The sequence below is a fragment of the Stenotrophomonas sp. B1-1 genome (genome assembly GCF_010894375.1).
In the GTDB taxonomy this organism is placed as follows: domain Bacteria; phylum Pseudomonadota; class Gammaproteobacteria; order Xanthomonadales; family Xanthomonadaceae; genus Stenotrophomonas.
In genome coordinates this window covers 112,007-167,197 of record NZ_JAAIUZ010000001.1, presented here as the reverse complement: position 1 = coordinate 167,197, position 55,191 = coordinate 112,007, and the positions used below count along the sequence as shown (strand labels likewise).

Here is a 55,191-nt window from a genome sequence, read left to right as displayed (position 1 = left end):
AGCACCTCAGAGAGAATCGTGGCGAAGATCAGCACCTGCATCAGCGGATGAATCACCATCCACAGCACACCAAGCTTGCTCTGGGCGAAACGGACTTTGAAGTCGTTGCGGATCGAGGTCAGGATGAAGCTCCTGTAGATCCACAACGACCTGAGAAGGTCTTTCATTGATTGCCCCTCTGGGCGTTTCCATGTGTCTGGTTAGATGCGGCAAGCGCGTTCGCGTCTGACATGATGACGCTCACACGCTCCATGATCTGGCGAGCCACTCGCTCGGGGGATAGGACGCGCTGCACATGCAGCCGTCCACGCTCACCCAGTTGCGTGGCTGCCTCCGGGTCGCCCGCTAATTTCGCCATCAGACTTGCAGCATGAGTCGCGTCCGGCTCAGCCCAACGCTGGCCTTCACCGAAGGGGTACTGGCCTGGCTTTACAGGAACCAAAGTAAATCTCACCAGGGCGGCACTGTCGGCATCCATGAATTCCATGTTGCCTGACCAAGAGGTAGCGATGACGGGCTTACCCAACTGCATGCACTCTGCCATGCCCATGCCAAAGCCTTCTGCACGATGCAACGAAACGTAGGCATCGCAACTGGCCTGCAGCGCGGTCAACTGTTCGCGGGTAATGACGTCGTTCCTGACGATGACCCGAGGATCCGAGCTCACCTTATCTGCCAGAGCGCGCAGCGCGTCAGAGTGATGATGGCCGTTGCTGGTCTTGATGATCAGCTGTACCGGCTCGGTGCCCAGCGGGAATGCCTGCCTGAAAGCATCCAGCACGGCCTGAGGATTTTTCCGCTCTACCCACGAATTGAAGTCGAAGGTAAACAGGAAAACGAATGCACCAGATGTCATTCCAAATGCGTCGCGACCAATATCCGCACGCGGCATGACAGGGAGCGGCACAGGTGCCTTCAGCACGGGCAATGACGAAGCTCCAGCTATCGCATCGGCAATAAATTCACTCGCAGCAAGAATCTCATCAACGCGCGACAACACTGGAAGCCATGATTCCGGCAGGCGCTCAAGCTCCCAGAACCAGCAGGCAATCACGTACTTGCCCTGGAGCTTGGCGTGGCCAATTTCGCGCACCGCTGCGTCGAAATAGTCCGGGTTGATGAAGATGATGACCACGTGCTCAGGAAGGTCAGCGCAGAACTTCCCGTCAAAGGTGGTGTCGGCCATGCTGTGTGGCACGCCCAGATCCAAGGTGTGCAGCGCTACCGGCGCACCAGAATCAATCAAAGCGCGCGCATACATGCGCGCGCTTTCCGCGAGCCCGAATTCGCCTCGCAGATATCCCACAATGTTCACGCCAAAGGGGAAACCATGTGAGACGGCGGCACCCGCCTCTACCGCGGGGACGGTACGAGACCACGCCTCCGTGCGCTCGAAGGCGTGGCGGGCGAGCAAGGCTTGCAACTGCCGCGCGCGAATCCTGCAGCGCAGCCCCCGCAGCGAGAGCAGCGCGTACAAACGTTTCAGCATCCTCTGCTTACGACACCAAGCCGCCAGCCACACATGAGGTGCGGCTCGGGGTGGCCTTGACATGCTCTCCATCACAAAAAGCCCAACTCAACCCAACGCCTGCTCAAGATCCACCTGCAGATCCCCCAGCTCTTCCACGCCCACGCTCAGCCGCACCAGCGCATCGCTGATCCCCAGCTGCTCGCGGCGTGCCACCGGAATCGAGGCATGGGTCATCACCGCCGGGTGGTTCACCAGGCTTTCCACGCCACCCAGCGATTCGGCCAGGGTGAACAGCTCGGTCTTTTCGCAGAAGCGCTTGGCCGCCTCGAAACCGCCCTTCAGCACGATCGAGACAATGCCGCCGAAGCCGGCCATCTGCTTGCCCGCCAGTTCGTGCTGCGGGTGCGAAGGCAGGCCCGGGTAGATCACTTTTTCCACCGCCGGGTGCTTTTCCAGCCACTGCGCCAGCGCCATCGCATTGGCGCAGTGCGCCTTCATGCGCAGCGGCAGCGTCTTCAGGCCGCGCAGAGCCAGGAAGCTGTCGAACGGGCCCTGCACACCACCAATCGAGTTCTGCAGGAACGCCATCTGCTCGGCCAGCTCGGCGTCGTCACCGACCACCACCATGCCGCCGACCATGTCCGAATGGCCGTTGAGGTACTTGGTGGCCGAATGCAGCACCAGGTCGGCGCCCAGTTCCAGTGGCCGCTGCAGCATCGGCGAGGCGAAGGTGTTGTCCACCACCACGATCAGGCCATGGCGCTTGGCGATGGCAGCCACTGCGGCGATGTCCACGATCTTCAGCATCGGGTTGGTCGGGGTTTCAATCCAGACCATCTTCGTCTGCGCGGTGATCGCCGCTTCGAAGGCGGCCAGATCGGTCAGGTCGACGAAGCTGAAATCCAGACCGGCGGTGCGGCGGCGCACGCGCTCGAACAGGCGGAAGGTGCCGCCGTAGATGTCATCCATCGCCACCACGTGGCTGCCGGCGTCCAGCAGTTCCATCACGGTGCTGCTGGCGGCCATGCCCGAAGCGAAGGCGAAACCGCGGGTGCCGCCTTCCAGCGAGGCCACGCAGCGCTCGTAGGCGAAGCGGGTCGGGTTGTGCGTGCGCGAGTACTCGAACCCCTGGTGCTCGCCCGGGCTGGACTGTGCGTAGGTGGAGGTGGCGTAGATGGGCGGCATCACCGCGCCGGTGCTCGGATCGGGCGACTGGCCACCGTGGATGGCCAGCGTGGCCAGGGCCAGCGCGCGATCGGGCTTGGAAGCGTTGGACATTTCGTTTCCTGAATGGCGCCGGTGTTCGGCGCCGTCGAAGGAGCGGGAGTCTATCAGCGCGCCCTTAACGGGCTTTGACGCGGATAAACCAGGATTCAGCAGCGAATGCGCGCGATCGTGCGCTTACTGCACGCGGCGGCGAAGGAAGTTCAGCAGGTCGATGCGGGTGATCAGGCCCAGGAAGGCGTTGCCGTCCATGACGATGGCCACCTGGCCGCGGTCGAACACCGGTAGCAGGGCCTCGATGGGCGACTTCACGTCCAGCCGGTCCAGCTTGCTGACCATGGCCGTGGCCACCGGGTCGCGGAAGCGCGCTTCGTCGCCATAGACGTGCAGCAGCACGTCGCTTTCATCGACGATGCCGACCAGCTGGTCGCCGTCCATCACTGGCAGCTGCGACACGTCGTACAGCTTCATGCGCTGGTAGGCGGTGGTCAGCAGGTCGTTCGGGCCGATTACCACGGTGTCGCGCTGGCCGTACGGGCGCAGGATCAGGTCGCGCAGATCGCCGTGCTGCGGGCGCTGCAGGAAGCCGTTGTCCAGCATCCAATAGTCGTTGTACATCTTCGACAGGTACTTGTTGCCGGTGTCGGGCACCAGCACCAGTACCTTCTTCGGCGTGGTCTGTTCCTGGCAGTACTTCAGGCCGGCGGCCAGCAGGGTGCCGGTGGACGAACCGCCCAGGATGCCTTCCTTGCCCAGCAGCTCGCGCGCGGTGTGGAAGCTTTCCGCGTCGGTGATCGGGTACGCCTTGGTGACGCGGCTGAAATCGGAGATCGAGGGCAGGAAGTCCTCGCCGATGCCTTCCACCAGCCAGCTGCCGGACTTGTCGTTCAGGTTGCCGTCGTTGATGTACTCGGCAAGGATGGAACCGACCGGATCAGCCAGCACCAGCTCGGTCTTCGGCGACAGCTTGGCGAAGGCGCGCGACAGGCCGGTCATGGTGCCCGAGCTGCCGCAGCCGAACACGATCGCGTCCAAGTCGCCGCCCATCTGTTCCAGGATTTCCGGGCCGGTGCCGAATTCGTGCGCGGCCGGGTTGTCCGGGTTGCCGAACTGGTTGATGAAGTACGCGCCGGGGGTCTGCTCGGCGATGGTCTGGGCCAGGTCCTGGTAGTACTCAGGGTGGCCCTTGGCCACGTCCGAACGGGTCAGGCGCACTTCGGCGCCCATGGCCTTCAGGTTGAAGATCTTTTCCCGGCTCATCTTGTCGGGAACAACCAGGATGAGCTTGTAACCCTTCTGCTGCGCGACCAGGGCCAGGCCCAGGCCGGTGTTGCCGGCGGTGCCTTCCACCAGGGTGGCGCCCGGCTTCAGATCGCCGCGCTTCTCGGCGGCCTCGATCATCGACAGGCCGATGCGGTCCTTGATCGATCCGCCCGGGTTGGCGCTTTCGAGCTTCAGGTAGAGCTCGCAGACACCGGTATCCAGGCGCTGGGCCTTGACGATCGGGGTCTTGCCGATGAGTTCGAGGACGGAAGAATGGATGGGCATTCGGGGACTTTCGTTTCGCGCCGCGCAGGGCCGGACCATGGATTATCCGACGGATGGCGCCGAAAGTCAGGCACCGCGACGTGGGCGCTTATGTAGAGCCGAGCCATGCTCGGCTGGGTAGCGGCCACGGCGGGCCAACCAAGGTTGGCCCCTACCAAAGCGGCCGGCCACAGCAGGCCAACCAAGGTTGGCCCCTACCAAAGCAGGGTAATGCGGGCCATGAAAGGAGGATGCGGACGGCCCCGGATCGACGAGGAGACCGGTACCGCCCGCATCGGTGGACTCAGGCTGATGGGGTTGTCCGCAGGCCGGGGCCTGCGGGCCAAGGCACCACCGCCTGTGGTGCCTTGGCGCGGCCGCCGCTTCCGGCGATACCGCGGGCCAGGTCATGTGCCTGGCCGGGCCTTCGATGGCCGGATCACGCCGTTCCGGGCGTGAGCGCGTGCGTCAGTGCGTGGGGGACGTCGTGGGAAGCGGGGTTTCGTACATACGCAGAAGGCGTTGCTTGGCCAGCAGCTTCTCGCGCTTCATTCGACCCAGGGTGACATCATCGATCGGGAGGACACCCAACTCCGCGTCCATGCACTTCTTGTTCAATTTACGGTGCTGGTCATGGAGTGCCCGGAACTCCGGATCACACGCGCGACGGGCGTCGATCTCGCTCTGGGGCTGATCTTCAAACATGATGGACCTCCTTCGACAGATACACGAACGCCCCGGCCGCAAGGCACGGGGCGTTGTTCATGGAGGAGCGCCGGGAGATGACCACATGGGTGCGCACCACGACCCGCGGCACTGGCCTGCGCACGTCGGTCTGCTGCGGTTCGCGCCCTGCTTGCATCGGCCCGGCCCTCCCATCGTCCGGTCCGCGGCATTGCGTCCCGGACGATTGACCCTACGCTTGCTGCAGGCCGGGTTCAAGCCCCTGCGACAAAAAGACCGAACCCCGCCGTGGCGGGGTTCAGGCTGAATACTCAAAGCAACGAAAAACAAACAAATTCAATCAATTACGGGGCCACGATGACCTCGGCCGAGCGGGCCTTGGTGGACGCGGCCTTCTTGCCGGCCACCTGGATGCGGTTGCCTGCGACACCGGCCGCCACCAGCGCGTCACGCAGGGCTTCGGCACGCTTCTGGCCCACGCCAGTGGCGCTGTCGTAGGCTTCGATACGCACCCGGCCCTTCTTGCCGATGTTCAGGTACTCGGCCAGGGCCTTGGCCTGGTTCTTCGCCCCGCCGGACAGGCCGGCCGCACCGGCGGCAAAGGCGTCGCCGCCCAGGGTGAAGACTTCGCCACGACCGTCGAACTTCGAGCCCGGCAGCTTCTGCCCGGACACCAGCTCGGCCTCTTCACGGGCCAGCTTGGCCGCGTTCTGCTGGGCCGCACTCAGGCGCTGCTGCTGCTTGCCGGCCACGCTGGTCAGGGCGTTTTCGGCGTCCTGGCGGGCCAGGGTCTCGGCCTCGGCGGCCAGGCGCAGGCGCTCGGACTCCTCGGCCTGCATCTGCGCCTGCATGCGCAGCTGTTCGGCTTCCTGGCGGGCACGGGCCGCGTCGCGGCGGCTGGCTTCGATCAGCAGATCGCTGCGGGTGCGCTCCAGGCGGTCCACCTCGCGGGCGGCCAAGGCGGCGCGCACGCTGGTTTCGGCGATATCCACACGGCGCTCGGCCAGGTAGGTGGCCAGCTCCTGGTCGCGGCGCTTGGCCTTTTCCAGGGTGGCGATGGCCTGCTGGGCCTGCATGCGCTCGAACGCGCCCAGCTCGGCGGTGTCCGGGTTGGCCTGGATCGCCATCAGGCGCTGGGTCAGCTGCCCCACCATGGGGTTGTCGGCGGCCAGGGCCAGGCCCGGCAGGGCCAACGCGGTGGCCAGTGCAAGGGTGGAAAGCGTCTTCATCGGCGGTCCTCCCCGGTCGACAGCTGGCGCTGCAGCTGGTTCACCTCGTTGCGGCGCAGCTGCAGCTGGGCGGTGGCGGTGGCCTCCTCGCTGCGGGCGCGGGCCAGGTCGGCGTCGGCGGCCGCGCGCAGGGCCAGGGCCGGGGCGTTCTTGCGCTCGCGGCGGTCGCCGGCGGCGCGCTGGGCCTGTTCCAGCCCCTGTCGGGCCAGGCCGATCAGGTCTGGCGCATATTGGTCGGCATCGGCCTGGGTGGCCTTTTCCACGGCCTGCTGGGCCTGGGCCAATTCCAGCGCGGCTTCCTGCGCCCCAACGGGGGCAGACACCGCGAATGCCAACGCCATCACATACAGGCCCTGGCGCATTTGTGCGAAGCTAAGTCGTTTCATTGGGGAGGCCCGTGCCCGGTTGTCGGTACGTGGCCATTGTCGTCAAGCCGACGCCGTGCTTGCAACGGTCGCTGGCGGTTTCGTTGGGGAAAATTCGCGATGGATATCGGCTACTTCCTGAAGCTGATGACCGAAAAGAACGCCTCGGACATGTTCTTGACCACCGGTGCGCCGGTGTACATCAAGATCGAAGGCAAGCTGTACCCGCTGGGAAATACCGGCCTGCCGCCGGGCATGGTGAAGAAGATCGCCTACTCGCTGATGGACGAAGGCCAAGTGCCGCAGTTCGAGCGCGAGCTGGAGCTCAACATGGCCATTGCCCTGCCCGACGCCGGTCGCTTCCGCGTCAACGTGTTCAAGCAGCGCGGCGAGGTGGGCATGGTCATCCGTGCCATCCGCAGCCGCATTCCCAGCATCGAGGAACTGAATCTTCCGCAGGTGCTGAAGGATGTGATCATGACCCCGCGTGGGCTGGTGCTGGTGGTGGGGTCCACCGGCTCGGGCAAGTCCACCTCGCTGGCGTCGATGATCGACCACCGCAACAGCACCACCACCGGGCACATCCTCACCATCGAGGACCCGATCGAATACCTGCACAAGCACAAGATGTCGATCGTGAACCAGCGCGAGGTCGGGCTGGACACCCATGCCTTCCACAACGCGCTAAAGAACGCGATGCGTGAAGCGCCGGACGTGATCCTGATCGGCGAAATCCTGGATGCGGAGACGATGGAGGCGGCGATCGCCTTCGCCGAAACCGGCCACCTGTGCCTGGCCACCCTGCATTCCAACAACGCCGACCAGACCATCGAGCGCATCCTGAACTTCTTCCCGGAAAGCGCGCACAAGAACGTGCTGATGAACCTGGCGCTGAACCTGCGGGCGGTGATCAGCCAGCGCCTGGTGAAGAACAAGGCCGGGCGCCGCCTGCCGGCCACCGAGGTACTGATCAACACGCCGATGATCCGCGACCTGCTGCGCCGCGGACAGGTACACGAGATCAAGGCGGCAATGGAATCGTCGCTGGAAGAAGGCATGGAAAGCTTCGACCAGTGCCTGTTCCGGCTGGCCAAGAGCGGCGTGATCGAGCAGGAAGAGGCGCTGCGTGCGGCCGATTCGCGCGATGGTCTGGCGCTGAAGTTCCGCCTGTCCGAAGGCGGCAGTGGCGAACACGATCCCTACGCCGATTTCTCGTCGGCCACCCAGCCCAGCATCACCCACGGGTTCTGAGCCGGCGGCAATCCTGAAGAGTTAAGGGGCGGTCTCATCCAATGAGACCGCCTGTCCGTAGGTTTCTGTCATGGAAACCCTTCGCAAGCTGGCCATCCTGGCCGATGCCGCCAAATACGATGCCTCCTGCGCTTCCAGTGGCGCCGGCAAACGCGATTCGCGCGCGTCCGGGGGCATTGGCAGCACCGAGGGCATGGGCATCTGCCACAGCTACACGCCCGATGGCCGCTGCGTTTCCCTGCTGAAGATCCTGCTGACCAACTTCTGCGTGTACGACTGCGCGTACTGCGTGAACCGTGTCTCCAGCAACGTACCGCGCGCGCGCTTCAGCGTGGAAGAAGTGGTCTCGCTGACCCTGGATTTCCACAAGCGCAACTACATCGAAGGGCTGTTCCTTTCCAGCGGCATCATCCGCAACGCCGACTACACCATGGAGCGCATGGTGGAAGTGGCCCGGCAGCTGCGCGAGGTTCATCGCTTCGCCGGCTACATCCACCTGAAGACCATTCCCGAGGCGTCGCCGGAACTGCTGGCCAGTGCAGGCCGCCATGCCGATCGTCTGTCCATCAACGTGGAACTGCCGACCGATGCCGGGCTGGCCGCGCTGGCCCCGGAAAAGACCAGCCATACCATCCGCGGCGCGATGGGCGAGCTGCGCTGGCGCATCGACGAGGCCAAGGAGGCCCGCCGCGCGCCGCCTGCCGTGCCGGCCACGGCCACGCCCACCCGCAGCGCGCGCCCGCGCCCGCCTCGCTTCGCCCCGGCCGGGCAGAGCACGCAGATGATCGTCGGTGCCGACGGGGCCAGCGACCAGCAGATCCTGCTCAGCGCCGATCGGCTGTACGGCAACTACCACATGCGCCGGGTCTACTACTCGGCCTTCAGCCCCATTCCCGACGCCAGCCGCCAGTTGCCGGTGCAACCGCCGCCGCTGCAGCGCGAACACCGCCTGTACCAAGCTGATTGGCTGCTGCGCTTCTATGGCTACGGCGTGGATGAGATCACCGACAGCGGCGGCGACGGCATGCTGGATCTGGATATCGACCCGAAGATGGCCTGGGCGATCCGCCACCCGGAGCGCTTCCCGGTGGACCTGAACCGTGCCCCGAAGGAGCTTCTGCTGCGGGTTCCCGGCCTGGGCGTGCGCAACGTGAAGCGCGTGCTGATGGCACGCCGGCACGGTCGGCTGCGGGTGGCCGATGTGGCCCGCCTGAAGGCGCCCATGAGCAAGCTGCTGCCGTTCGTGCAACTGGCCGACCACCACCCGCGCAGTGCGCTGGACGACCCGGCCGCGCTGCGTGCGCGGCTGGCGCCGCCGCCGCGCCAGGGGTCGCTGTTCGACGCGCCACCGGCGGCCTGACATGCAACGCTGGTCGCTACGGGTGGACCCACCGTGGTCACTGCAGGCCTGGCGCGATGGCGCGCGCGGGGCGCTGCTGGCTGCGGTGCCGCCATCGCAGCTGGACTGGTTGCCGGGCCACGAGGCCTCGCTGCTGGACGCCCCTGCCCTGCCCGACGCGACGGCCCACCCAGCGCAGGGCGCGCAACCCGCCGTGCCGCGCGATTTCCTGGAACTGGCCGCGACGGTGCTGTGCCACCGCGAACCACAACGCATGGCCCTGCTGTACCGGCTGCTGTGGCGGATCACCCATGGCGAACGCGCGGTGCTGTCCAACCCGACCGACGCCGACGTGCTGCGGGCGATGGCGATGGCCCAGGCGGTGCGCCGCGACACGCACAAGATGAAAGCCTTCGTGCGCTTCCGCGAAGTGCCCGGCGAACAGGACGCGTTCATTGCCTGGTTCGAGCCGGAGCACCACATCGTGGATCGCGTGGCACCGTTCTTCGCGCGCCGCTTCGCCGGCATGCGCTGGGCGATCCTGACCCCCGGCCGCAGCGTGCAGTGGGACGGCCAGGCCTTGAGCTTCGGGCCGGGTGGCCGGCGCGAAGATGCGCCGGCCGAGGATGCGCGCGAGGCGTTGTGGCAGACCTACTACGCCAGCATCTTCAACCCGGCGCGGCTGAACACCCGCATGATGCAGCAGGAAATGCCGGCCAAGTACTGGCGGCACCTGCCCGAGGCGCAGCTGCTGCCGGGCCTGGTGCGCGAGGCGGCAGGCCGGGTACAGGATATGCACGACCGGCCCGCCCAGGCACCGCAGCGGCGGGTGCCGGCGCGGGTGCTGCCGGCCCCTGCCGTGGATGGAAGCCTGGCGGCGCTGCGCGCGCAGGCCAGCACCTGCCAGCAGTGCCCGCTGTGGGAGCCGGCCACGCAGACCGTGTTCGGCCAGGGCCCGGCCGATGCGCGGGTGATGGTGGTGGGCGAACAGCCCGGTGATGTGGAGGACCTGAGCGGCCGCCCGTTCGCCGGCCCCGCCGGGCAACTGCTGGACCGTGCGCTGGCCGAGCTGGGCATCGACCGCGCAACGCTGTACCTGACCAACGCGGTGAAGCACTTCCACCACGAGCGACGCGGCAAGGTGCGGCTGCACAAGCGGCCGGAAAGCCGCCACGTGCATGCCTGCCGGCCCTGGCTGATGGGCGAGATCGCGCGGGTGCGGCCGCAGCTGATTGTGTGCCTGGGGGCGACCGCCGCCATGGCCGTGTTCGGGCGGGACTTCAGCCTGGCCCGTGATCGCGGGCGCTGGCACACGCTGGACGATGGCACCCGCGGCTATGCCACGGTGCACCCGGCGTGGGTGCTGCGGCAGGGCGATGAGGCGCGCCGCGAAGCCGGCTATCGGCTGTTCCGCGAGGACCTGCGGCAGATACTGGTGAACGCGCAGGCCGGCCACGCGCGCGGGTAACTCCAGGGTCCCACGCTTGGCCAAGTATCACGGCTTGCCCTCGTCGTTGCCGCGTGGCGGCGCGGCGCAAACAGGGCCGAAGGACCGTCTGGCTGAACTGCTGCTGCGGCCCTCGCAATCGTTGCTGATTGCGAGGCCTGCTCAAACAACGATGCCACCCACACCGGACTTGCTGAAAACCGGATGTCAGGGTTCATCTCGTGAGATCACTTGCGGCTATAGACGTCGATCTGTTCGTCAGCTGAGCCGGAATTCCCCAGCTTTGTGACATCACTCCACAGATCCGCATTGGGCCGGGGATCTGGACCGGACGCACTCACGCCCATGAGCTGTGCATTCATACCCAGCTGCCGCAGAAACTCAGTCGTGTACTGCTGCACGGCAGCGGGATTGGCGACCGATCCGCTTGGCAAGTTCCTACCAAGGAGATACTCCGCCCGGTGATCTCCCAGAATCTTGGCGACTTCGACCTTGGCTCGCAGCATGTCCTGCACCGTCTGAGCGTCCATTCCCCTCTTGGTAAGCATTGCGTACTCGGCTGCGGCAGCCTCCTCGTATGCATAGAAAGCTCCCAGCGTGGCGGCATTTTTCAATGCAGGCATCGCGCCTGGCACTTGATCTCGCCGGATGAGAGCAATGCCGTACAACATCCTCGATTTCGGATCAGCTGATCGCGCAAGTTCCTTCAGGTCCATCCTATCCAGAGCATCCAGTTCAGCCTGTGTAGGGTAGTAATGCTTCTCAAGCCAAGCCAGCTCTGCCTTGGACAGTGCAACCAGCCGCGGGTCACTGGCCGCAAGCTGCGACGCGGGCACCTGGAGAGAATCAATCCCCCCTTCAGCAAGGGAGCTTGCTCCAATGCTCGCCATCGTCCGCCCCCCCGCTTTGACCAGCCCGGAAAACGAATCGGAACCCGCATCGGTGCCCGAGATTGGCTCAGCCGATCCCGTTCGGAACCACATAGCCGCGCCTATCGCCACCCCGGCAGCGACAACTACAGCACCGATGACTGCAAGTTTCCCATTGAAGACAGCCATTGAATGACTCACCTCATCGCATCAACCTGATTCTCCGGGCGGGCGCGCTCGAAAGCGTCCACGGTCTGGCAGGCGGCCTCGATGCGGCGCAGCGTCGGGTACGGCGCCAGGTCCAGTCCGAACCGGTGCGCGTTGTACAGCTGCGGCATCAGGCACAGATCGGCCAAGGTGGGACGATCGCCGTGGCAGAAGCGGCCGGTGTCGCCACTGTTGGCCAGCATCGTTTCCATTGCCGTCAGCCCTTCGGCCATCCAGTGCAGGGTCCACTGCGTGCGCGCGTCGGCCGGCACCTGCAGGTCGCGCTCCAGGTACTGCATCACCCGCAGGTTGTTGATCGGGTGGATATCGCAGGCCACCAACTGCGCCAGGCCGCGCACGCGCGCACGACCGGCGGCGTCGGCCGGCAGCAGCGGCACCTGCGGGAAGCGCTCGTCCAGGTATTCCAGGATCGCCAGCGACTGGTTCAGCACATGGCCGTCATGCAGCAGGGTCGGCACCAGTTGCTGCGGATTGAGCGCGGCATAGGCGTCGGCATGCTGCTCGCCACCATCGCGTACCAGATGCACCGGTCGGCCTTCCCAGGCCAGGCCCTTCAGTTCCAGGCCGATGCGTACGCGGTAGGCGGCGCTGGATCGCCAGTAGGTGTACAGCACGATGCCGTCGTCGACCGGGCCGTCATCAAACAGGATGTCCATCGCCGCCTCCATGCTCAGGGCTTGGCTGCTTGTTCGATGCGCTGCTCGATGGCACCAAAGATGCTGTTGCCGGCGGCATCGAGCATTTCAATGCGCACCACATCGCCGAACGACATGAACGGCGTGCTCGGCTTGCCGTCGCGCAGGGTTTCCACGATGCGCTGTTCGGCGAAGCAGGAGGCACCCTTGCTGGTGTCTTCATTGGCGATGGTGCCCGAGCCGACGATGGCGCCGGCGCCCAGCGGGCGGGTCTTGGCGGCATGCGCGACCAGCTGGGCGAAATTGAACTGCATGTCCACGCCGGCTTCGGGAGCACCGAACCAGGCGCCGTTGATGTGGGTCAGCAGCGGCAGGTGCACCTTGCTGTCCTGCCAGGCATCACCCAGCTCATCGGGGGTGACGAACACCGGCGACAGCGCCGAGCGCGGCTTGGACTGCAGGAAACCGAAGCCCTTGGCCAGTTCGCCGGGAATCAGGTTGCGCAGCGAGACATCGTTCACCAGGCCGATCAGCTGGATATGGCCGGCGGCCTGTTCGGCGCTGACCGCCATCGGCACGTCGTCGGTGATCACCACCAGTTCGGCTTCCAGATCGATGCCATAATCCTCGCTGACCACCTTCACGGCATCGCGCGGGCCATAGAAGGCGGCGCTGGTGGCCTGGTACATCAGCGGGTCGGTGTAGAAGCTTTCCGGCACTTCGGCGCCACGGGCGCGGCGCACACGCTCGACGTGCGGCAGGTAGGCGCTGCCATCGACGAATTCATAGGCACGCGGCAGCGGCGCGGCCAGGGCCTGCGGGTCCAGGTCGAACACGCCATCGGCATCGCCGGCGTTCAGCGATTCGTACAGGGCATTCAAGCGCGGTGCGATGTGGCTCCAGTCTTCCAGCGCCTGCTGCAGGGTGGCGGCGATGCCGGTGGCGCGTACGCCGTGGCGCAGGTCACGCGAGACGACGATGAGGGTGCCGTCGCGGCCGCCTTCCTTCAAAGAACCAAGCTTCATGGGTGGGTGTCCGGAGTCGTGGGCAAACAAGTTTCAAGTGTAATCAAATGCGCGGTGTAGCCAAGCTGCAGCGCGGCATCGGCCCACCCTACCGCAGGAGGGGGTTCGGCAGGGCTTGCAGCCCTGCACCTGCTTGGAGCAACGGCAACGGCAACGTCAAAAGCGGGCATTCCGTGGGATGGCGGGGCGGTGTGGGCTTGCAGGACACGCCGCAAGTACGTCCCTGTAGGCTCGTAGGCGCCATCCATGGCGCCTGCGGTCCTGCAAGCCCACACCGCCCCGCCTCTGACAGATTCACGCGGCTGTTGGCAACGGCGCCTGTCGTTCCGCGCGGCTGTTGGTAGGTGTCGACCTTGGTCGACACATCTGTCAGATATCGAATGAATTCATCCGTGTCGACCAAGGTCGACACCCACCAGAGCAGAATGCCGTTCCGACAGATCGCGGCCAACTGTCGAAGGCGGGGTGGGTCCGGTGGCGGGGGCGTGAGCGCCATGGATGGCGCGACCGAGCCTACATGGACGTATTTACGGTGTCCCCCGCAACCGGACCCACCCCGCCATCCCACGGATAGCCCGCTTTTGACGTTGCCGTTGACGTTGACGGTAGCGGGTGCAGGGCGCAGCCCTGCCAGCCCCCTCCCCTTCCCTGAACAGGGGTTTTTGCGTGAGGTCTCAGGCTTCGGTTAGACTATGCGGGTCTGCAGCGGCCGTCCGTTTCCCTTCGGGATCGCCGGCGACCGGGGTCCGCCCCTTCGCCCGCCCCCACTCCGACACCGTTCGTCACGCATTCCAGCCTGTGCTCCGCGCCGGCTGCACCCAACTTCTCGCAGCGCGGTTCACGGGAACGCTCCGAGTCAGCCGATCAGTTTGATCTGCCCCCGCCTGTCCGATCGGTCAGGCGTTTCTTGTACTTGGAGCAAACTCAATGTCTTTTGAATCGCTGGGCCTGGCGCCCTTCCTGCTGCGTGCGCTTGCCGAGCAGGGCTACGAAAACCCGACCCCGATCCAGCAGCAGGCGATCCCGCTGGCGCTGGCCGGTCGCGACCTGCTGGCCGGCGCACAGACCGGTACCGGCAAGACCGCCGCCTTCGGCCTGCCGCTGCTGCAGCACCTGGGCACCGCATCGCAGGAAGTGCGCAGCGGCCCGCGCAAGCCGCGCGCGCTGATCCTGGCCCCCACCCGCGAGCTGGCCACCCAGGTGCACGACAGCCTGCGCGGCTACAGCAAGTACCTGCGCATTCCCAGCGCCTGCATCTACGGTGGCGTGGGCATGGGCAACCAGCTGGACATCCTGCGCCGTGGCGTGGATCTGCTGGTGGCCTGCCCGGGCCGCCTGATCGACCACCTGGAGCGTCGCAGCATCGACCTGTCCGGCATTGAACTGCTGGTGCTGGACGAAGCCGACCGCATGCTGGACATGGGCTTCCTGCCGTCCATCAAGCGCATCCTGGCCAAGCTGCCGAAGCAGAACCGCCAGACCCTGCTGTTCTCGGCCACCTTCGAGGACAACATCCGCCAGCTGGCGCTGGAGTTCATGCGCAACCCGGAACAGATCCAGGTGACGCCGAAGAACACCGTGGCCGAAACCATCACCCACCGCGTGCACCCGGTTGATGGCGGCCGCAAGCGCGACCTGCTGCTGCACCTGCTGGCGCAGGACAGCCGCGAGCAGACCCTGGTGTTCGCCCGTACCAAGCACGGCAGCGACAAGCTGGCTGCGTTCCTGGAAAAGTCCGGCATCAAGACTGCGGCGATCCACGGCAACAAGAGCCAGGGCCAGCGCCTGCGTGCACTGGGTGATTTCAAGGCCGGCCGGGTGACCGTGCTGGTGGCCACCGATATCGCCGCGCGCGGCATCGACATCAACGAACTGCCGAAGGTGATCAACTTCGATCTGCCGATGGTGGCCGAAGACTACGTGCACCGCATCGGCCGCACCGGTCGCAACGGTGCCACCGGCCAGGCGATTTCGCTGGTCGCACAGGATGAAGTGAAGCTGCTGCGCGCGATCACGCGTCTGCTGGGCCGCGACATGGATATCCGCGATGTGCCGGGCTTCGAGCTGCAGGTGCCGATCCGCTGGGGCAACAGTGCGCCGGGCAAGGCCGAGCACGAAACCGGCGAACGCGCCCCGCGCAAGAGCCACGCCCGTCGTCCGCACGGCGATGCGCCGCGCCACGCGCATGCCGGCCCGAAGAAGTCGGGCGGCGGCCGTCGCGAAGGCGGTGGTAATGGCCAGCAGCGTGCAGGTGCTGGCGCCGGCCAGGGCCAGCGTCGTGGCGGTGGCGGCAATGGCGGCGGCCGCGGTCGTGGCCAGGGCGGCAACGGCGGCGGTCGCGCCGGCTGATTGCCGCGACGTTGCAGAACCTGAAGGGGCGCAGTGAAAACTGCGCCCCTTTTTCATTGGCACGGGCCGCACCGTCTTTCTGAACGGCTCGATACCGGGTGGCGTGCTCGGGACGCAGCCCGTTCACACGGCGTGAAATATGGCTAGACTCGGCCGGCGACACGACGTCGCAGCCGGGTCACCCCTGGGTGTCCCGGTCTGGATCGCTACCCGATAAGGACACGCATGATGCGCAAGATTCTCCTGGCCTCCACGTTGCTTCTTGGTGCTCCGCTGACGGCCATCGCCGACGACGGCATGAGCTACACCTATGTGGAGGGGGGCTGGAACCAGCTGCAGATCAGTTCCAGTGCACTCAACGATCCGAAGGCCGATGGCGGATATGTGCGTGGCTCCTTCGCCATCGCCGAACAGGTCAACGTGTTCGGTGGCTGGTCGCGCGTGACCGACACCACCCGTTATGCCTATTCCAGCGTGAAGACCACGCTTGACCAGCCGCACCTGGGTATTGGTTATCACATGCCGATGAGCGATCAGGTGGACTTCACCGCAGACCTGGCGTGGAACCGCCGCCGCGGCAAGGGCGAAGTGCGTTCCGATGGGGTGACCTACTCGAGCACGACGTCGGTCAACACGGCCGTGGGCACCTTCGGCGTACGCGGCAAGCCGTCGGCGAAGACCGAGGCGTGGCTCAAGGCCGGCTACATCGACGGCAACAGCAATTTCGACGGCACGTGGACGGCAACCCTCGGTGGCCAGGTCAGCTTCAACCGCACCTGGGGTGTGGTTGCCGAGGGCCAGTTCTACGACGACTTCGCCGAGTACCGCGTCGGCGTCCGCGCAAGCTTCTGATCCGCCCGCGCTGCAAACCCAATGCCCGGCCCCGCACTGCGTTGCGGTGCTGGCGCTCTCATGCACCCTCGCTCGACACAAGGACTTGAACGATGCGCAAGATGCTGCTGGCAGCCAGCCTGTTGCTTGCACTTCCAGCACTGGCGACAGCCAGCGACGAGCTCAGCTACACCTACGTTGAAGGTGGCTGGAACCGACTGATTCTGGACGCTGGCAATGCCGGCGACTTCACCAGCGATGGCGGCTACGTACGGGGTTCGTTCGCCGTCACACCGCAGTTCCATGTGATCGTGGGCGCATCACGCGTCAGCGGCAGCGACCACGCCGGCGCTGCGAAGGTGAAAACCACAGTCGATGCCCCGTACCTCGGGCTGGGCTACCACGCGCCGATCAGCGAGAGCGTGGATTTCACCAGCGAGTTCGCCTGGAACCACCGCTCTGCGGAGTCGGATTATCGCGTTGGCGATGAGCGGTCGCGCCAGACGTCGCGGTTCAATCAGGTGCTGGGCATGGTCGGTGTGCGCGGCCGGTTTACCGACCACCTGGAGGGCTGGCTGAAGGGCGGTTACGCGAACGGTGGTGACGGCCAGGACGCACGCTGGTATGGCGTGGCAGGCGGCCAGTTGAACATTACCGATACCTGGGGCGTGGTGCTGGAAGGCCAGTTCGACAAGGACGCGTCCGAGTACCGGGCCGGCGTGCGCGCCAGCTTCTAGTCTTACTTCCCGCTGCGCGGGGGCTATTGGGGGACGGCGCTGACGCGCCGTCCTTTTTTTTGGCTGGCTGCCGGGTGGTAGAGCACGCGGCAGGCTCTACCTGAGCGCTGGGACGCGGGGGCGGCGCAAAACACGCCGTTAACCCATCCGTGGGGGCTCGTAGGCGCCATCCTTGGCGCCTGCGGTTTTGCGCCGCCCCCGCGTCCCAGCGCTGCGGACATTCCCAGCGCCTTCTTGTCCCGCCGGGTAGCCGGGAGAAGAAAGATCAAGTTCAAATTCAAATTCAAATTCAAAAGCAAATACAAAAGCCGAAGCAGCAGTTCCTGCTTCGGCTTTTGTATTTGCTTTTGCCCTTGCTCCCGCCTTCGGGCTTGATGCGTCCGCGCCCGCAGGAAACTGTCAGGGGAGGCAGGGCGCCTCAGCCAGGACCGCAGGCGCCATGGGCCCGAGGCATGCCTCGGGCGGGTTGGGCAGGACGCCCAACCCCGGTCTTGCCGTGTGCGCAGGATTGCGCACACGAGCAAGGCGCCTACGAGCCCCCATGGATGGGTTAACGGCGTGTCCTGGCTGAGGCCCCCTGCCTCCCACCCCAGCATCAGGTAGGCGCGTAAAGCCTCAACCCCGCGCTTTACTAGGATTCACCAGATTCCCGAAGAAGATCGCGTTGATCAGCAGGCGATCCGTGCCGTGCCAGTACTTGCGGTGCGCCGGATCATCGGCAAACAACACCACGTTGCCCTGCCCCTGCGCCGATACCAGCAGCCAGGCACTGCCCGCCACGCGGCTGCGGTTGCGCTCGGACAGATAACCGTTCACCCGCGGCGGGCTGTCGATGCGCACTACCGTAGAGAACGGATTGGCACTGGGATGCAGCACCACGGCATTTTCCTTGTTCACCGCCAGCGGCCGGCGCGGTACGCCGAAGGCCAGCGGGTGCGAGGTATCGGCATCGGCGCTGAGGATGTTGCCGCTGACCCGTTCGATCGCGGCGATGTCGCGCTGGTCGCCGAACGCGCGACGGCTCTCGTCGGCAGCGTCTTCATCCTTGCCCAGCGTTTCGCCCTCGGCCAGCTTCTGCTCGATCGCCCACTTCGAGGCGCTGCCATAGGTCACCAGCGAACCGCCTGCCTGCACCCAGCGCTTCAGCGCGGCCACCGCCGCAGCATCCACGCCGGCGTAGTTGCCGCCAGAGAGGACCAGGGTGGTGTAGCGATCCAGCGGCACCTTGCCCAGCTGCTGCGGGTCCAGCTTGCTGGCCGGCAGATGCAGTTGCTGGTCCAGCAGGAACCACGCCGAGCCGATCTCGGTGGCGGTCACGCCCTCGCCCATCACCAGCGCGACCGCCGGCTTGCGCAGTGCCTTGACGCTGTCGCTGCCCAGATCGATGCCATCGCGGCTGCGGCCGCTGGCCAGGGCGTGGGCTTGCACGCCTGCGCTGCGCGTGGCCGCGTTCACTGCATCCAGCAGTGCCGCACCCTGCAGCGACTGCCCCGCTACGGGAATCACGATGCTGCCTGCGGCGAAGGCCACATCACCCTGCGCCGTGCCCGCGGTGAATGGCTTGAACGCGGCACGCGCCAGCACGCCCTTGCCCTGCAGTTCGGCCAGGGCACGGCTGGCGTTGTAATCGCGCCAGTCGATGACATACGCGAAAGCTGCCTGGCCACCGACCACGCCACCGCCTGCGGCCGGCAGTTCGGTCACCGCGGCACCACCGTCGATGCGGCTGCGGCTGCCGGCGAAGGCCACGCCATAGGCCGGCGCGATCGCATAGCTGGTGCTGCCGTAGAACACATCGCCCTTGATCGGCGGGGTTTCGGCGAAGATCGAATGGACCAGGCGGAACTGCGCCTGCTGCACCGGCACCACGTAGGCGCTGCCTGCGCTGAAGGCCTGGCCATCGACGGTGACATCGCGCGGCAGCGCATGCACATCGATCCGGTGCAGCAGCAACAGCTCAAGCAAGCGACGGGTCAGCGCCGGATCATGTGCATCGCCGAACACGAAGCTCTTTACCGGCTGCTGGCCGGCCTGCTTCAGTGCGCTCTGGAAGAAGCTCTTCTGCAGGTCGAACAGGCCACTGCGTTCGGTGACCGCGCCGCGCACGGTGCCCAGCCCGGTGGCCACCTGGTTGCGGATGGTGAACGGGAAGGTCAGCAGACCGTTCACCGATTCCTGCACGCGCCCACGCGAGCTGGCCTGTTCCACCGTCACCCCCACCGCACCGTGGAAATCGGGGTAGGTGGAGCCGTAGACCGGCGAGAAGTTGTCGTAGTTTTCGCCGGTGTAGTACAGCGATCCCAACGCATCCAGCGACTGCGCATGGTACTTGGCCAGGGTCTTGTTGAATTCATACGAGGCCGCCGGGATCAGCGGGCTGTGCATGCTCTTCGGCGACGGCTCGAAATAGTAGGTGTTGTCCTTGCCCATCTCGTGGAAGTCGATCTGCACGTTCGGGTACCACTGGTGGAACACCTCCACCTTGGGCCGCGAATCGCGCTGGGTCAGGGCCAGCCAGTCGCGGTTGAGATCGGTGAAGTAGTGGTTGGTGCGGCCCTGCGGGAAGGGTTCGACGTGTTCCTTGTCGGCCGGGTCGGCCGAGGCCGGTTCCGAGGCCCAGGCGTTGTGCCAGTTGGCGGCGCGATCGCGGCCATCGGGGTTCTGCGCCGGGTCGAACAGCACCACCGCCTGCTGCAGCCACTGCTGGGTTTCGGCGCTGCGGTTGGCCACCAGGTAGTAGGCGGTCAGCATGGCCGCTTCACCGCTGGAGGTTTCGTTGCCGTGCACGCTGTAGCCCAGCCACACCACCACCGGGCTGTCACCGGCGGCGCTGCGTGGCTGCGCCGGATCGACCAGGGTCGCGTGCTGCTGGCGGATCTGCTCCAGCCGGCCCTGGTTGCTGGCAGCGGTGACGGTGGCGATCAGCAGCGGGCGGCCTTCGTAGCTGCGGCCGATCTCGCGCACGCTGATCTTGTCCGAATGGCGTGCCAGTTCCTGGAAGTAGGCCACCAGCTGGTCATGCCGGGTGAAGCGACTGCCGATCGGATAGCCCAGGAACTGTTCCGGGGTCGGAATGCTGGCGTCGAAGGCCGCAGCTTCGCTGGCCTGCGGGAAGAAGTAGGCGCTCTGCGCCTGGGCCACGCTGGGCGCGGCGAAGACAGTGGCGGCGGCGATCAGCAGCGGCAGTACGGTACGGCGATGCAAGGACACGGTGTTTTCCCGGAATGCAGGGCAGCGCGACCGGCCAGTGCTGGCCGGTCGCGGCCGGTGGTTCAGAAGCGGTAATCGAAACCGACGGTGAAGTAGCGCCCGCGCAGGTCGTACTGGCTGAAGTCGTACGGCGCGCGGATACCGGGGAACGAGGCGTCGTACGGCGGTGCCTTGTCGGCCAGGTTCTGCACCTTTGCGTACAGGGTCAGCTGTTCGAAGCCGGTGTAGGCCAGGTACAGGTCCAGCTGGTTGTAGGCGTCCACGCGATCCTGCACGGCCGCGGCCGCAGCACTGGCCTTCTGGTCGTAGCCGCTGGTGTAGTACCAGGTCAGCGCCGCCTTTACATCGGCGTAGTGCCAATCCAGCGTGGTGGTGGCCTTGTTCTTGGGCAGGGTGGCGCCCAGGTTGCTGCCGGCGTAATCCACCAGCGGGCCGCCGACCACGGTGGGGCGACGGTAGTCACGCACGTGGGTGAAGGCACTGGACACGGTGAAGTCGCCGAACGACTCGGTGGGAATGCGCTGGCGCAGTTCCACATCGATGCCCGAGGTCTTCAGGTTGCTCAGGTTCTGGTAGCGGTTGTACACCGCCAGCAGCTTGCCGCGGTCATCGCGCAGCACCGCACCGGGCACGTTGTCGGTCACCAGGGTCTGGCTGTTGTTGGTGCCGACCAGGTTGTCCAGCTCGATCTTGTAGTAGTCCACGCTCAGGTTGGTGTTCGACCACGGCGACAGCACGAAGCCCAAGTTGTAGCTGCGGGTGCGTTCGGGCTTCAGATCGTTGTTGCCTACCGTGAAGAAAGTGGGGTTCTGGCGCGAGCCCGGCACGTCCGGATCACGCGGATCGATCACGCTGCCGTAGGAAATGCTGGTGCTGTTGGAGTTTTCCGACAGCGACGGCGCACGGAAGCCCTTCGAGGCCGAGGCGCGCACCAGCAGGATGTCCAGCGGCTGCCAGCGCAGGCCCAGCTTCGGCGAGAACGCATCGCCGAAATCGCTGTAGTGGTCGGCGCGCGCGGCGGCGGAAAGTTCGAGCGTAGAGGCCAGCGGTACGTTCACTTCGGCGTAGGCTGCGGTCACCTTGCGCTCGCCATGCACTTCGGCGATGGCCGGGCGGATCTGCAGGCCGGCGTCGATCTGCCAGGGGTTTTCCGAATCCAGCTTCTCGCGGCGCCATTCGGCACCGGCGGCGAAGCCGATATCACCGGCCCAGGTGCGGCCCAGCGTGCCCGACACCTTGGCATCGATGCCCTGCAGCACCGACTCGGCCGGACGCAGCGTGCTGATGTTGATCGCGTTGATGACCTCGGCCGGGGTGGCCGACGGGTTCAGCAGGTTGTAGCTACCGGTGGCCAGCGCATCGGCCAGCGCCCAGCGGTTGGCGAAACCACCGGACACCGTCTCGCGCTCGCTGCTGCGTGCACCGAACGCGCCCACTTCCCAATCCCAGTTGGCGGTGCTGCCGCGCAGGCCGACCAGGCCGCGGTAGGCCTGCGAACGGTTGGTCTTGATGGTGCCGCCCAGGTCGAAGAAGGTGTATTCGATGGGAATGGCGCGGCCATACGGGTTGTACGGGCTGCTGGCCGGCAAGTTGGAGGACACCGGTTCGGCCAGCCCGGTATCGGCATTCAGCGCGAAACGGCCACTTTCCAGCGTGAAGTACGGGCTGCTGCCGAACCAGGACACGCCCTTGATATCGCTGTACAGCACTTCGCCGAAGGCTTCGACGTTGTCGCTGACGCGGAAGGTGCCGTTGACGTAGGCCTGCCAGCGCTTGGTGGACGGAATGAGGGTGGTGTACGGCGCCTGGTTGAAGCCGCAGGTGTTGCCGGCCAGGCCGTCGATCGGCGCGCTGGCCACCAGGGTGGTGCCGGTGGGGCAGTTGCCGTTGGCGTCCAGCATCGGCACCGAGACGCCGTTCACCAGATAGCGTGCGCCCTTGGCCGACCAGCCGTTCCAGCGGCCGCCGGGCTGGTCGCTGTAGATGCCGCTCTTGGTCAGGTCGCGCTGGTCCTGGTCCAGGCGGTCGCGGTTGTAGCCTTCCAGGCTGACCAGGATGTTGTAGCCGTCCTTGTCCAGGTCGCCGATGCCGCCGACGAAGTGCAGCTTCTGTTCGTCCAGCCCGCCCTGGTCGGCGGTGCCGGTGCTGCCGCCGACTTCGGCGCCCTGGAAGTTCTGCCGGGTGATGATGTTGACCACGCCGGCCACCGCGTCGGAGCCGTACACGGCCGAGGCGCCGTCCTTGAGCACTTCGATGCGTTCAACGGCCACCAGCGGCAGCGCGTTGAGGTTGACGAAGGTGTCCGACAGGCCGCCGGCCGGGAAGCCGTAGTTGGCCAGGCGACGGCCGTTCAGCAGCACCAGCGTGTTCTTCTGCGAAAGGCCGCGCAGGCCGATGCCGGCCGAACCCGATGCCCAGCCGTTGTTGGTGGTTTCGTTGGCGGCGTTGCCGGTGTTGGCCGAGATCGAGCGCAGCACGTCGGCCACGGTGGCCTTGCCGCTGGTCTGCAGCTGCTCGTGGCCGATCACCTGCACGGGGTTGGAGGCTTCGGTGTCCGAGCGCTTGATGTTGGAACCGGTAACGCGCACAGCGGCCAGGGTGCTGGCCTCGCCGCTGGCGTCGGTGGAGGTGTCGGCCGCCGCGGACAACGGCGTGGCCAGGGCAGCCGCAAGGGCCGCTGCAAGGAGGGTGTTCTGGGGCATGACGTTCGTGGGGTGGTGGTGACGACAAGTTCCGCAGTAGTCCATGCCTGGCCCGGTCCGGACCAATAACATCTCTTCATACGGATATAAGAGAAGCTAACATCTCTTTATCAAGATGGAAATGAAATGTTTACATCAGCAACCGATGCAAGGGGGTCAGCGCGCGGTTGGCGGCGTACAATCGCGGCATGGAAATTTTCAAAGTCTTCATGCTCGAGGCGGCGCACCGCCTCCCCAACGTGCCGCCGGGGCACAAGTGCGCGCGCCTGCACGGCCACTCCTTCCGGGTGGAACTGAAGGTGGAAGGCGAGCCCGGCGCGCAGACCGGCTGGATCATGGATTTCGGCGACGTGAAGGCGGCCTTCCAGCCGATCTACGAGCGCCTGGACCACCACTATCTGAACGACATTCCCGGCCTGGAAAACCCCACCAGCGAGAACCTGGCCGTGTGGATCTGGAACGAGCTGAAGCCGGTACTGCCCGCGCTGAGCGAGATCACCGTGCACGAAACCTGCACCTCCGGCTGCCGTTACCGGGGCCCAGGCGGCTGATCAAGCCATTGATCCTGAAAGCATTTTGAAGGCGCCTCGGGCGCCTTCGTTATTTTTGTTGCAATGCCGCATGATCGGCGTATGCTGCATTGCATCAACTTCTTCGACGCAGCCATGGCCAACGCCTTCGCCGATCGTTTCAGTGATGCCACCCGCCAGCTGGCGGCGGCCGCCACCCGTGCAAACCGGATGGCGCTGGAGAACGCGGAAAGCATGTTCGGCTTGCAGTTGAAGGTGATGGAACGCAACCTGACCGCGACCGGCGGCTGGCTGGGCGAACTGGCCCGCAGCGAGGACCCGGCAGGCTTGCTGCCCAAGGGCGCACAGCTGTGGCAGGACAACCTGCAGCGGCTGGGCCAGGCCCAGCAGGACATGGTCGATCTGGGCCTGCAGGCCGGAAAGGCCTGGTCTGAACTGGTACAGGGCCACAACGAATCCCCGGCGGACGCCACGGCCAACAGCCACTGACGTTACGCCCACGCTCATTGCATGGGTCCCTCCCCCCATGCAATCCGGACCCGGCAGATCCCTCCCTCTGCCGGGTCTTTTTTTGCCTGCGATTCGGCCAAACGCATCCACGCATGGCGTGGATCTACCGACGATGGGTCCGGTCGCGTGCATCACGGTAGCGCCGGGCCATGCCCGGCGGGACGGCGGCGCGTCAGGCCGCCGCGCTGTCCGCACGCGGCAGGCTGAACACGAACAGCGCACCCTGCGCGCTGTCGCGCAGTTCGATGCGGCGGCCATGCAGCTGCACGATGCGCTGCACGATCAGCAAGCCCAGCCCGCCATTGTCGCCACGCCGCGCGCCCAGCGCTGCCGGTGCCTGGAACAGGCCATCGCGCAGCGCCGGTGCCACGCCGGGACCATCGTCGGCCACGCTCACCTGCACGCTGTCCTCTGTGGCGCGCAGGGTCAGCGTGACCTGTCCACCTTCCGGGGCGTGGCGCAGCGCGTTGTCCAGCAGGTTGGTCAGCACGCGCTCCACCAGGCCCAGATCGGCGCGCACCAGCGGCAGGCCCTGCGGCACGTCGGCGTGCAGCCGCTGCCCACGTGCCTGTGCCGCCAGTTCGAACTTCTGCAGTACGTCCTGCACCAGCTCGGGCAGCGCGAACACCTCCCATTCCAGGCGCACTTCGCCGTGTTCCAGCCGCGCCAGTTCGAACAGCGCGCGTGCCAGCCGGCCCACCTTCGCGCTCTGCGCCAGGGCGATGCCCAGATAGCGGCGGCGTTCGTCCGGCGCCAACGTGGCCTCCTTCAGCGCCATGGTTTCCAGATAACCATGCAGCGACGACAGCGGCGTGCGCAGATCATGCGAGATGTTGGCCACCAGTTCGCGCCGCTGCAGATCCTGCTGGCGCAGCTGCTGCCACTGCTCGCCCAGGCGCTGCGCCATCTGCGCATGGGCATGTTCGAGGATCTTAAGTTCATCGCGCTCGCCGGGGCGCAGCGGTGCCAACGGCGGCAGCACCGAAGGCGCGTCGATGTCGAACGCCTGGATGCGCCGGGTCAGCCGCCGCAGCGGTCGGGTGACCCAGTAGAAGGCCAGCAGGCCGGCCAGCACGCCCAGGCTGCCGACCAGCACGATCGACCACAGCGTGGTGTTCCACTGGCTGCTGGCGGCCAGATCGTCGGCCAGCATCTGCCGGTGCTCGCCCACCAGCACCACGTACACGTAGCCGGCCGGGCGCCCCTGCACCACCAGCGGCGCCACGCTGAAGACCTTGCGGCCGCGCTCGCTGCGCGGATCGTCGCCCAGGATCGGCAGCGCCGCGCCAGCAAGCAGGCGGCGCAGCGGCGCCACGTCCACGCGGTCGCGCCGCAGGTGGCCGCTGGGCGCATCGTGGCCGAGGATGCGGCCCTGCTCGTCCAGCAGGTACACCTCCACGCTGGGGTTGACCGCCATCAGCTGGCCGAACAGCGCGCGCACGGCAGCGTCGCGCATGCCGCTGGTGTCCATCAGTTCGCTGCGCTGGGCGATGTGCTCGGCCAAGCCCAGCGACAGCCGCTGCACCACTTCCTGTTCGTGCCGGGTATTGGCGCGCATCTGCAGCGCCAGCAACGCCATGCAGCACACCAGCATCAGCGCGGCGATCACCGCGGCCAGCTTCTGCCACAGGTTCGGCGTGATCATGCGCCCGCCCCGGCCGGGTCCACCAGCTTGTAGCCGCGGCCCCACACGGTCAGCAGCCGGCGCGGGTTCGCCGGGTCGGTTTCAATCTTGCTGCGCAGGCGGTTGATATGGGTGTTCACCGTGTGCTCGTAGCCATCGTGCTGGTAGCCCCACACCTGGTTCAGCAGTTCCATGCGGGCGAACACCTGGTCGGGGTGGCGGGCGAAGAACAGCAGCAGGTCGAACTCACGTGGGGTCAGTTCCAGCGCGTTGCCTTCCACCGAGGCGGTGCGCGCCACCGGGTCCAGCCGCAGCCCGCCCAGATCGATCGCGCCGGCATCGATGCGTGCGCTCTGTGCCATGGCTTCGGCACGGCGCAGCAGCGCGCGCACCCGCGCCACCAGCTCGGGCATGGAAAAGGGTTTGGCCAGGTAGTCATCGGCGCCCAGCTCCAGGCCGACGATGCGCTGGGTCTCGCTGCCGCGCGCACTGATGATGATGATCGGCACGTAGCGCGCCATCGAACGCGCACGCTGGCAGACCTGCAGCCCGTCCACGCCCGGCAGCATCACATCCAGCACCAGCGCGTCCCACGGGCCATCCTGTTCCAGCAGGTGCAGGCCGGCATCGCCGGTGGCCGCGTGCATCACCTCATAGCCTTCGTCGGCCAGGTGCATGCGCAGCAGATCAGCGATATGGGCATCGTCTTCGACAATCAGGACGCGTTTTGCGGACATCGGCAGCTCGGGGCCAGTGGGGAGGCTGCCCGCATTGTGGCGCGGGAAGGCCGCCGATACCTCACGAAAAATTGAATCCTGCGTGAGGATTCGTTGACCCGGGCGGGCGCAGCATGGCCCCGTCGCCCCTTCCCGGAGTCCGCCATGCCCCTCACCCGACGCCACCTGCTGGGTCTGGGCGGTGCCGCCACCGCCGCTGGCCTGCTCGGCCTGGCCGCCTGCAGCCGGGCCACGCCGGCAGCCGCTGAAGCGCGCCCGCAACGCCAGTTCGAAGTGATGCGCAGCGATGCCGAATGGCGCCGCCTGCTGACCCCGGCGCAGTACGCGGTGCTGCGCCAGCAGGCCACCGAACGTGCGGGCAGCAGCCCGCTGGACCGCGAGCACCGCAGCGGCACCTTCGTCTGCGCTGGCTGCGGCCTGCCGTTGTTCTCCTCGTCCACCAAGTTCGACAGCGGAACCGGCTGGCCCAGCTTCTGGGCGCCGCTGCACAACGCCGTGGGCGAGGACCGCGATACCACCTTCGGCATGTTGCGGGTGGAAGCACATTGCCGGCGCTGCGGCGGCCACCTGGGCCACGTCTTCAACGACGGCCCGCGCCCCACCGGGCTGCGTTACTGCATGAACGGGGTGGCGCTGCTGTTCCAGCCCGGCCCGGCACGGCAGGACGCCGCCGGTGGCTGGCGCGTGCCCGTTGGCACCTCTTCTTCTGCTGCAGGAGCCTGACCATGCTGTTGCTGTTGCTGTCTTACCTGGGCGGTGCCCTGACCCTGCTCAGCCCGTGCATCCTGCCGGTGCTGCCGTTCGTGTTCGCGCGCGCCGACCGGCCGTTCCTGCGCAGCACCCTGCCGCTGCTGCTGGGCATGGCGCTGACCTTCACCGTGGTGGCCAGCCTGGCCGCGGTCGGCAGCCAATGGGTGGCGCAGGCCAACCAGATCGGGCGCTGGGTGGCGCTGGTACTGATGGCGCTGTTCGCGCTGGCGCTGCTGTGGCCGCGCCTGGCCGACCACCTGCTGGCGCCGTTCCAGCGCGTGGGTGCGCGGTTGAGCGCGCGTGCTGACGCCGCCGATGCCGCCGGCCGGGGTGGCGCCGGTACCTCGCTGCTGATCGGCATTGCCACCGGCCTGCTGTGGGCGCCCTGCGCCGGCCCGATCCTGGGGTTGGTGCTGACCGGCGCCGCCCTGCATGGCGCCAGCGTGGGCACCAGTGCCCTGCTGCTGGCCTATGCGCTGGGTGCGATGACCGCGCTGGCGCTGGCCGTGTGGGTGGGCGGGCGCGTGTTCCGTGCGTTGCAGGCGCGCCTGGGCCTGGGCGACGCCGTGCGCAAGGTGCTGGGCGTTGCCGCGCTGCTGGCCGTGGTGGCCATCGGCCTGGGCTGGGATACCGGCCTGCTGACCCGCCTGTCCACGGTCAGCACCGCGCGCATCGAACAGGTTCTGCTCGATGCCGTGCCCGGCGCGCAACCTTCGCCGCCGTCGATGATGATGTCGGCCAGCGCTGCTGCGGCCGATGCACCGTTGCCCATGGAAGGCACCCTGCCCGCACTGACCGGCGCCACCGGCTGGTTGAACAGCCCGCCGCTGGACCGCGAGCAGCTGCGCGGCAAAGTCGTGCTGATCGATTTCTGGACCTACTCGTGCATCAACTGCCTGCGCGCCATGCCCTATGTACACGAGTGGGAACGCCGCTACCGCGACCACGGCCTGGTGGTGATCGGCGTGCACACGCCGGAGTTCGCCTTCGAACGCGACCCGCGCAACGTCATAAAGGCGGTGCAGCAGCTGAAGGTTGAGTACCCGGTGGCGCTGGACAACCAGTACGCGATCTGGCGCGCGTTCAACAACAACTATTGGCCGGCGCACTACTTCGTGGATGCGCAGGGCAACATCCGCGCGCACCAGTTCGGCGAGGGCAACTATGCGCATTCCGAACAGGTGATCCGTCGCCTGCTGACCGAGGCCGGGCAGACCGATCTGCCGGCACCGGCCGACCCCGCTGCCGCCGATCTGCAGGGCGTGGCCGCGCAGGCCGACATGGGCAACCTGCGTTCACCGGAAACCTACCTGGGCCATGCACGTGCCGAACAGTTCGCCTCGCCCGGCGGCCAGCGCGACGACACGCCGTTCGACTACACCCTGCCTGCTGCGCTGCAGTTGAACCAGTGGGGCCTGGCCGGGCGCTGGACGGTAAGCGATGAAGCGGCGCAACTGCAGCAGAGCGGCGGTCGCATCGGTTTCCAGTTCCATGCACGCGACCTGCATCTGGTGCTGGCCCCCGGCGCGGACGGACGCCCGGTGCGCTTCCGCGTGCTGCTGGATGGCAGGCCGTTGCCAGCCGCGGACGCCGGCGCGGATGTGCGCGCCGATGGCAGCGGCGTGGTCGACGAACACCGGCTGTACCAGTTGGTGCGCCAGCGCGGTTCGGTAGTGCCGCACCGTTTCGAGATCGAGTTCCTTGATGCGGGCGTGCAGGCCTACGCCTTTACCTTCGGTTGAACCGGGAGGATGCGATGAAACTGTCCTTTGAACAGGGAATTGCCGCCGGCGTGGCCGGCCTGGTCGCCAGCGCACTGGTGGCAGGCGTGCTGTTGCTGGACCGGGGCGCCATGGCCGCCCCGGTTGACTCGCCTGCACCCATGGCCTTGCCCGCACCGACCGGCGCGGCCGCGTTCGCCGACGATGCCACCCATGCCAGCGTGGTGTTCGCCGGTGGCTGTTTCTGGGGCGTGCAGGGCGTGTTCCAGCACGTGAAAGGTGTGAGCAATGCCGTGTCGGGCTATGCCGGTGGCAGCGCCGCCAACGCGCGCTACGAACGGGTCAGCCGCGGTGATACCGGCCATGCCGAAGCGGTGAGGGTGGACTACGATCCGCGCCAGGTCAGCTACGGTCAGCTGCTGCAGGTGTTCTTCGCGGTGGCACACGACCCGACCCAGTTGAACCGCCAGGGCCCGGACCATGGCAGCCAGTACCGCTCGGCGATCTTCAGCGACGATGCCCGCCAGCTGGCCGCCAGCCGCGCCTATGTCGGTCAGTTGCAGCAGGCCGGTGTCTACCGCGCGCCGATCGTCACCCAGATCACCAGCGGCCAGCGCTTCTACCCGGCCGAGGCCTACCACCAGAACTACATGGCCAACTACCCGCAGGCCGCGTACATCCGCTATTACGACGCACCGAAGCTGGCCGCGCTGGGCCGCCAGTTCCCGGCGCTGTACCGCCGCCAGCCAACGCTGGTACCGATGCGCTGATGGCACCCCGCTTCTGTAGAGTCGAGCTTGCTCGACTTGGCTCCTCGTAGAGTCGAGCTTGCTCGACTGCTTTGCCGATCAGTCGAGCAAGCTCGACTCTACCTGGGTCAATCGGTCCAGCAAGCGCGACGCCTCGAACCCGCCGCAAAAAAAAACGCACGGCCACCAGGGCCGTGCGCTGCGAAAGTTCGGCCCTGCCCCGATCAGGCCGGTCCGACAGCAACATGCTAGGCTCGCGGGCATTACGGGTACAGAGCCAGACCATGGCCAGAACGATGGATACAGATGAGCAGGCCGGCGTGGCCGCGCCCCGCTACCAGCGCCTGTCCGACGAGCTGGCCGAAGCCATCCATGGCGGGCGGCTACCGGTGGGCAGCCGCCTGCCCTCGCTGCGGCAGATGGCCTCGCAGCGCCAGCTGAGCCTGAACACCGTGATCGCCGCCTACCGGCAACTGGAAGATGCCGGTCTGGTGATCCCGCGCCCCAAGGCCGGCTTCGAGGTAGCACCACGACTGTCTGCGCCGCAGCGCTCGCTGCGTGACGCGCCGTCGGCCCCCACCGCGCCGCAGCAACACGCGTTGATGGCGCGGGTGCTGGCCGCGCAGCAGCGCCCCGGCGTGGTCGATCTGGCCTTCGCCGGCCCGCGCGGCCGCCAGTTCTACCCCGGCGCGCAGCTGGCCCGGCACACGGCGCAGGTGCTGCGCCACGGCCAGCACACGCTGGAAACCTACGCACGCACCAACGGCTCACCACGGTTGCTGGCGCAGATCGTGCGCCGCGGCCCGCGCATGGGCCTGCACACCCATGCCGACCGGCTGCTGCTGACCCACGGTGCGATGGAGGCACTGCAGCTGGCGCTGCGCGCGGTGGCCGAGCCCGGCGATGCGGTAGGCATCGAGGCGCCGTCCTACTTCAACCTGTACCCGCTGCTGGCCAACCTGGGCCTGCGTGCCATCGAAATTCCCACCCACCCGCAACACGGGCTGGATGTGGACGCACTGGATGCCCTGCTGGACCACACCGCGCTGGCGGCCGTGGTGGTGATGCCCACCGTGCACAACCCGCTGGGCTGCAGCATGCCGGTGGCCGAAAAGCAGCGCCTGGCCGAGCTGGTCAATGCCCGCCAGTTACCGCTTATCGAAGATGCGGTGTACGCCGAACTGCAGTTCAGCGAGCCACCGGCGCCGCTGCTGAAGGCCTTCGATCGCGACGGCTGGGTGATGGTGGTGGGCGGCTTTTCCAAGACGCTGGCGCCGGATTACCGCATCGGCTGGCTCGATGGCGGGCGCTTCGCCGAACGCATCGCACTGCTGAAATTCCAGAGCACCGGCGGCGAGCCGCAGTTCCTGGCCGATGCCGTGGCCGCCTATCTGGAAGGCGGTGGCTACGAGCACCACCTGCATCGCATGCGCCGGCTGTACCGTGAGCAGGTGGGCCGCCTGCGGCAACTGGTGGCCGAGCACTTCCCGGCCGGCACGCGCGCTACCGAGCCGTCGGGCGGCTTCCTGCTGTTGCTGGAAGTGCCCGGCGTGGACACCGGCGAGCTATTCGAACGCGCGTTGCAGCAGGACATCGTGTTCATGCCTGGGCACGTCTATTCGCGCGGCGCCCGCTACCGCCATTGCCTGCGGCTGTCGTGCTGCCAGAGCCTGGATGCACGGTTCGTCGGCGCAGTGGAACGGTTGGGCGCGATCGCGCGGGAGTTGGCAGCGCGTTGATGCGCGATCGCCGGGCATGGCCCGGCGCTACCGTCATGCGTCGCGCAGATGGGTGCCCAGCTGTGCGCCATCGGCACCGGGCAGATAGGGCAGCCGGCCCCAGCAGGGCATCGGCAGGCGCTGCACCAGCGTGGCCATGTTTTCGTCCTGGCGCTGCATGGCCGGGTCGATGTGGTTGCCGATCCAGCCCAGGCACTCCACCCCGGCCGCCTGCAGCGATTGCGCAGTCAGCCTCGCATGGTTCACGCAGCCCAGGCGCAGGCCGACCACCAGCAGCACAGGCAGCCGCAGTGCGCGCACCAGGTCCAGCTGGTCCAGGTCTGCCGACAGCGGCGCCATCCAGCCGCCCACGCCTTCGACCACCACGGTATCGGCGGTGGCGCGCAAGCGCTCGAAGGCCGCCACGATCGGCGCCAGCTGCACCTGCACGCCGTCTTCGGCGGCAGCCAGTTCCGGCGCCAGCGGCTGCCGCAGCGCATAGGGGTTCAGGTCGGCATAGGCCGGCATGGGGTCACTGGCCGCCTGCAGCGCCAGCGCATCGTCGTTGCGCAGCCCTTCGCCCAGATCGTGGCTGCCGCTGGCCACCGGCTTCATGCCCACCGCGCGCAGGCCGCGGCGGCGCAGCGCGTGCAGCAGCGCGGTACTGGCCGCGGTCTTTCCGATCTCGGTATCGGTGCCGGTGACGAACAGCGCCGGTGGCAACACGGTGGGCAACGGCATGGCAAGGGCTCCAGCAGGGCAACAGAGCGTTCATTATCGCTGGCCGGGCGCGCTTGCTAGACTGCGGCCATGTTCGCCAACGCCTCGCTTACCGGCAGCAAGCCGGAACAATACGCCCAGCTGCTGGAACAGGCCCGTGGCCTGGTCTACGGCGAGACCGACCGCATCGCCAATGCGGCCAATCTCTCCGCACTGGTCTACCACGCTCTGCCCGACCTGAACTGGGTGGGCTTCTACCTGTACGACGGCAAGGAGCTGGTCGTCGGCCCGTTCCAGGGCCTGCCCGCCTGCGTGCGCATTCCGCTGGACAAGGGCGTGTGCGGTGCCGCCGCCAGCCAGCGCGTGACCCAGCGCGTGGAGGACGTGGATGCCTTCCCCGGCCACATTGCCTGCGATTCGGCCTCGCGCTCGGAACTGGTGGTACCGCTGCTGCGCGGCGATGAACTGATCGGCGTGTTCGACATCGACAGCCCCAAGGTCGCCCGCTTCGATGGCGACGACCAGGCCGGCCTGGAAGCCATCGCCCGCGTGTTCGTGGAGGCGTTGGGATGAGCGCGGCCAAGCTGCGCAACATCGGCCCGAAGAGTGCGGCCTGGCTGCGCCAGGTTGGTCTGCGCAGCCGCGAGGACCTGGCCGCGCTGGGCGCGGTCGGGGCCTTCGTGAAGGTCAAGCGGGCCGGCTTCAAGCCCAGCCTGAACCTGCTCTATTCGCTGGAAGGCGCACTGCTGGACTGCCACTGGCAGGAGCTGAGCGAGCCGCAGCGCGAAGCGCTGGTACAGGACTACGAAGCGCGCATTGCCGCACACCCGTTGAAGGCTGCCGGCCCGGCCTCGGGCCCGGTGCACGAGCAGCGCTTCGATGATGACGGCAACGACGACGACACGGACAGCGCCGACGAAGATTGAGGGCGCCGCGCTCGCCGCGTGGCGCTTCGATGAAGCCGTAGAGTCGAGCTTGCTCGACTGGCCTCTGCAACAGCAGTCGAGCAAGCTCGACTCTACAACGGCAGGATCTTGCCGACGCACTCAGGGCTGCTGCAGCTCCAGCAGTTCGCCCACCAACCCCACTTCACCGCGCTCGACCCGCACCCGCAGGCGCGTGCCGTGGTCGATGCGCAGCGCCCAGCACAGCGACAGCGGCAGGCCACAGACCAGCGACAGCACCATTCGCAGCGGTCCGCCATGGCTGACCACCACGGTCGGCGCGGCGTCCTCCTCGTCCAGCAGGCGGTCCAACGCACGCGCGATGCGGCGCTCAAAGTGCCCCCAGCTTTCGCCGTGCGACGGCGGGAAGGCATGCGGATCGGCATGGAACGCGGCCAGCGCATCTTCCGGCAGATCGAACAGGCTCTGCCCGTCCCAGTCACCGAAATCCAGTTCCTCCCATTCCTCGTCGGCGTCCACATCCAGCCCGCGCGGCGTGGCCAGCGCCATGGCGGTGTGCAGCGAACGCAGGCGCGGTGAACTGATCACCCGCTGCCATTCCTGCGCGGCGTAGGCATCGACCAGTTCCTGCGGCAGACGCGCAAGCTGCGGTGGGTCGGTGCGGCCGTCCAGGAACTCATCGCGACCATTGGCGGCGTGGCGGACCAGATCGAGGATCATCGCGGCCGGCCGCTCAGCAACGGTCGGCGCGGTAGCGCCATGAGCAGGTCAGTGGCGAGGGGCGGCGGCAGGTGGAACACGATCATGGGCAGAACTTCCAGAACTGATGCCCCGCGACGGGGCGCTTCATTCTAGCGTGCGCCACCATCACGCTGCCCATTTGCGGCGGCGGTGTGCAGCGGCATGGCGGGCGACAGCAACCGCTTGCCCAAGCGAATCATCGGCGCTTCCACGAAACGATGGCCGAGTGCAGCCAGGGGCAGCACCACCAGCAACGTGATCGAAGCGCACAGCAGATAGCCGAGAGTGCCGCCCTGCACTTCAAGCACCCGCGCGAAGACGGGACCGAGCACCGCAATCACGATCGGGTGGCCGAGATACAGCGAGTAGCTCACGGTTCCCAACCATGCGGTCCAGCGGTTGACGAGCCAACCTGGCGGGCACTGCGAGAAGCCCAGCAACAGGCACAGGTATGCCATGCCTGACAGCTGCCACTGCCAAGGGCCGGCGGCAGGCCACCAGATCGCGGACGCGGCGAGCAGAAGCAGCAGCACACCCAGCAGATTCAAGCCGTGGGCCCATTGCCGCGCGCGCTGCGCCGGCAATCGGGACAGCGCGCCAAAGGCATGGAAGGCCACCAGCCCCATCGCAAAGACCGGGGCGTGGCGCAGCCACCCATAGTCGCTCAATGACGCAGCCATGCGCGGGCCGAGCCAGCCCAGCCAGGCCAACACCACCAGCACCTGCAGCCCCACCATCAGCAGCCAGGCGCTGCGCGGCTTGCCGACCAGCAGGTAGAGCGCAGGGAAGATGGCGTAGAAGAGCATCTCCACGCCCACCGCCCAGCTGGCCCATACGATGCCCTGTTCCCACCCCGGGAAAAGGTTGAAGGTGAAGGACAGGTTCGCCGCGATCTCGCCCCATGAATGGCCAGGGTGATCGCCGCGGCCATCGCGGAACAGGGAAAACATCAACAGCACATAGAAGAGCGGCGCGATGCGCAGGAAGCGGTGCAGGTAGAAGCTGAGCAGCGGCCTGCCGCTGGCATGGTGCCGGGGCATGGTGTAGCACAGGGAAAACGCGCTGATCACGAAGAAGAGCGCGACGCCGGTCGCCCCCATCTGCACGGCCGGCAGCCAGGCCGCCGCCACCGGCAAGGCAGGTGCGGGCATCGACTGCACATGGAACAGCACGACGTACACGGCCGCCAGGCCACGCAGGGCATCAAGAAACTGCAGGCGATCCTTCGCAACCATGGGTACGGCACCAGCACAGAGAGGCGACTACTCTAACGCCCACGCCAGGCAATGACTTAGACTGCGCGCACTTCCAGGTGACCTGCGGCCTTGGCTGGCAGGTTGAAACGGGAAGCCGGTGACGCGTGGCAACACGCCAGGCCGGCGCTGCCCCCGCAACGGTAAGCACGTCAGTTCCAGGCAATTCGCCACTGTGCCGCGCGCACGGGAAGGCGCCTGGACGATGGCCTTGGTGCCATCAGGCGGCAAGCCCGGAGACCGGCCCGGAAGCCTCAGGTCGCGATGCGGTGGGCATGGCGCTGGATGACCGCGGCGCCTGCTGCGGCATCGGCGCGTGCCTGCCCTCGTGGCTCCTCCCCTTCGCCGCGCGGGCGTGCGCGGCACCCGGAGTTCCCCCGATGAAGCCGCAGTCCCGATTGCTGTCCCTGGCCGTGCTGGCCACCCTGCCCGCGTTGGCGATGGCCGATGAAGCCGCCGAGGCGCTCGACCCCATCCTGGTCACCGCCACCCGCACCCCGATCGCCCTGCAGGACAGCATCGCGCCGGCGCAGGTGATCGACCACGAACAGATCGAGGCCAGCCAGGCCACCTCGCTGCAGGAACTGCTGGCCGGCCGCGCCGGCATCAACCTGACCAATGCCGGCGGCCTGGGCAAGCAGACCTCGCTGTTCCTGCGCGGTACCAATTCCTCGCACACGGTGGTGCTGGTCGATGGCGTGCGCATCAACAGCGCCGACCTGAACCTGGCCATGTTCCAGGACCTGCCGCTGGCGCAGATCGAGCGCATCGAGATCGTGCGCGGCCCGCAGTCCAGCCTGTACGGTGCCGATGCGATCGGTGGCGTCATCCAGATCTTCACCCGCCGCAATGCCGGCAGCTTCGCGCCGCACTTCCAGCTGGGCGGTGGCAGCAATGGTCTGCGCCAGGCCAGCGGCGGCATCGGCGGCAGCGGCAGCAATGGCTGGTTCGGCGCCGACATCGCCTACCAGCACAGCGATGGCATCGATGCCTGCCGGGGGTCGGCCACCCTGTTCACCGGCTGCTTCGCCGATGAGCCCGACCGCGATGGCTACCGCAATCTGTCCAAGAGCCTGCGCGGTGGCTACAGCTTCAACGAACAGTGGACGGTGGAAGGCAGCGCCCTGCGCGCCGATGGTGAAAACCACTACGACGGCTACTACAACTACTCGGAAACCCGCCAGCAGGTACTGGCCGGCAAGGTGCGTTACACGCCCTCCGAGCGCCTGGCGCTGACCGCCAACGTCGGCCGCAGCGACAACGAGTCGGACAACTTCGGCGACTTCGGTGTGCGTGGCAGCGCGCAGACCCACCGCGACAGCGCGTCGCTGCAGGCCGACATCGGCGTGGCCGACGGCCAGCTGTTGAGCACCGGCGTGGACTGGAGCCAGGACAACCTGGATGGCAGCAGCGCCGGCTACCTGGTCGACAGCCGCCGCAACACCGGCGTGTTCGTGCAGTACCTGGCGCGATTCGGCCGCCACCAGCTGCAGGCCAGCGCACGCAACGACGACAACCAGCAGTTCGGCAACCATGCCACCGGCAGCCTGGGCTGGGCGATGGAGCTGGGCCACGGCCTGCGCGTGAACGCCAGCTACGGCACCGCGTTCAAGGCACCGACCTTCAGCGATCTGTACGACCCGTGGAGCGGCGTGCCGACGCTGGATCCGGAGAAATCCAAGAGCGCCAACATCGGCGTTTCCCAGCACGGCCAGGGCTGGCACTGGGGCCTGGATGTGTATGAAACCCGCATCGACGATCTGATTACCTACGACGCGGCCACCTTCATGATGCAGCAGGTGGAAAAGGCGCGTATCCGCGGCGCGGAACTGACCGGTGGTGCAGTGCTGGCCGGCTTCGACATCAACGCGCAGCTCAGCTTCACCGACCCGCGCAACCGCACCGCCGGCAGCGGCCAGTTCGACAACTGGCTGGCGCGCCGCGCACAGCAGACCGCGCGCCTGGACGTGGACCGCCGCTTCGGCGACTTCCGCGCCGGCCTGACCGTGCAGGGTGCCGGCAAGCGCTTCGACGATGCCGACAACGCGGTGAAGCTGGGCGGCTACGGCCTGCTGGACCTGCGTGCCGAGTACGCGCTTACCCCGGCGTGGTCGGTGCTGGCACGCGTGGCCAATGTCTTCGACCGCCAGTACGAGACCATTGCCTGGTTCAACCAGCCGGGCCGCGAGTACCAGCTGAGCGTGCGCTACCAGCCGAAGTGATCGGTTGACGCGCACACGGTAGCGCCGGGCCACGCCCGGCGTTATCGATGCATCACGCCGTCGGCAGGTCGGCGGCCAGGCCCGGCAGTTCGCGCAGGTCGTCGATCACCGCCACGGCCTGCGCGGTGTGCAGGTCCAGGCCGCGCGGGTAGCCGTAGCGCACCAGGGCGATCGGCATGCCGGCGTCCTGCGCGGCGCGGTAGTCGGTGAGCGAATCGCCCACCATCAGGCACTGCGCGACCGGCAGGCCGAAGTGCGCGGCGATATGCCGCAGCGGTTCACCGCTGGGTTTGCGCTGCGGCAGTGAATCACCGCCCAGCACCAGTGCAAACGCATCGCCGATGCCCAGGTGCTGCAGCAGCGGCGGCACCAGTGCGGCCGGCTTGTTGGTGCAGATCGCCAGCGGCACCTGCCGCGCACGCAGCTGCTCCAGCGCTTCGGGCACGCCGTCGAACAGACGCGGGCTGCGCAGCAGGCAGTCGCGGTAGTGCACCATGAACACCGGCATCACCTGTGCCAGGTCCACTTCGCGATCGGCCGCCTGCACCGCCTGTTCCACCAGCCGCCGCACGCCATCACCGATCCAGCCCAGCACGGTTGCTTCGGCCACGCGTGCCAGCCCGATGTCTTCCAGCGTGCGGTTCAGCGCCTCGGCGATATCGGCGGCGCTGTCCACCAGCGTGCCGTCCAGGTCGAACACCACCAACGGATAGGGATAGGACAAGAGACGGTACCTGTACGACGTGGGCCGCCCAGTGTACTCCTGCGGGTCTGCCGATCCGCTCAGCCTATCCGCCGCGCGCGGGTAGCCAGGAACGCGGGCAGGTAGCGTTCGATCAGCACCCGCGGGCGCGGCTGCCAGTCTTCCATGAAGCGCTCGATCACGAACCCTGCGTCCAGCTGGCCGCCGATCAGATCGCCCAGGCTGTGACCGAACGTCATCGCCTCGCCACGCGCCTGCTTGGCCTGCCGCTCGTCCGCGGGCAGGTCTTCCAGATCGGAATAGGGAATGGCGAAGCGCGGGCGCATCAGTCCCTGTTCGGCCAACGGCGGATCGTCGCTGCCCACGAACAGCACCGGGTTGTAGAAGCTGGCCAGCAGCAGGCCATCACGCGCCAGCACACGGTGGCACTCGGCCCACACCGGCCGCACATCGGGCACGAACAGGTTGGACACCGGATGGAACACCACATCGAAGCTGCCATGGCCGAAGGCCTTCAGGTCACGCATGTCGCCCTGCACCGCCTGCAGGCGCAGGCCATCGCGTGCGGCCACCGCACGGTCCAGCGCCAGTTGCTGCTCGCACAGGTCGAACACGGTCACATCGGCGCCGGCAGCGGCCAGCACGGGCGCCTGCTGGCCGCCGCCGGAGGCCAGGCACAGGATGCGGCGACCACGCACATCGCCCAGCCAGTCCAAGGGCAGCGCCCGCGGGGTCAGGTGTACCTGCCAGCGCCCAGTGCGGGCGGCGGCGATGGTCTCCGCATCCACCGGCTGGGCCTGCGGCGCGTGCAGTTCCCAGCTCGTACGACGGTGATCCCTCACTACCGTTCCATGGTTCATGCGCTCTCCTTGCCCGTCGGTTGCCAGTCGAGGTCCTGGAAGGCCGGATCGTGCTCGAAGCAGCCGGCCAGGAAATCCAGGAATCGGCGCATGATAGCGGGCTGCTGTCGACGCGATGCGTAGACGGCATGAACGCCCAACTCGTCCAGTTGGTAGTCCGGCAGCACGGCCACCAGCGCGCCACTGCGCAGCAGCGGCGCCACCTGGTAGCTGGGCAGCATGGCGATGCCCGCATCGGCGCGTACCGCTTCCACCAGCAGCGATGCCTCGTTCGCACTGATATTCCCGCCCACAGCCACCGACAGCGCGCGGCCGTCGCGGTGCAGGTGCCAGAGGCTGCGACCCACGTAGTGGTGGGTCAGGCAGTTGTGCGCGGCCAGGTGTTCCGGCGCGGTGGGCGTGCCGTGTGCCTGCAGGTACGCCGGGCTGGCGCACAGCACCGACCGGCAGGTGGCCAGGCGCCGTGCGATCAGGCCTGGATCGATCTGCCGCGCGATACGCACCGCCAGATCCACCCGCTCTTCCACCAGGTTCACCATGCGGTCAACCAGCAGCAGTTCGATGCGCGCGGCCGGGTGGCGCTGCACGAACGCCGCCACCGCGCGGGCCAGGTGGCTCTGCCCGAACGACACGCTGGCGGTGATCCGCAGCGTACCGTGCGGTTCGGGATCGTCGCTGGCCAGCTCGCCCTGCAGTTCCTCGCCAATGGCCAGCATCTGCCGGAAGCGCGCCAGTGCCGCCTCACCGGCCGCGGTAAGGCTGATGCGGCGGGTGGTCCGGTGCAGCAAGCGCGCGCCCAGCCAGCCTTCGGCTTCGGCCAGATAGCGGCTGACCATCGCCCGCGACATGTCCAGCACCTCGGCGGCGGCGGTCAGGCTGCCACGCTCGGCCACCTCGACAAACACGGTCATGGCGGTCAATCGGTCCATATGCTCGATCCATGCAACAAACAAGCGCGTTATACGCTGTTTTTCGATCAACTGCAGCGGCCTACAGTGGGCCCGTACCCCCAACCCATTGCCCCACGGAGTCCTGCCATGAAGATTGCCCTCGTCGGCGCCACCGGCAACATTGGCCGCCAGATTGCCCGCCACGCCCTGGCCCACGGCCACCAACTGACCGTGATCGTGCGCAGCGCGCAGAACCTGCCCGGCGAACTGGCCGGCGCCCACCCGGTCATCGCCGCGCTGGATGACCGCGACGCGCTGGCTGCCGCCATTGCCGGCCACGATGTGCTGGCCAGTGCCTATGGCCCGCGCCCGGGCGATGACATCGGCCAGATCGCCACCGTGGCCGGCCAGCTGGTGGCCGCTGCCCGCCAGGCCCAGGTGCCGCGCGTAGTGGTGGTCGGCGGCGCCGGCAGCCTGGAAGTGGCGCCGGGCGTGCAGCTGGTCGACACCCCCGGGTTCCCCGAGGCTTACAAGCCGTACGCACTGGCCGCGCGTGAAGCACTGAAGCAGCTGCAGGCCGTGGAGGACATCGACTGGACGTTCTTCTCGCCGGCGGCGGAAATCGGCCCCGGCGACGAACGCGGCCAGTACCGCGTGCAGGCCAAGACCTTCCTGGCCGATGCCGAAGGCCACAGCCGCATCAGCTATGCCGACTACGGCGCCGCCTTCGTGGCGGAACTGGAAGCGGGCAAGTACCCGAAGCAGATCATCACCGCCGCGTATTGATACCGAAACCGTAGAGTCGAGCTTGCTCGACTGACCCCAAAAACCCGTCGAGCAAGCTCGACGCTACCTCGACTGCTATCCCGTCGAGCAAGCTCGACGCTACCTCGGCTGCTATCCCGTCGAGCAAGCTCGACGCTACGAGGAATCGCGCATGCGCAACGCTCTGCTGTTCTCCATGGCGCTGGCACTTGGCACGGCCAGCGCACCGCTGCTGGCCGCCCCCGCCGCGCCCGCTGCCGCCACCGCTGCAAAGTCACAGCTGCACCTGCAGACCTTCCACCCCGGGCCGCAGGCGATGTTCGCGGTGTCCTCGGTGCTGATCGAAGGCCGCCATGATGCGCTGCTGGTCGATGCGCAGTTCGCTGCCAGCGACGCACGTGCGCTGGTCGAAAAGGTCCGTGCCAGTGGCAAGCAGCTGACCACGATCTACATCAGCCATGGCGATCCGGATTACTACTTCGGTCTGGCCACGCTGCAGGATGCGTTCCCGCAGGCACGTATCGTCGCCACCGCGCAGACGGTGGCCCACATCCAGCAGACCCAGGCCGCCAAGCTGGCGTATTGGGGACCGAAAATGGGCGCCGACGTACCCGCGCGCATCGTCGTGCCGCAGGTGGTGGACGGTGATGCACTGGTCCTGGAAGGCCAGCGCCTGCCGCTGATCGGCCTGGACGGGCCGACGCCGGACCGCAGCGTGCTGTGGGTGCCCTCGCTGCGTGCGATCGTTGGCGGCATTCCGGTGGTGGCTGGCGAACACGTGTGGATGGCCGACACGCAGACGCCGCAATCGCACGCGGACTGGCTGCAGACCCTGCAGCAGTTGCAGGCACTGAAGCCGACGGTGGTGGTGCCGGGGCACTACGCGCCGGGCGCGGCGCTGGATGCCAGTGCGTTGCGCTTCACTGCCGACTACATCCGTGCGTTCGATGTTGAAGCGGCCAAGGCCAAGGACAGTGCGGCGCTGGTGCAGGCCATGCGGGCGCGCTACCCGGCGCTGGCCGGTGTGGAATCACTGGAGCTGAGTGCGAAGGTGGCCAAGGGCGAGATGCAGTGGCCGTAAGGTAGGGGAAATTTTTTTGCAGGGCTGCGCCCTGCACCTGCTCACTGCAACGGCAACAGCCGCAGCAACGGCAACAGCCGCAGCAACGGCAACAGCTTGCTTTCCGTGGGATGGCGGGGTGGGTCCGGTTGCGGGGGACGCTGCAAGTACGTCCATGTAAGCTCGGTCGCCGCATCCATGCGGCTCACGCCCCCGCAACCGGACCCACCCCGCCTTCGACAGTTGGCCGGCGCTCATGGACTTGGGGTCGGATCCCGTTGCTCCGCAACGGGCTCTGACCCCATGTTTGACGACTAGATTTCTGTGGGATGGGTTGGGTCGTGCCCGAACAGTTCGCCCTGCACTACCGGTTCCTTTTCGCGGAAACCGCCCAGGCCCACGCCCACCAGGCGGTAACGGGTATCGGCTGGCAGGTCCACGCGCGCGCGCAGTGCCAGGGCGATGTCACGCAGCTCCTGTTCCGATTCGGGTGGGCGCTCGGGGGTGAAGCTGCGGGTCAGGATGCGGAACTGGGCGGTCTTCAGTTTCAGCACTACGGTATGACCGATGCGTTCGGTCTGGCGCGTGGCCTTCCAGGTCTTCTCTGCCAACTGCACGATCGCCTCGGCCAGGTCTTCCAGCAGCAGGTCTTCGGCGAAGGTGTCTTCGGAGGAAATCGACTGCACCTGCTGGTCCGGTTCCACCGGACGCTCGTCGATGCCACGGGCGCGGTTGTACAGGCTGCGGCCGAAACTGCCGAAGGCTTCTTCCAGGTCCGGCAACGCCCATTGCCGCAGGTCGCCACAGGTGACGATGCCGCGCGCGGCCAGCTTGCCTTCCATCACCTTGCCCACGCCGGGAACCCGGTTCACCGGCAACGGCAGCAGGAAGGCATCCACCCGCTGCGGCGGGATGACGAACTGTCCGTCGGGCTTGCGCCAGTCCGAGGCGATCTTGGCCAGGAACTTGTTCGGCGCGATGCCGGCTGAAGCAGTCAACTGGGTTTCTTCGCGGATCTGCGCGCGGATGGTGCGGGCGATATCGGTCGCCAGTGCCATGCCGCTCTTCGGCTCGGTCACATCCAGGTAGGCCTCGTCCAGCGACAGCGGTTCGACCAGATCGGTATGGCGCAGGAAGATCTCGCGCACCTGCCGCGACACGGCCTTGTAGCGGGCGAAATCGGGCGGCACGAAGATCGCATCGGGGCACAGGCGCTCGGCACGCAGCGCCGGCATGGCCGAGCGCACGCCGAACACCCGCGCTTCATAGGACGCGGCACACACCACTGAACGCGCGCCGCGCCAGGCCACCACCACCGGCTTGCCGCGCAGTGAAGGCGCGTCGCGCTGCTCCACCGACGCATAGAAGGCGTCCATGTCTACGTGGATGATCTTGCGCAGTGCGTTCATGGTCGGCCGCCATCATACCTGCACCGTACCCGTCCAGACGCCAAAGTATGGTCGTTGTGCATCAACGGGATGCGCGATTCCGGCGCAGAACACTACGCACGCGTACGGTGTGGCGGTTTGATTCCCGTTGCAACCGTCGTGCATCCTCGGGGACTTGTTGCCTTGTTTTCGCTTCCAGGAATGCGCTTTCCATGACTCGTCTCCACGCGTTCAACCGCGACCAGCTGCTGGCCAGCGCCCGCGGTGAACTGTTCGGCGCCGCCGCCGGCCGTCTGCCCAACGACCCGATGCTGATGTTCGACCGCATCACCGAAATCCGCGAGGACGGCGGACCGCATGGCAAAGGCATGGTGCGTGCCGAACTGGATATCCGCCCGGACCTGTGGTTCTTCGGCTGCCACTTCATCGGCGACCCGGTGATGCCCGGCTGCCTGGGCCTGGATGCCATGTGGCAGCTGACCGGCTTCTACCTGACCTGGCTGGGTGCCCCCGGCAAGGGCCGCGCCCTGGGCTGCGGCGAAGTGAAGTTCACCGGCCAGGTGCTGCCGGAAGCGAAGCTGGTGCGCTATGAAATCGACATCACCCGCGTGATCAACCGCAAGCTGGTGATGGCCCAGGCCGACGCCCGCATGTACGTGGACGACCGCGAAATCTACAACGCCCGCGACCTGCGCGTGGGCCTGTTCACCGAAACCGGGAGCTTCTGATGCGTCGCGTCGTCATTACCGGCATGGGCATCACCTCCTGCCTGGGCAACGATCTGGATACCGTCTCGTCGGCGCTGCGCGACGGCCGCGCCGGCATCACCGCGCTGCCCGACCACGCTGAAGCCGGCCTGCGCAGCCAGATTGGCGGCCGCGTGGACATGGATCTGGATGCGCAGATCGACCGCAAGCAGAAGCGCTTCATGAGCGATGCGGCGGCCTTCGCCTACGTGGCCATGCGCGATGCGATCGCCGATGCCGGCCTTTCCCAGGAACAGGTCAGCGCGCTGCGTACCGGCCTGATCGCCGGTTCCGGCGGTGGTTCCAGCGAATGGCAGGTGGGTGCAGTGGACCTGCTGCGCGCCCGTGGCGTGCGCAAGGTCGGCCCGTACATGGTGCCGCGCACGATGTGCTCGACCGTGTCGGCCTGCCTGGCCACCGCGTTCCAGATCAAGGGCGTCAGCTATTCGCTGTCGGCCGCCTGCGCCACCTCGGCGCACTGCATCGGCGCGGCCGCGGACATGATCCGCCATGGCGCGCAGGACATCATGTTCGCCGGTGGCGGCGAAGACCTGCACTGGTCGATGAGCGTGATGTTCGACGCGATGGGTGCGCTGTCCACCAGCTTCAACGACACCCCGGCCACCGCGTCGCGCCCGTATGACAAGGACCGCGATGGCTTCGTCATTGCCGGCGGCGGCGGCATGCTGGTGCTGGAAGATTACGACCACGCCGTGGCCCGCGGTGCACGCATCTACGCCGAACTGATCGGCTACGGCGTGACCTCCGACGGTGCCGACATGGTGGCTCCGTCCGGCGAAGGCGCAGTGCGCTGCATGAAGATGGCGCTGCAGAACATCGACCGTCCGCTGGATTACCTGAATACCCACGGCACCTCCACCCCGCTGGGCGATGTGACCGAGCTGGGTGCGATCCGCGAAGTGTTCGGCGATGCCGTGCCGCCGCTGTCGTCGACCAAGGCGCTGTCGGGCCACTCGCTGGGTGCGGCCAGCGTGCACGAGGCGATCTACTGCCTGCTGATGATGCGCGATGGCTTCGTGGCCGGTTCGGCCAACATCACCGAGCTGGACCCGGCGGTGGAAGGCTTCCCGATCCTGCGCGAAAGCCGCGAGCAGAAGCTGGATACGGTGATGTCCAACAGCTTCGGGTTCGGTGGCACCAACGCAGCACTGGTGTTCGGCCGGGTGTGATGGAAGGGCGTGCCACGTCGCCCTCGTAACGTCGAGCTTGCTCGACTGCTCGAAAATCGTGCCACGTCGCCCCCGTAGAGTCGAGCTTGCTCGACTGCTCTAAAATCGTGCCAACCAAGGTTGGCACCTACCAGAGCGGTCATGCGTGCCAACCCAGGTCGGCACCCACCATATATCTACCGCAGCAGTGGCAGCAGCAGGGCGTGTGCGTCCAGCAGCGAGGTCACGATGCGGTGGCCCAGGGCGCGCTGCGCGTCGTCCGGGTCCACCAGGTCCGGCACCTGGATCACGGTCATGCCGGCCGCCAGTGCGGCGCGCGTGCCTGCCGGTGAATCTTCCAGCGCCAGGCAGCGCTGCGGGTCCTGCCCGAGCCTGCGGGCGGCCAGCAGATAGATATCCGGCGCCGGCTTCGGCCGCTCCACGTCGTTGCCCGCTACCACTGCATCGAAATACGGCAGCAGCCCGGCCGCGGCCAGCTTGCGGTTGGCCCGCGGCTGCCGGGTAGACGTAGCCACCGCACACGGCACGGCGTGCGCCTTCAGCAGCTCCAGCAACTCCATGATGCCCGGCCGCAGCGGCAGTCCATGCTGGGTGCGCGCGTCGTACAGCGCGTGGCAGGTGTCCACCAGCGTTTCGATCGTGCCCTCGCTCAGCCCCTGCTGCTGCAGCAGCGCGCGGCAGTCCCGGTCACCCAGGCCCACCATGCGCAGGAAGAAGCTTTCATCCAGCGGCAGCCCGCTCGCCCGCGCCGCCTCGTTCCAGCACGCCAGCGAGACGCGCTCGCTGTCGATCATCAGGCCGTCCATGTCGAAGATGACGGCGTCGGGCAGGAACGGCAGCGCAGCGATCACGGTCATACGGCGAACAGCGTGTCCAGGTCGGCGGCATCGAGCATGCGCCACTGGCCTTCGTCCAGGCCCTGCAGGTCCATGCCACCCACCCGGCTGCGGTGCAGTGCCTGCACGTGGTTGCCGGTGGCGGCAAACATGCGGCGTACCTGGTGGTAGCGGCCTTCGTGCAGCACCAGCCGCACCTGGCGCGGGCCCAGCACCTCCAGCTCGGCCGGCAGCAGCGGGGTCTTCTCCGATTCCAGCATCAGCGTACCGCTGGCGAACAGCGCCACTTCATCGCCACGCAGGTCTTCGCTCAGCGCCACGTCGTAGACCTTGGGCAGCTTCGACTTGGGCGAGATGATCCGGTGCAGCAGGCCGCCATCGTCGGTCAGCAGCAGCAGGCCGCTGGTTTCGCGGTCCAGGCGGCCGACGGTGGACAGCACCGGGTCGCGGTCGCGGAATCGCGGCGGCAGCAGATCGTAGATCAGGCGGCCGGTGTCCTTGGTCGAACAGGTGTAGCCGGCCGGCTTGTGCAGGGCAAGGGTCAGGCCCGGCGGCGGGTCCAGCGGCTCGCCATCAACCCGCACCGCCTCGTGCGGCACCTGGTCATCGGCGTACAGCACCTCGCCGTCGGCATCGGTGATGCGCCCTTCGCGGAACATCCACTGCACCTGCTTGCGGCTGCCGTAGCCCAGGTTGGCGATGTGCTTGACCAGTTTCATCGGCCCTTCCCCTTCACTGCTTCCACCAGCTTGAAGCCATCGCGCTCGGCCACCACGCGCACCGCGCCGAAGCTGTCGTTCAAGGTGTGCTCGTACGGCAGGTGGCGGTTGGCCACCACGTACAGGCGGCCACCGGGGCGCAGTGCCTGCGCGGCCACGGCAATGAAGCGCTGGCCGATGTCCGGGCGGTCGGCGCGCGAGGGCGTGTGGAACGGCGGGTTGCTGATGATGACGTCGTAGCCCGGCTCGATGCCGGCGGTCACGTCGCGCCACAGGAAACGCAGCGGCAGCGCGCGCGGCGGCGGTGCAAGGTTCAGCTCGGCCAGGGCCAGCGCACGCTGCTCGGCTTCGTACAGGTCCAGCGCGGTGATTTTCGGGCAGCGCTCCAGCAGTTCGCGCGACAGGTAGCCATAGCCGGCGCCCAGATCGGCGGCACGGCCGGCCAGGTCGGCCGGCAGGTGCTCGGCCAGCAGGGCAGAGGCCGGGTCGATGCGGTCCCAGGCGAACACGCCCGGGCGGCTGAGGAAGCGACCGCCCATGATCGGCCGCACCGCATCCAGTGCGGCCCAGCGCTTGGCCAGGTCGGCATCGTGCTGGCCCTGCAGTGGCGCGGTCCAGTACACCCGGCAATGGTTCTTGGTCAGGCAGCCGCCCAGGCCGGTCAGCTGCTTCAGGTCGCCCTCGCCGGAGCGCGCGCCTTCATTGTTGGACTGGCAGGCCACGATGCGGCCGCCGTCGGCCACCAGGGCCAGGGCGCGGGCGAACAGTGCGCGTGCTTCTTCGCGCTGGCGCGGCGGCAGCACCAGCACCAGCGGGTAGCGGCCCTTGCCGGCGGCATCGTCCAGCTGCCCGCTGACGGTCCAGCCGCTGGCCTGCAGCGGCTGGGCGAACGGGGCAAAGCTCTGTTCGAAGTGGACCTCGCGGGTGCCGGCCGCTTCGCGCAGCGGCCAGCCATCGCGGGCGCGCAGGAAGGCCACCGGACCCTCCGGCCAGCGCAGGGCGCCGCTGGAAAACGGCAGGAACAGGGTCTGCAGGGGGGCGTCGTCGCTGGCGGCCATCGGCGCGGGTACTGGAAGCGTGAGGGCCGTCCATTGTACCGGCTCGGCCCGCCCCGCCCCGGGCGCGCTTTGCGAAAGTTCAACGGGGCGTTGATGCGCCGCCAACATTGAAGGGTTCAGGGTAAGAGCTCCCCCCGCAACCTATTGGAGCTCCTGCATGCGCGCCTTGTTCGTCGGTGGTGTGGTCGACAACAGTGAAATGGACCTGGAGGGCAGCCATCCGCCCGTGCATTACCCCGAGGACACCGGCGGCGGGCATTCGCGCTACCGCCTGCACCAGATCGGCCATGGCGCCGACGGTGCCGTGGCCTATGCGGTGTATGGGGCCCCGGACCTGGCCGATGACGAAGTCGCCCGCGTGGCCGAAGAGCGCGCCTATGCGCGGCGCTTCGAGGCGACGCCTACCGTGTTTGAACATTAGGCAGACCAGCCACGCATGGCGTGGCTCTACTGGGTAGAGCCACCCCGTGGGTGGCTGTGCTCATGGTCTCGGCGGCAACCTGCGCACGCTGGCGATCTCGTCCAGCCACACATAGTGCTGCTGCACGGGCGCATCGTAGTCGTCCAGACGCAGCTGGCCATTGGTGCCTTCATCACCGGCGTCATTACGGAACTGCTGCACCGTTGGCCTGACGGCCACGGTGCCCAGCAGGCGACGACCATCCTGCAGGGTCAGTTCCACCTGCGTTTCGCCTTCCAGCTGTGGCAGCAGGGATTCCAGGCGCGCGATCTGCGCCGGGTCGGTGTGGATACGGGGAGCGATACGGGACATTCGGCGACCTCCTGCACGCAGAGTCGCCGATCGGCCGTGAATGCTCAGTGCAATGCGTCGCCGCTGCGCGCCGCCTGCACGTGGCGCACCGCCGCCACCAGCTGGGCCACCGAATACGGCTTGGCCACATGCTCCTGGAAGCCCGATGCCAGCGCGCGACGGCGATCATCGGCGCGCGCCAGCGCGGTTACCGCCACGGCCGGCAAGGTGGTGGCATCCACGCCCATGTCATCGCGCAGCGTGCGCACCAGCCCATAGCCATCCATGCCCGGCATGCCGATGTCGGTCAGCAGCACGTTGTAGTGCAGATGGCCGTTGTCGGCCAGCAGGGCCAGCGCTTCCACGGCCGACGTGGCCGCCGATACCGATGCGCCCTGCTCTTCCAGCATGCGCCGCAGGTATTCCAGCACCTCCGGCTGGTCTTCCACCGCCAGCACGTGCAGGCCGCGCAGCGGGTACGGCTCCACCACCATCGGCTCGACGATGGGGCCGCTGATCACTTCGCGCAGCGGCCGCTTGTCCGCATCGGGGTAATGCTGCGGCAGGCGCACGGTGAAAGTGGCACCGTGGCCATGGCCCTCGCTGGCCGCGCTGACCGTACCGCCATGCAGTTCCACCAGCTGCTGCACGATGGCCAGGCCCAGTCCCAGGCCGCCATGGCGGCGGGTGGTGGTGCCATCGGCCTGGCGGAACCGGCTGAACAGATGGTTGAGGAATTCAGGCGCAATGCCATCGCCGGTATCGCGCAGGGTCACCACCCAGTAAGCGCCGTCGGCCTGCAGCTGCACGTCGATGCGGCCCTCGGCCGGGGTGAACTTGATGGCGTTGGACAGCAGGTTCCAGAACACCTGCTGCAGGCGCGTGGCATCGCCCAGCACCAGGCAGCGCTCCTCGGGCAACTGCAGGCTGACATCCAGTGCCTTGCCCTCGGCCACCAGCTCCTGCGCGCCCATGGCTTCGACCAGCTGCCCGCGCAGGTCCAGCGATTCCACTTCCAGCTGCACCTTGCCCAGCAGCATGCTGCTCAGGTCCAGCATGTCCGAGATCAGCCGTTTCTGCGCCGTGGCACTGCTGGCGATCACGTTCAGGCCCTTGAACAGCGGGCTGGTGTTGTCCACGCGCTGCAGCAGCAGCTCGCTCCAGCCGAGGATGGTGGTCAGCGGCGTGCGCAGTTCATGCGACAGCGTGGCCAGGAACTCGTCCTTCAGCCGTGCCATGTTTTCGGCCGCGCTGCGCGCCGCGCGCTCGGACTGCAGCAGTTCTTCGCGGGCCAGCTCGATCTCGCGGCGGTCGGTCACGTCCGGGCTGCTGCCGGCCAAGCCAATGAAGCGGCCCATGCGCGAGAAGCGCGGGCGGGCATTCATTTCCAGCCAGCGCCACTGGCCATCGGCACGCCGGGCACGCACCAGCGCATGCATCGACCGCTGCGCCTTCAGCGCTTCCTGCAGCTCGTACTCGAACACCGAAGCGTCGTCCGGGTGCACCAGGCCGCGCCAGACATCTTCCGGTACGCGGGTTTCGTCGCCACCGAAGAATTCACTGAAGGCACTGTTGACGAAGCGTGCGTGGCCTTTGTCGTCCAGCACCCAGACCGGCATGGGCAGGCCGTCGGCCAGCGCGCTGAAACGCGCCTCGCTTTCACCCAGTTCCACTTCAATCTGTTTGCGGGCGGTCACATCGAAGAAGAGGATGCCGACCATGTCTTCGCCGGCCTGGCCCACGCGCACGGCGTCGACCGAGAACGAGCGCCCCAGCGCGCGTGCTTCCATTTCAAACTGCGCCGGCCGGCCACTGCGGGCCACATCGCCGTACACCCGGAACCAATCGCTTTCATGGTTGGGTTCCAGCTCGGTCATGCGCTTGCCGCGCGCGTCCTTCAGGCCGGTGTGGCGCTCGAACGCGTCGTTGACCTCCACGAAGCGGTAATCAACGGCACGGCTGCCCTCGAAGATCACGTGAATCACGCAGAAACCGGCATTGATGCGCTCGAGCACGCCTCGGTGCAGATCGGTTTCCGGCGTGGGGGCCAGCGGGGCTGGGCGCTCGGCGAGGGGCGGCAGTGTGGACAAAGGGGGTCGAGGCAAGCCGGTATGGACGCACAGCATCTTCCAGAGGACGTATTCACAGCGTCAAGCGCCGTCGGTCATGCTTGACGAGCATGAATTCGCGGCAACCACGGCCATTTGTGACGCATTTGGCCATTGCTGCGCCTCCGGGGCAGGCTCACACTCGCCCTGAAACCCCGACCGTCGGCCATCCCGGCCGCAGGAGTCCTGCCATGAACCGTTCGCCTTTCACTACCGCCACGTTGCTGCTGGCCTGTGCCCTGGCCGCCGGCAGCGCCACCGCTGCGCCACGCACGGTCACCGCGCCCGATGCGCCCCGTGCGCTGCAGGCCGACGGCCCGGTCAGCGTGCAGTGGACCGATCCGGCGCAGTTCACCGAGCTGCGCCAGACCACCAACCGCTTTGAAGCCGAGCGGGGTGACTGGGTGCAGCAGATCGCCCGCTACATCCAGACCACGGCGGCCAAGCCGCTGCAGCCCGGGCAGACGCTGGATGTGACCGTGACCGACATCAAGCGTGCAGGCGACTATGAGCCGTGGCACGGCCCGCGCGGCAGCGACATCCGGGTCATGCGTGACATCTACCCGCCGCGCATCAGCCTGCAGTACACGCTGAAGGATGCCAGCGGCCGCATCGTCAACGAGGGCGAGGCCAAGCTGAGTGACAGCGGCTATCTGCACAACATCGGCGTGCGCAGCGATACCGATCCGCTGCGCTACGAAAAGCGCCTGATCGATGACTGGGTGAAGAAGCAGCTGGCCCCGCAGGTCACCGCCGCGCGGTAAGCCCGCACAGCGCGCGCCTACCGGTGCAACACGCACCGGTAGGTGTCGACCTTGGTCGACACGCAGGGCGCAACGGGCGTCCCTTAATCCTGGTACACCCGCGCCACGCGCTTCACCGCGCACGGCAACTGGTAGGCACTCACGCCGCAGCGCGGGGCCAGTTCGGCCAGGGTGGGTGCGCTGCCCCACAGTTCAACCACGCTGCCCACAGCGGCCTGCGGGTGGGCGGTCAGGTCCACCGTCAGCATGTCCATCGACACACGGCCGATCAGGCCACCGGGCTGGCCGTCGATCAGCACCGGCGTGCCATTCGGGGCGAACTGCGGATAGCCGTCGGCATAGCCCAGCGCCACCACGCCCACGCGGGTGCGCACCTTGGCCACGAAGCGGGCGCCATAGCCCACCGGCTCGCCCGGTTCGATCCAGCGCTCGGCAATCACCTGCGACTGCATGGTCATCACCGGGCGCAGGCGCGCGGTCAGCGCGCTGTCGTCCGGCAGCGGGTTGGCCCCGTACAGCATCAGGCCCGGGCGCACCCAGTCACTGCGCACATCGGGCCAGCCCAGCAGCGCCGGCGAATTGCACACGCTGGTCTCGCCGGACAGGCCGTCGATGGCCGCCTTGAACGTTGCGGCCTGCTCATGCGTGCGCTCGCTGTCCAGCTCATCGGCGCGCGCCAGGTGGGTCATCATCACGATGCGCTCAACCTGCGGCAGCGCCGACAGGCGCGCGTGCGCGGCACGGAAGCCGGCCACGTCCAGGCCCAGCCGGTGCATGCCACTGTCCAGCTTCAGCCAGACCGTCAGCGGGCGCGGGCTGTTAAAGGCGGCCAGCGCCTCCACCTGCCACGGCGAACCCACCGAGAACCACAGGTCATGTTCGGCCACCAGCGGCAGTTCGCTGGCTTCGAAGATGCCTTCCAGCAGCAGGATCGGCGCGCGGATACCGGCCTGGCGCAGCTCCAGTGCTTCTTCGATGGTGGCCACCGCAAAGCCGTCGGCCTCGCCTTCCAGCGCCTGCGCGCAGCGCACCGCGCCGTGCCCGTAGGCATCGGCCTTGACCACCGCCAGCGCCTTGCCGCCGCCCAGTTCACGGGCCAGGCGGTAGTTGCTGCGCAGCGCGCCCAGATCGATCAGCGCGCGGGCAGGACGCATGCGCGGCTCTCCTGCTGAGGGGCGTGGCCGTACTGGCCGTAACGGAAGATATCCAGGCCCTCGGTGCTGATCTGCGGCTGGCGCGCGCTCATCAGGTCGGCCAGGTAGCGGCCCGAACCACAAGCCATGGTCCAGCCCAGGGTGCCGTGGCCGGTGTTCAGGTACAGGTTGCGCAGCGGGGTGGCGCCGATCACCGGCGTGCCATCCGGGGTAGCCGGGCGCAGGCCGGTCCAGAACTGCGCCTTGGCCAGGTCGCCGCCCTTCGGGTACAGGTCGCGCACCACCAGTTCCAGGGTTTCGCGGCGGCGCTGCGACAGCGACAGGTCGAACCCGGCCACTTCGGCCATGCCGCCCACGCGGATGCGGTTGTCGAAACGGGTGACGGCCACCTTGTAGCTCTCGTCCAGGATGGTCGAGGTCGGCGCCATCGCCGGGTCGGTGATCGGCAGGGTCAGCGAATAGCCCTTCAGCGGGTACACCGGCAGGCGCATGCCCAGCGGCGCCACCATGGCCGGCGAATAGCTGCCCAGCGCCACCACCACCCGGTCGGCGGTTTCCACGCGGTTGCCGATGCGCACGCCGGTTACCCGGTCGCCTTCGACCTGCAGGCCGGTGATGTCCTGGTCGTAGCGGAATTCCACGCCGGCGTCGGCCGCCAGCTGGGCCAGGCGACGGGTGAACAGCTGGCAGTCACCGGTCTGGTCGCGCGGCAGGCGCAACGCACCCACCAGGCCGTCCACATGGGCCAGCGCAGGCTCGGCCTGGATGATGCCGGCGCGGTCCAGCACTTCGTAGGGCACGCCGTACTGGGCCAGGATCTCGATGTCCTGCGCCGAGGCGTCCAGCTGCTGCTGGGTGCGGAACAACTGGGTGGTGCCCAGGTCGCGGCCTTCGAATTCGATGCCGATCTGCGCGCGCAGCTCGTTCAGGCAGTCGCGGCTGTATTCGGACATGCGCACCATGCGCGCCTTGTTGATCGCATAGCGTTCCTGGGTGCAGTTGCGCAGCATCTGCCACAGCCAGCGGTACTGGGCCAGGTCCATGCCGGGCTTGATGGCCAGCGGCGCGTGCTTTTCGAACAGCCAACCGATCGCCTTCTTCGGCACGCCCGGGGCGGCCCACGGCGAGGTGTAGCCGAACGAGAGCTGGCCGGCGTTGGCGAAACTGGTTTCCAGCGCGGGGCCCGGCTGGCGGTCGATGACCGTGACTTCAAAGCCGGCCTGCCGCAGGTACCAGGCACTGGTGGTGCCGATCACGCCGCTGCCAAGAACGAGGACTCGCATGGGGACTCTCCAACCCGATCATTCCCTGCGTTTGAGCACGCCGGGACCACAATTGGGGAAGTATAGGCGCGCAATCCTAGAGCATTTGCCTGTTTTTAGGACTACAGTCAGGCAGTTTCCCTGCGATTCATTCCCCGAGGTTGACGGCCATGGCCACCCGCTCCCGCGAACTGGACAAGATCGACCGCAAGATCCTGCGCATCCTGCAGGCCGAAGGCCGCATTTCCTTCACCGAACTGGGTGAACGGGTGGGCCTGTCCACCACGCCCTGCACCGAGCGCGTGCGCCGGCTGGAACGCGAGGGTGTGATCACCGGGTACCACGCCCACCTGGACCCGACCGCGCTGAAAGCCAGCCTGCTGGTGTTCGTGGAAATCAGCCTGGCCTACAAATCGGGCGACATCTTCGAAGAATTCCGCCGCGCCGCGCTGAAGCTGCCCAACGTGCTGGAATGCCATCTGGTATCGGGCGATTTCGACTACCTGCTGAAGGCGCGCATCAGCGAAATGGCCAGCTACCGCAAGCTGCTGGGCAGCACCCTGCTGACCCTGCCGCATGTGCGCGAGTCCAAGAGCTACATCGTGATGGAAGAAGTGAAAGAGACCTGGGCGCTGCCGATTGCCGATTGAGCGGTGCCGGGTGTGGGGTCAGAGCCCGCTGCGCGGGATCCGACCCCTGGCGAGAATGTGGGGTCAGATCCCGCATGGCGGGCTCTGACCCCTGATCGTTCACCGCTGCTGCGGGTGCTTCATGCCGCCCTGCTGGCGGTGGTCCTGCTGCTTGCCGCCCTTGTGCGCCTGCTGCGGGTCCATCTGCTGCTGTTGCTGCTGCGGGTTACGGCCCTGCGGTTCCTTGCCGGACGGACGGTTCTGCTGGTTCTTCATGATCGCGATCCATAGGACGAAGGACATGCGCCGACACCATGCCGGCGCAGCGCCACGGTGATCCCGCAGCGGTTAATCGCAGGCGAAAAAACGGTGATCGGCACGCACGCGTTTTGCTGGGTTCAGGCCGCTACCCCGGCACGCCCTGTCACGGCTTGATCTGCTGCCCGGCGCCCTGCGGCACGCTGTCGTAGTAACGCCCGGTGCGCGAATCGAACACGCGGTTTGGCCCCACCGGCTTCACCCCCGGCACGATGCGGCCGTTGCGGTCGTAGACCTTGTCCGGCAGTGCCGGCGCAGGGGTGGCGGTGATCGGCGCCGGGCCGGTGGCCTTGATCGGCTGGCGGGGCTGCGGTGAAGGCAGCGGTTGCGGCTGCGGGCGTGCCGGCTGCACCGGCGGTGCCACCGGCGGCGGCGCCACCGTGGTGCTGCTGCGGGTTCCGGTCGGGTTGCCGGTGGGCACCTGTGCCTGTGCCACCAGAGGCAGCAGCGCCGACAACAGCAGGACAAGGGGGCGGTTCATGGCACGCTCCAGCGTGGATTGCCCCCACCATGCACCCGGCCCCGTGTGCCGCCCATGAATGGCCATCACACTTGCAACGCCGCCCCGCCATCCCCACTTCAGCCAGCATCCCACCGCCCCGGAGAGCCGCATGAGCGCGTTCGACCTCACGCCCCCCACCGCCGCCCAGACCGATGCGCTGGTTGCCGGCCTGAGCGCCGAAGAGC

At 67.3% G+C, this 55,191-nt stretch carries 53 protein-coding genes and 1 riboswitch (2 of these 54 only partly in view); of the genes, 23 read left to right on the top strand and 30 right to left on the bottom strand.

Going from position 1 to position 55,191, the window contains the following annotated elements:
• The 7 genes from G4G00_RS00785 to G4G00_RS00755 form a co-directional block, all read right to left on the bottom strand.
• Positions 1-167 carry the 5' portion of an ABC transporter permease gene (locus tag G4G00_RS00785; protein ID WP_164270723.1) on the bottom strand. Its footprint begins 628 nt before the window's first position, so only the first 167 of its 795 coding nucleotides appear in the window; its start codon is at positions 165-167; the stop codon falls past the left edge of the window.
• The gene (locus tag G4G00_RS00780) at positions 164-1,489 is read right to left on the bottom strand and encodes a glycosyltransferase family 4 protein (protein ID WP_164270721.1); all 1,326 of its coding nucleotides are present in this window, start codon (positions 1,487-1,489) and stop codon (positions 164-166) included. Before G4G00_RS00780 ends, G4G00_RS00785 begins: the two co-directional genes overlap by 4 nt.
• A gap of 87 nt (positions 1,490-1,576) precedes the next feature.
• A complete protein-coding gene (locus G4G00_RS00775; RefSeq protein WP_164270719.1) occupies positions 1,577-2,749 on the bottom strand; it encodes a cystathionine gamma-synthase in 1,173 nt (390 codons plus the stop codon).
• A 123-nt stretch (positions 2,750-2,872) separates the two neighbouring features.
• Positions 2,873-4,243 (bottom strand): pyridoxal-phosphate dependent enzyme, encoded by a 1,371-nt coding sequence (locus G4G00_RS00770; protein ID WP_108752088.1) that lies wholly within the window; start codon positions 4,241-4,243, stop codon positions 2,873-2,875.
• 447 nt (positions 4,244-4,690) lie between these two features.
• A complete protein-coding gene (locus G4G00_RS00765; protein WP_108748418.1) occupies positions 4,691-4,927 on the bottom strand; it encodes a YdcH family protein in 237 nt (78 codons plus the stop codon).
• Positions 4,928-5,250: 323 nt separating this feature from the next.
• Entirely contained in the window at positions 5,251-6,135 is an 885-nt protein-coding gene (locus G4G00_RS00760; protein ID WP_108752087.1) for an OmpA family protein, read from the bottom strand.
• Positions 6,132-6,497 (bottom strand): DUF4398 domain-containing protein, encoded by a 366-nt coding sequence (locus tag G4G00_RS00755; protein WP_108748416.1) that lies wholly within the window; start codon positions 6,495-6,497, stop codon positions 6,132-6,134. Before G4G00_RS00755 ends, G4G00_RS00760 begins: the two co-directional genes overlap by 4 nt.
• 123 nt (positions 6,498-6,620) lie before the next feature.
• Between G4G00_RS00755 and G4G00_RS00750 the strand changes: the two genes are divergently transcribed.
• The 3 genes from G4G00_RS00750 to G4G00_RS00740 all read left to right on the top strand — a co-directional run bounded on the left by G4G00_RS00750 (position 6,621) and on the right by G4G00_RS00740 (position 10,558).
• The gene (locus G4G00_RS00750; RefSeq protein ID WP_108748415.1) at positions 6,621-7,751 is read left to right on the top strand and encodes a PilT/PilU family type 4a pilus ATPase; all 1,131 of its coding nucleotides are present in this window, start codon (positions 6,621-6,623) and stop codon (positions 7,749-7,751) included.
• Between the two features lie 70 nt (positions 7,752-7,821).
• On the top strand, positions 7,822-9,111 hold the full coding sequence (locus tag G4G00_RS00745) for a putative DNA modification/repair radical SAM protein (RefSeq protein ID WP_164270717.1): 1,290 nt from the start codon (positions 7,822-7,824) through the stop codon (positions 9,109-9,111).
• 1 nt (position 9,112) lies between these two features.
• Entirely contained in the window at positions 9,113-10,558 is a 1,446-nt protein-coding gene (locus G4G00_RS00740) for a UdgX family uracil-DNA binding protein (RefSeq protein WP_164270715.1), read from the top strand.
• A gap of 206 nt (positions 10,559-10,764) precedes the next feature.
• On the opposite strand, the gene G4G00_RS00735 is transcribed toward G4G00_RS00740, so the two are convergent.
• The 3 genes from G4G00_RS00735 to G4G00_RS00725 are packed head-to-tail and all read right to left on the bottom strand — an operon-like array spanning position 10,765 to position 13,294.
• Entirely contained in the window at positions 10,765-11,595 is an 831-nt protein-coding gene (locus G4G00_RS00735; protein ID WP_164270713.1) for a hypothetical protein, read from the bottom strand.
• Between the two features lie 8 nt (positions 11,596-11,603).
• Positions 11,604-12,290, bottom strand: coding sequence for a maleylacetoacetate isomerase (gene maiA / locus G4G00_RS00730; RefSeq protein ID WP_164270711.1), 687 nt, complete (start codon positions 12,288-12,290; stop codon positions 11,604-11,606).
• Between the two features lie 14 nt (positions 12,291-12,304).
• Complete coding sequence (locus G4G00_RS00725) at positions 12,305-13,294, bottom strand: fumarylacetoacetate hydrolase family protein (RefSeq protein WP_164270709.1); 990 nt, start codon at positions 13,292-13,294, stop codon at positions 12,305-12,307.
• A gap of 927 nt (positions 13,295-14,221) precedes the next feature.
• On the opposite strand from G4G00_RS00725, the gene G4G00_RS00720 reads away from it, so the two are divergent.
• From G4G00_RS00720 to G4G00_RS00710, 3 genes are all read left to right on the top strand, one after another.
• Positions 14,222-15,643 carry a DEAD/DEAH box helicase gene (locus tag G4G00_RS00720; RefSeq protein WP_108752081.1) on the top strand — a complete coding sequence of 474 codons (1,422 nt, stop codon included), beginning with the start codon at positions 14,222-14,224 and terminating at the stop codon, positions 15,641-15,643.
• Positions 15,644-15,871: 228 nt separating this feature from the next.
• A complete protein-coding gene (locus G4G00_RS00715; RefSeq protein ID WP_164270707.1) occupies positions 15,872-16,495 on the top strand; it encodes a hypothetical protein in 624 nt (207 codons plus the stop codon).
• A 92-nt stretch (positions 16,496-16,587) separates the two neighbouring features.
• Positions 16,588-17,211 (top strand): outer membrane beta-barrel protein, encoded by a 624-nt coding sequence (locus tag G4G00_RS00710; RefSeq protein WP_164270705.1) that lies wholly within the window; start codon positions 16,588-16,590, stop codon positions 17,209-17,211.
• Positions 17,212-17,826: 615 nt separating this feature from the next.
• Here G4G00_RS00710 and G4G00_RS00705 read toward each other — a convergent pair.
• Both G4G00_RS00705 and G4G00_RS00700 read right to left on the bottom strand, forming a co-directional pair.
• Entirely contained in the window at positions 17,827-20,421 is a 2,595-nt protein-coding gene (locus G4G00_RS00705; RefSeq protein WP_164270703.1) for a M14 family zinc carboxypeptidase, read from the bottom strand.
• Between the two features lie 62 nt (positions 20,422-20,483).
• Complete coding sequence (locus G4G00_RS00700; RefSeq protein WP_164270701.1) at positions 20,484-23,123, bottom strand: TonB-dependent receptor; 2,640 nt, start codon at positions 23,121-23,123, stop codon at positions 20,484-20,486.
• Between the two features lie 188 nt (positions 23,124-23,311).
• On the opposite strand from G4G00_RS00700, the gene queD reads away from it, so the two are divergent.
• Together queD and G4G00_RS00690 are read left to right on the top strand one after the other, a co-directional pair.
• Positions 23,312-23,674 carry a 6-carboxytetrahydropterin synthase QueD gene (gene queD, locus G4G00_RS00695; protein ID WP_108748405.1) on the top strand — a complete coding sequence of 121 codons (363 nt, stop codon included), beginning with the start codon at positions 23,312-23,314 and terminating at the stop codon, positions 23,672-23,674.
• Positions 23,675-23,788: 114 nt separating this feature from the next.
• Complete coding sequence (locus tag G4G00_RS00690) at positions 23,789-24,142, top strand: phasin family protein (protein ID WP_164270832.1); 354 nt, start codon at positions 23,789-23,791, stop codon at positions 24,140-24,142.
• Between the two features lie 193 nt (positions 24,143-24,335).
• Here G4G00_RS00690 and G4G00_RS00685 read toward each other — a convergent pair whose 3' ends face one another.
• On the bottom strand, positions 24,336-25,808 hold the full coding sequence (locus G4G00_RS00685) for a HAMP domain-containing sensor histidine kinase (protein WP_164270699.1): 1,473 nt from the start codon (positions 25,806-25,808) through the stop codon (positions 24,336-24,338).
• Positions 25,805-26,524, bottom strand: a complete 720-nt coding sequence (locus G4G00_RS00680; RefSeq protein ID WP_108748403.1) for a response regulator transcription factor — start codon at positions 26,522-26,524, stop codon at positions 25,805-25,807. Before G4G00_RS00680 ends, G4G00_RS00685 begins: the two co-directional genes overlap by 4 nt.
• 144 nt (positions 26,525-26,668) lie before the next feature.
• Between G4G00_RS00680 and msrB (G4G00_RS00675) the strand changes: the two genes are divergently transcribed.
• The 4 genes from msrB (G4G00_RS00675) (at position 26,669) to G4G00_RS00660 (ending at position 31,483) form a co-directional block, all read left to right on the top strand.
• Positions 26,669-27,247 carry a peptide-methionine (R)-S-oxide reductase MsrB gene (gene msrB, locus G4G00_RS00675; protein ID WP_108752076.1) on the top strand — a complete coding sequence of 193 codons (579 nt, stop codon included), beginning with the start codon at positions 26,669-26,671 and terminating at the stop codon, positions 27,245-27,247.
• A gap of 2 nt (positions 27,248-27,249) precedes the next feature.
• A complete protein-coding gene (locus G4G00_RS00670; protein WP_164270697.1) occupies positions 27,250-29,016 on the top strand; it encodes a cytochrome c biogenesis protein CcdA in 1,767 nt (588 codons plus the stop codon).
• 14 nt (positions 29,017-29,030) lie between these two features.
• The gene (msrA, locus tag G4G00_RS00665) at positions 29,031-29,765 is read left to right on the top strand and encodes a peptide-methionine (S)-S-oxide reductase MsrA (protein WP_164270695.1); all 735 of its coding nucleotides are present in this window, start codon (positions 29,031-29,033) and stop codon (positions 29,763-29,765) included.
• Positions 29,766-30,040: 275 nt separating this feature from the next.
• The gene (locus tag G4G00_RS00660; protein WP_164270693.1) at positions 30,041-31,483 is read left to right on the top strand and encodes a PLP-dependent aminotransferase family protein; all 1,443 of its coding nucleotides are present in this window, start codon (positions 30,041-30,043) and stop codon (positions 31,481-31,483) included.
• Positions 31,484-31,516: 33 nt separating this feature from the next.
• On the opposite strand, the gene bioD is transcribed toward G4G00_RS00660, so the two are convergent.
• Positions 31,517-32,203, bottom strand: a complete 687-nt coding sequence (gene bioD / locus G4G00_RS00655) for a dethiobiotin synthase (protein ID WP_164270691.1) — start codon at positions 32,201-32,203, stop codon at positions 31,517-31,519.
• A gap of 69 nt (positions 32,204-32,272) precedes the next feature.
• Here bioD and G4G00_RS00650 point away from each other — a divergent pair, with 69 nt between their 5' ends.
• Together G4G00_RS00650 and G4G00_RS00645 are read left to right on the top strand one after the other, a co-directional pair.
• On the top strand, positions 32,273-32,755 hold the full coding sequence (locus G4G00_RS00650) for a GAF domain-containing protein (RefSeq protein WP_108752072.1): 483 nt from the start codon (positions 32,273-32,275) through the stop codon (positions 32,753-32,755).
• A complete protein-coding gene (locus G4G00_RS00645) occupies positions 32,752-33,108 on the top strand; it encodes a TfoX/Sxy family protein (RefSeq protein WP_164270689.1) in 357 nt (118 codons plus the stop codon). The genes G4G00_RS00650 and G4G00_RS00645 overlap by 4 nt, the downstream gene beginning before the upstream one ends.
• 120 nt (positions 33,109-33,228) lie before the next feature.
• Here the strand turns inward: G4G00_RS00645 and G4G00_RS00640 are convergent, their stop codons facing one another.
• Positions 33,229-33,807: a histidine phosphatase family protein gene (locus tag G4G00_RS00640; RefSeq protein ID WP_164270687.1), complete on the bottom strand. Its 579-nt coding sequence runs from the start codon at positions 33,805-33,807 to the stop codon at positions 33,229-33,231.
• Positions 33,808-33,938: 131 nt separating this feature from the next.
• A complete protein-coding gene (locus G4G00_RS00635) occupies positions 33,939-35,063 on the bottom strand; it encodes an acyltransferase (RefSeq protein ID WP_164270685.1) in 1,125 nt (374 codons plus the stop codon).
• Positions 35,064-35,121: 58 nt separating this feature from the next.
• Positions 35,122-35,345: riboswitch (cobalamin riboswitch) on the top strand.
• A 116-nt stretch (positions 35,346-35,461) separates the two neighbouring features.
• On the opposite strand from G4G00_RS00635, the gene btuB reads away from it, so the two are divergent.
• The gene (btuB, locus tag G4G00_RS00630) at positions 35,462-37,303 is read left to right on the top strand and encodes a TonB-dependent vitamin B12 receptor (RefSeq protein ID WP_164270683.1); all 1,842 of its coding nucleotides are present in this window, start codon (positions 35,462-35,464) and stop codon (positions 37,301-37,303) included.
• 52 nt (positions 37,304-37,355) lie between these two features.
• On the opposite strand, the gene gph is transcribed toward btuB, so the two are convergent.
• From gph to G4G00_RS00615, 3 genes are read right to left on the bottom strand one after another with little or no spacing between them, the layout of a single operon-like run.
• Positions 37,356-38,027: a phosphoglycolate phosphatase gene (gph, locus tag G4G00_RS00625; RefSeq protein WP_164270681.1), complete on the bottom strand. Its 672-nt coding sequence runs from the start codon at positions 38,025-38,027 to the stop codon at positions 37,356-37,358.
• 59 nt (positions 38,028-38,086) lie between these two features.
• On the bottom strand, positions 38,087-38,848 hold the full coding sequence (locus G4G00_RS00620; protein WP_240336058.1) for a methyltransferase domain-containing protein: 762 nt from the start codon (positions 38,846-38,848) through the stop codon (positions 38,087-38,089).
• A 14-nt stretch (positions 38,849-38,862) separates the two neighbouring features.
• Positions 38,863-39,795 carry a LysR family transcriptional regulator gene (locus G4G00_RS00615; RefSeq protein ID WP_164270677.1) on the bottom strand — a complete coding sequence of 311 codons (933 nt, stop codon included), beginning with the start codon at positions 39,793-39,795 and terminating at the stop codon, positions 38,863-38,865.
• A gap of 108 nt (positions 39,796-39,903) precedes the next feature.
• Here G4G00_RS00615 and G4G00_RS00610 point away from each other — a divergent pair, with 108 nt between their 5' ends.
• On the top strand, positions 39,904-40,542 hold the full coding sequence (locus G4G00_RS00610) for an NAD(P)H-binding protein (protein WP_108752064.1): 639 nt from the start codon (positions 39,904-39,906) through the stop codon (positions 40,540-40,542).
• 151 nt (positions 40,543-40,693) lie between these two features.
• Complete coding sequence (locus G4G00_RS00605) at positions 40,694-41,602, top strand: MBL fold metallo-hydrolase (protein ID WP_164270675.1); 909 nt, start codon at positions 40,694-40,696, stop codon at positions 41,600-41,602.
• A 293-nt stretch (positions 41,603-41,895) separates the two neighbouring features.
• On the opposite strand, the gene dinB is transcribed toward G4G00_RS00605, so the two are convergent.
• Positions 41,896-42,990: a DNA polymerase IV gene (gene dinB / locus G4G00_RS00600; RefSeq protein ID WP_164270672.1), complete on the bottom strand. Its 1,095-nt coding sequence runs from the start codon at positions 42,988-42,990 to the stop codon at positions 41,896-41,898.
• Positions 42,991-43,181: 191 nt separating this feature from the next.
• On the opposite strand from dinB, the gene fabA reads away from it, so the two are divergent.
• Together fabA and fabB are read left to right on the top strand one after the other, a co-directional pair.
• A complete protein-coding gene (gene fabA, locus G4G00_RS00595; RefSeq protein WP_079220498.1) occupies positions 43,182-43,697 on the top strand; it encodes a 3-hydroxyacyl-[acyl-carrier-protein] dehydratase FabA in 516 nt (171 codons plus the stop codon).
• Positions 43,697-44,905: a beta-ketoacyl-ACP synthase I gene (gene fabB, locus G4G00_RS00590; protein ID WP_164270671.1), complete on the top strand. Its 1,209-nt coding sequence runs from the start codon at positions 43,697-43,699 to the stop codon at positions 44,903-44,905. Before fabA ends, fabB begins: the two co-directional genes overlap by 1 nt.
• A 176-nt stretch (positions 44,906-45,081) precedes the next feature.
• Here the strand turns inward: fabB and G4G00_RS00585 are convergent, their stop codons facing one another.
• Genes G4G00_RS00585 through G4G00_RS00575 form a run of 3 tightly spaced genes read right to left on the bottom strand, consistent with a single transcriptional unit; the run spans position 45,082 to position 47,518 of the window.
• A complete protein-coding gene (locus G4G00_RS00585; RefSeq protein ID WP_164270669.1) occupies positions 45,082-45,762 on the bottom strand; it encodes an HAD family phosphatase in 681 nt (226 codons plus the stop codon).
• Positions 45,759-46,460, bottom strand: coding sequence for a pseudouridine synthase (locus G4G00_RS00580; RefSeq protein ID WP_108755311.1), 702 nt, complete (start codon positions 46,458-46,460; stop codon positions 45,759-45,761). The genes G4G00_RS00585 and G4G00_RS00580 overlap by 4 nt, the downstream gene beginning before the upstream one ends.
• The gene (locus tag G4G00_RS00575; protein ID WP_108752058.1) at positions 46,457-47,518 is read right to left on the bottom strand and encodes a class I SAM-dependent methyltransferase; all 1,062 of its coding nucleotides are present in this window, start codon (positions 47,516-47,518) and stop codon (positions 46,457-46,459) included. Before G4G00_RS00575 ends, G4G00_RS00580 begins: the two co-directional genes overlap by 4 nt.
• A 157-nt stretch (positions 47,519-47,675) precedes the next feature.
• Here G4G00_RS00575 and G4G00_RS00570 point away from each other — a divergent pair, with 157 nt between their 5' ends.
• Complete coding sequence (locus G4G00_RS00570; protein WP_108748382.1) at positions 47,676-47,939, top strand: hypothetical protein; 264 nt, start codon at positions 47,676-47,678, stop codon at positions 47,937-47,939.
• 60 nt (positions 47,940-47,999) lie between these two features.
• Here the strand turns inward: G4G00_RS00570 and G4G00_RS00565 are convergent, their stop codons facing one another.
• Positions 48,000-48,290, bottom strand: a complete 291-nt coding sequence (locus tag G4G00_RS00565; protein WP_108752057.1) for a DUF3247 family protein — start codon at positions 48,288-48,290, stop codon at positions 48,000-48,002.
• 44 nt (positions 48,291-48,334) lie between these two features.
• A complete protein-coding gene (locus G4G00_RS00560; protein ID WP_240336057.1) occupies positions 48,335-50,395 on the bottom strand; it encodes a PAS domain-containing sensor histidine kinase in 2,061 nt (686 codons plus the stop codon).
• 173 nt (positions 50,396-50,568) lie between these two features.
• On the opposite strand from G4G00_RS00560, the gene G4G00_RS00555 reads away from it, so the two are divergent.
• On the top strand, positions 50,569-51,141 hold the full coding sequence (locus tag G4G00_RS00555) for a DUF3016 domain-containing protein (protein WP_164270667.1): 573 nt from the start codon (positions 50,569-50,571) through the stop codon (positions 51,139-51,141).
• Positions 51,142-51,224: 83 nt separating this feature from the next.
• On the opposite strand, the gene alr is transcribed toward G4G00_RS00555, so the two are convergent.
• Together alr and G4G00_RS00545 are read right to left on the bottom strand one after the other, a co-directional pair.
• A complete protein-coding gene (gene alr / locus G4G00_RS00550) occupies positions 51,225-52,295 on the bottom strand; it encodes an alanine racemase (RefSeq protein ID WP_108752055.1) in 1,071 nt (356 codons plus the stop codon).
• A complete protein-coding gene (locus G4G00_RS00545) occupies positions 52,274-53,578 on the bottom strand; it encodes a D-amino acid dehydrogenase (RefSeq protein ID WP_108752054.1) in 1,305 nt (434 codons plus the stop codon). The genes alr and G4G00_RS00545 overlap by 22 nt, the downstream gene beginning before the upstream one ends.
• A gap of 149 nt (positions 53,579-53,727) precedes the next feature.
• On the opposite strand from G4G00_RS00545, the gene G4G00_RS00540 reads away from it, so the two are divergent.
• Positions 53,728-54,207, top strand: a complete 480-nt coding sequence (locus G4G00_RS00540) for a winged helix-turn-helix transcriptional regulator (protein WP_108748377.1) — start codon at positions 53,728-53,730, stop codon at positions 54,205-54,207.
• A gap of 99 nt (positions 54,208-54,306) precedes the next feature.
• Here the strand turns inward: G4G00_RS00540 and G4G00_RS00535 are convergent, their stop codons facing one another.
• Complete coding sequence (locus G4G00_RS00535) at positions 54,307-54,489, bottom strand: lana protein (protein ID WP_108752053.1); 183 nt, start codon at positions 54,487-54,489, stop codon at positions 54,307-54,309.
• A 121-nt stretch (positions 54,490-54,610) separates the two neighbouring features.
• On the bottom strand, positions 54,611-54,985 hold the full coding sequence (locus tag G4G00_RS00530; RefSeq protein WP_108752052.1) for a classical arabinogalactan protein 4: 375 nt from the start codon (positions 54,983-54,985) through the stop codon (positions 54,611-54,613).
• 130 nt (positions 54,986-55,115) lie between these two features.
• Between G4G00_RS00530 and msrB (G4G00_RS00525) the strand changes: the two genes are divergently transcribed.
• Positions 55,116-55,191 carry the 5' end (the start) of a peptide-methionine (R)-S-oxide reductase MsrB gene (gene msrB, locus G4G00_RS00525; protein WP_108748374.1) on the top strand. The gene runs 392 nt beyond the window's last position, so 76 of the gene's 468 nt are visible here — the first part of the coding sequence; the start codon lies at positions 55,116-55,118; the stop codon falls past the right edge of the window.

What these genes read in the sequence shown, in the direction of transcription:
- G4G00_RS00725 (WP_164270709.1), bottom strand. Translation starts at nt 13,294, where the DNA reads ATGAAGCTTGGTTCTTTGAAGGAAGGCGGCCGCGACGGCACCCTCATC.
- G4G00_RS00565 (WP_108752057.1), bottom strand. Translation starts at nt 48,290, where the DNA reads ATGTCCCGTATCGCTCCCCGTATCCACACCGACCCGGCGCAGATCGCG.
- alr (WP_108752055.1), bottom strand. Translation starts at nt 52,295, where the DNA reads ATGCGTCCTGCCCGCGCGCTGATCGATCTGGGCGCGCTGCGCAGCAAC.
- G4G00_RS00690 (WP_164270832.1), top strand. Translation starts at nt 23,789, where the DNA reads ATGGCCAACGCCTTCGCCGATCGTTTCAGTGATGCCACCCGCCAGCTG.
- G4G00_RS00715 (WP_164270707.1), top strand. Translation starts at nt 15,872, where the DNA reads ATGCGCAAGATTCTCCTGGCCTCCACGTTGCTTCTTGGTGCTCCGCTG.
- G4G00_RS00555 (WP_164270667.1), top strand. Translation starts at nt 50,569, where the DNA reads ATGAACCGTTCGCCTTTCACTACCGCCACGTTGCTGCTGGCCTGTGCC.
- G4G00_RS00700 (WP_164270701.1), bottom strand. Translation starts at nt 23,123, where the DNA reads ATGCCCCAGAACACCCTCCTTGCAGCGGCCCTTGCGGCTGCCCTGGCC.
- msrA (WP_164270695.1), top strand. Translation starts at nt 29,031, where the DNA reads ATGAAACTGTCCTTTGAACAGGGAATTGCCGCCGGCGTGGCCGGCCTG.
- G4G00_RS00780 (WP_164270721.1), bottom strand. Translation starts at nt 1,489, where the DNA reads ATGCTGAAACGTTTGTACGCGCTGCTCTCGCTGCGGGGGCTGCGCTGC.
- G4G00_RS00685 (WP_164270699.1), bottom strand. Translation starts at nt 25,808, where the DNA reads ATGATCACGCCGAACCTGTGGCAGAAGCTGGCCGCGGTGATCGCCGCG.
- G4G00_RS00720 (WP_108752081.1), top strand. Translation starts at nt 14,222, where the DNA reads ATGTCTTTTGAATCGCTGGGCCTGGCGCCCTTCCTGCTGCGTGCGCTT.
- dinB (WP_164270672.1), bottom strand. Translation starts at nt 42,990, where the DNA reads ATGAACGCACTGCGCAAGATCATCCACGTAGACATGGACGCCTTCTAT.
- G4G00_RS00545 (WP_108752054.1), bottom strand. Translation starts at nt 53,578, where the DNA reads ATGCGAGTCCTCGTTCTTGGCAGCGGCGTGATCGGCACCACCAGTGCC.
- fabB (WP_164270671.1), top strand. Translation starts at nt 43,697, where the DNA reads ATGCGTCGCGTCGTCATTACCGGCATGGGCATCACCTCCTGCCTGGGC.
- G4G00_RS00760 (WP_108752087.1), bottom strand. Translation starts at nt 6,135, where the DNA reads ATGAAGACGCTTTCCACCCTTGCACTGGCCACCGCGTTGGCCCTGCCG.
- G4G00_RS00580 (WP_108755311.1), bottom strand. Translation starts at nt 46,460, where the DNA reads ATGAAACTGGTCAAGCACATCGCCAACCTGGGCTACGGCAGCCGCAAG.
- G4G00_RS00650 (WP_108752072.1), top strand. Translation starts at nt 32,273, where the DNA reads ATGTTCGCCAACGCCTCGCTTACCGGCAGCAAGCCGGAACAATACGCC.
- G4G00_RS00635 (WP_164270685.1), bottom strand. Translation starts at nt 35,063, where the DNA reads ATGGTTGCGAAGGATCGCCTGCAGTTTCTTGATGCCCTGCGTGGCCTG.
- G4G00_RS00770 (WP_108752088.1), bottom strand. Translation starts at nt 4,243, where the DNA reads ATGCCCATCCATTCTTCCGTCCTCGAACTCATCGGCAAGACCCCGATC.
- G4G00_RS00530 (WP_108752052.1), bottom strand. Translation starts at nt 54,985, where the DNA reads ATGAACCGCCCCCTTGTCCTGCTGTTGTCGGCGCTGCTGCCTCTGGTG.
- G4G00_RS00660 (WP_164270693.1), top strand. Translation starts at nt 30,041, where the DNA reads ATGGATACAGATGAGCAGGCCGGCGTGGCCGCGCCCCGCTACCAGCGC.
- G4G00_RS00745 (WP_164270717.1), top strand. Translation starts at nt 7,822, where the DNA reads ATGGAAACCCTTCGCAAGCTGGCCATCCTGGCCGATGCCGCCAAATAC.
- G4G00_RS00775 (WP_164270719.1), bottom strand. Translation starts at nt 2,749, where the DNA reads ATGTCCAACGCTTCCAAGCCCGATCGCGCGCTGGCCCTGGCCACGCTG.
- G4G00_RS00750 (WP_108748415.1), top strand. Translation starts at nt 6,621, where the DNA reads ATGGATATCGGCTACTTCCTGAAGCTGATGACCGAAAAGAACGCCTCG.
- G4G00_RS00575 (WP_108752058.1), bottom strand. Translation starts at nt 47,518, where the DNA reads ATGGCCGCCAGCGACGACGCCCCCCTGCAGACCCTGTTCCTGCCGTTT.
- msrB (WP_108752076.1), top strand. Translation starts at nt 26,669, where the DNA reads ATGCCCCTCACCCGACGCCACCTGCTGGGTCTGGGCGGTGCCGCCACC.
- G4G00_RS00610 (WP_108752064.1), top strand. Translation starts at nt 39,904, where the DNA reads ATGAAGATTGCCCTCGTCGGCGCCACCGGCAACATTGGCCGCCAGATT.
- G4G00_RS00755 (WP_108748416.1), bottom strand. Translation starts at nt 6,497, where the DNA reads ATGCGCCAGGGCCTGTATGTGATGGCGTTGGCATTCGCGGTGTCTGCC.
- G4G00_RS00670 (WP_164270697.1), top strand. Translation starts at nt 27,250, where the DNA reads ATGCTGTTGCTGTTGCTGTCTTACCTGGGCGGTGCCCTGACCCTGCTC.
- fabA (WP_079220498.1), top strand. Translation starts at nt 43,182, where the DNA reads ATGACTCGTCTCCACGCGTTCAACCGCGACCAGCTGCTGGCCAGCGCC.
- G4G00_RS00645 (WP_164270689.1), top strand. Translation starts at nt 32,752, where the DNA reads ATGAGCGCGGCCAAGCTGCGCAACATCGGCCCGAAGAGTGCGGCCTGG.
- G4G00_RS00615 (WP_164270677.1), bottom strand. Translation starts at nt 39,795, where the DNA reads ATGGACCGATTGACCGCCATGACCGTGTTTGTCGAGGTGGCCGAGCGT.
- queD (WP_108748405.1), top strand. Translation starts at nt 23,312, where the DNA reads ATGGAAATTTTCAAAGTCTTCATGCTCGAGGCGGCGCACCGCCTCCCC.
- bioD (WP_164270691.1), bottom strand. Translation starts at nt 32,203, where the DNA reads ATGCCGTTGCCCACCGTGTTGCCACCGGCGCTGTTCGTCACCGGCACC.
- G4G00_RS00680 (WP_108748403.1), bottom strand. Translation starts at nt 26,524, where the DNA reads ATGTCCGCAAAACGCGTCCTGATTGTCGAAGACGATGCCCATATCGCT.
- G4G00_RS00570 (WP_108748382.1), top strand. Translation starts at nt 47,676, where the DNA reads ATGCGCGCCTTGTTCGTCGGTGGTGTGGTCGACAACAGTGAAATGGAC.
- btuB (WP_164270683.1), top strand. Translation starts at nt 35,462, where the DNA reads ATGAAGCCGCAGTCCCGATTGCTGTCCCTGGCCGTGCTGGCCACCCTG.
- G4G00_RS00765 (WP_108748418.1), bottom strand. Translation starts at nt 4,927, where the DNA reads ATGTTTGAAGATCAGCCCCAGAGCGAGATCGACGCCCGTCGCGCGTGT.
- G4G00_RS00540 (WP_108748377.1), top strand. Translation starts at nt 53,728, where the DNA reads ATGGCCACCCGCTCCCGCGAACTGGACAAGATCGACCGCAAGATCCTG.
- G4G00_RS00605 (WP_164270675.1), top strand. Translation starts at nt 40,694, where the DNA reads ATGCGCAACGCTCTGCTGTTCTCCATGGCGCTGGCACTTGGCACGGCC.
- G4G00_RS00740 (WP_164270715.1), top strand. Translation starts at nt 9,113, where the DNA reads ATGCAACGCTGGTCGCTACGGGTGGACCCACCGTGGTCACTGCAGGCC.
- maiA (WP_164270711.1), bottom strand. Translation starts at nt 12,290, where the DNA reads ATGGACATCCTGTTTGATGACGGCCCGGTCGACGACGGCATCGTGCTG.
- G4G00_RS00640 (WP_164270687.1), bottom strand. Translation starts at nt 33,807, where the DNA reads ATGATCCTCGATCTGGTCCGCCACGCCGCCAATGGTCGCGATGAGTTC.
- G4G00_RS00710 (WP_164270705.1), top strand. Translation starts at nt 16,588, where the DNA reads ATGCGCAAGATGCTGCTGGCAGCCAGCCTGTTGCTTGCACTTCCAGCA.
- G4G00_RS00585 (WP_164270669.1), bottom strand. Translation starts at nt 45,762, where the DNA reads ATGACCGTGATCGCTGCGCTGCCGTTCCTGCCCGACGCCGTCATCTTC.
- G4G00_RS00735 (WP_164270713.1), bottom strand. Translation starts at nt 11,595, where the DNA reads ATGGCTGTCTTCAATGGGAAACTTGCAGTCATCGGTGCTGTAGTTGTC.
- G4G00_RS00535 (WP_108752053.1), bottom strand. Translation starts at nt 54,489, where the DNA reads ATGTCCTTCGTCCTATGGATCGCGATCATGAAGAACCAGCAGAACCGT.
- G4G00_RS00560 (WP_240336057.1), bottom strand. Translation starts at nt 50,395, where the DNA reads ATGCTGTGCGTCCATACCGGCTTGCCTCGACCCCCTTTGTCCACACTG.